The following is a 45567-nucleotide window of genomic DNA, read 5'->3' on the forward strand; positions in this document are numbered from 1 at the left end:
GTGAGAAATAAATTTAATGGTGTAATTACGGATAATCGTAAAAAGGAATTAGGAGGAGATAAAGAAAGTGGTAGTGATTGTATGCGGGAATGAGGAGCTGTTTTTGAGGCTGAGAGAACAAAGATGGATGGCTCCTTTGCTGTTTGCTGATAGGTGGTTTTTTACAGCTGTCCTTGCCGTATTTTCTTTTTGAGCTCCACCAGCAAGTACTCCAGTCCATTGATCCTGATTTCATACATGGTGTGGAGCCACATGCCAAGTTTGCCTTCAGGAAAACCTTTGCCATGCATCCATACCAGGTAATGTTCCGGGATGTCACAAATCAATTGTCCCTTGTGTTTTCCAAATGGCATTTTCTTGGTGACCAGGTCGATCAGGATTTCTTTCTGCATGCGCGAAGATATTGGAAAATACTTTTAACTTTAAATTTTATGCCTTGCATTTAAAGAGGAAAAAATAATTTCTGATTGAAAACAAAAATAATAATCTTAATCGGGGAAAATGAGGGGGCTTAAACTGATGATCATCTTGCTAATGGTGGGCCTATGTAATGTTGCCGAAGCGCAAGTGGGCTCCCTATCCGGAAGTTGGAAAGGGGAGCTGAAGGTGATGGCGCAGACACTGCCTCTGATTTTTCACTTCAATCCAGCAGATGGAGGCTGGGAAGGAAGTATGGACAGTCCTGCCCAAGGAGCAAAAGGGATACAAATGAACAAAGTGCTTTTTGCCAATTCCAAAGTGGAACTGGGCATAGAGCAGTACCTGATATCTTATCAGGGGGAGTTAAAAAATGACACCATTAAAGGGGTGTTTACCCAAGGACAGATGGATTTTCCTTTGATCCTTATAAAAATGGTGGAGGAAGAGCTTTCAGTCAAACCAAAGCCACAAGAGCCACAGGAACCTTATGGATATGAGGTCATGCAGACTTCTTTTTCAAACTTGAAGTCGGGCATCAGCCTAAAAGGAACCCTTACCAAGCCCAAAGGAAACGGGCCCTTTCCGGCAGTGGTGCTGGTAAACGGATCCGGACAGCAAAACAGGGATGCGGAGATCTTTGGACACAAGCCTTTTTTGGTCCTTGCAGACTACCTTACCCAAAATGGGATAGCCGTTTTGCGCTATGATGAACGAGGCGTTGGCGCTTCGGAGGGTGAGTTTGAATCGGCGACTAGTTTTGATTTTAAACAAGATGCATCCGTGGCGATCGAGCATTTGAGGAAGTTTCCTTTCGTAAACCAACTTAAAATAGGCGTGATCGGTCATAGCGAAGGAGGAATGATAGCATGGATTATGGGAGCAGAGGATAGGGGGCTGAATTTTATAATTTCTTTGGCGGGGCCTGTAGTTCCTATTCCTGATTTGATGATGCAGCAAACCCAGGATGTTTTGAGGTCAAATGGAGCCTCGGAGGAATTGGTGGCAGAACAGCAGAAAATCAATCAGTTGATTTATACTGTTTTTAATGAAACCGAAGATTTTGACCAGTTAGAAGAGAACCTTTCGATGGCCCTAAAGCGTTATTGGTTCAATGAATACGGTGCCGATAGCGTTAACAATGACCAACTTCAGCGTTTGGAGGAAGCGTACAGCAAGTTGATTACCCCTTGGTATCATACCTTTATGCGATTTGATCCCAAGCCCTATATCCAAAGAACTACAATTCCTGCGTTGGCCTTATTTGCGGAAAATGATGTTCAGGTAAACGGTCCCGTAAATCGCGAAGCCTTGGAGGATATCATTCAGGAAGAAGGGCAAGAGAATATCCGTCTCAAGGTTTATCCTGGCCTTAACCACTTATTTCAGCAGTCGGAAACTGGGGGCATCAGTGAGTACGCACTTCTTGAAGAAACCTTTAGCGAAGAGGTGATGCAAGAGATGGTGGAATGGATCAATTCACTTTGAACCGCTATCAGGTCGGGAGGAGAGGATTTTGAAGGAAGGAATTATTTTCAAATTGGCAGTAATTTGTGTAATCGGTTAAAAGAATTGCCAAGAAAAGGGCAAAAACTATAGAAATGTGATGGATTAGTAGTGGCTTAATTTCCTTACTAAATTTTAATTCAATAAATTTGGCCTTGTAAAAATCGCCATCCTAAATTATAGGTTCAGGATGTTTTTAGCATATCAGGCACTTGGGGAATTCCCCAAAAAAGGGTGTTTGAAAGTGGTGAAGTGAACTAGTCGATTAAAAAGAAAACAAAAATAATTTTACCTATTAACCTTAATTAAAAATGACAAAGATTAAAGTAGGAATTAACGGATTCGGAAGAATTGGAAGACTTGTTTTCCGTGCTGCTCAGGAGAGAGATGATATCCAAATCGTAGGTATCAACGACTTGGTGGACGTAGATTACATGGCTTATATGTTGAAATATGATTCAACTCACGGTATTTTCAAAGGTGATGTTGAGGTAAAAGACGGTAAGCTTGTAGTGAACGGAAACGCTATCCGTGTAACTTCAGAAAGAAATCCTGCTGACTTGAAATGGTCTGAGGTTGGTGCTGAGTATGTAGTAGAATCAACTGGTTTGTTCTTGACTAAGGAAACTGCCAAAGGTCACATCGAAGCTGGTGCCAAGAAAGTGGTTATGTCAGCTCCTTCTAAAGATGACACGCCTATGTTCGTAATGGGAGTAAACGAATCTTCTTACACTTCTGATATGCAGTTCGTTTCTAACGCTTCTTGTACTACCAACTGTCTTGCTCCATTGGCTAAAGTGGTAAATGACAACTGGGGTATCGAAGAAGGTTTGATGACTACAGTACACGCAACTACCGCTACTCAGAAGACTGTAGACGGTCCTTCAGTGAAAGACTGGAGAGGTGGACGTGGTGCTGGCCAAAACATCATCCCTTCATCTACTGGTGCTGCTAAGGCTGTAGGTAAAGTGATTCCTGAATTGAACGGTAAATTGACCGGTATGGCCTTCAGAGTTCCGACTCCTGACGTTTCTGTAGTTGACCTTACTGTAAGACTGAAGAAAGGTGCTACTTATGAAGAGATTTGTGCCAAAATGAAGGAAGCTGCTGACGGTGAATTGAAAGGTATCTTGGGTTATACTGAAGACCAAGTGGTTTCTAATGACTTCATCGGTGACGCAAGAACTTCTATCTTCGACGCAGGTGCCGGTATCCAGTTGAGCGACAAGTTCGTGAAATTGGTATCTTGGTATGACAACGAGTGGGGTTACTCTAACAAAGTAGTAGACCTAGTAGCTTATATCGCTAGCAAATAAGAGGTGAAAATACCTTAAAAATAGTAAAAGCCGGTCAAGAGGAATTTTGACCGGCTTTTTTTGTGGTTATAGGGTGTTCCGTGGAAAAAGACATCCGCAGATAAATACGGATTTTAATAGGAAGTTTTTTTGCTGATCAGAAGTTTCAATAAAACAGCGATTCGAATAAGCGCTGTTTTATTTATAGGGAGATGTTTTATATCATCTTTTCATCTGGATAGCATCAACTGGTTAGGTTGTGATTATAGCTTGTTCCTGGCTTCGGGCTGATTCCAGGCTTCAGCCAAGTCACTGTGAAAACCTTCAGGATATTTATTCCTTCCAATTTTGGAGCCTGTCCAGGTATAAATAGGATTCGACAAATTTGCGGTGTTCTTTGTTGGTCAGCTTTTCCAAAAGTTCTAAAGAAGAAATATAGGAAGCAAGATTTCCGTTCGAAGACAAAAACTTACCATCTTCGATATAGCTTACCTTATGGTCATCCTGAACTTTTAGATTGGGATAATTTTTTTGAAGTTCTTCGCCTCCTCCGATCCAAGTGACGATCTTTTTGCCATCGGCAATTCCCGTTTCCCCGATCAAGGAGGCTCCGCCGCAATTACTCACGGTATATTCGGTTGTTGAATTTTCCTCTATTATGAAACTGAGCAATGCTTTATCTTTAATTTTTTCGCTCATGTCATAAGCGCTTGGGACAAATACTGCATCAAGTTGAGGGACATTGTTGTAGGCGTAGTCCGGGAACATCCGAAGTCCTTCTTCACAGGTAATCATTGCATAGTTTTCAGCAATGGTTATGATGTTGAACAGCTGTTTTCCATCTTCTGAGGGTTTGGAAAAAACATCCAAAGGAGCCGTTACTTCAGTCATCAATACGCCATTGTACATCAGCACACCGATGGTCGGTAATTCCGGGTCAATTTTCTTTGTCTTTGGTGAAAATTCAAACCGGTTATTTGCGGTAACACGCTGATTTTCTGAAACCGGATCAGTACTTGACGTTTCGTTTTTGCAGCCTACTGATCCCGCAAGTAGGAGCATTGACATGATGGTTAATTTCTTCATTCTATTCATTGCTTATGGGTTTTAGGGTACTGATCGCGATTCTGTTCCAGGCATTGATGACGGTCACGGCCATGATTATTTGTGCAAGATAGGTTTCTGAGAAATGCTCCAATGCCGTGTTGTAGGTGGCGGTGGAAAGTCCCTTTCTATGGATAAGAGTGATTTCTTCGGTGATCGATAGGAGTACTCTTTCTTCTGCTGTGAACAACTCCGTTTCTTTCCAAGCGTTTAGAAGAAACAGGCGTTCTTGTGTTTCTCCATTTTTCAAGGCATCTTTTGTGTGCATGTTGATACAAAAAGCACAGCCATTGATTTGGGATGCCCTGATTTTGATGAGTTCTTTGTGGGTTTTCGTAAGGGGGCTTTTATTCAGGTAGTCTTCCAGGACATACATTCCTTTATAGGCTTCCGGTTGCAATTGGTCGAGCTGAATTCTATGTTCCATTTGTTTGTGCTTTAGTATGGAACAAAGGTAGATCGGCTAATTTGCAATAAAATTGAACGGGTTCAAGAAATGCTCTTTCTTCTTAATTTACTGACATATTCAGGGGATAAACCCAAATAGGTTGCTACCAAATATTGTGGGACATTGTTGACAAACTCGGGGAAAGCATCACGGAACCTAAAGTAGATTTCTTCTTTGGAATAGGAAAAAATATACTTCATCCGCATGATTGCCGCACCGTAGGCCTTTTGGTAAATGTTTCTAAAATACGTTTCCATCTGAGGAAATTTTCGGAGCATTTCTTCTTGTTTTTGAAAGCTAATTTGTAATAATTCAGATGGTTCAACGGCCTGAATAAAAAAATCTGAGCGCCCGTTATTTTGGAAAGCCAAATAATCAGTGATCCACCAGTTCTCAATGGCGAACTGTAAGGTTTGTTCACTTCCCCGTTCGTTGATAAAATATAAATGAACACAGCCACTGGAAACAAAATAATGCTTTAAAGCATGGTCACCGGCCCTGTATAGTATTTCTTTTTTAGCAACGGATCTTTTTTCAAAAAATGGTTCAATTTGCTCAAACTCACTTTTGCTAATTGGTGTAAATCGGTTGATATGGTCAAACAGCATGTGCACAGGGATTACTTTGATGCTTTTTGGGCTATTTCATAAGACTGCTTTGCCCATTTGGCCAACTCTTTTCGGTCTTCCAGGATTTCTTGAGGAACTTCCCAATAGGGCATTCCTTTCTTTTTAGTTTCTGAATAAAAAGGCTTCATTCCTTTGTCTTCAAACTGTTTTTGGTTGGTTGCATCAACTTTTAACCTGAAAATGTCCCCACCGATTTTTGCAAACATCAGCCCTTCTTTGAAAATCCCGACTCCTCCAAACATTTTTTTAGTCTCCACTTTTCCGAATTCAGAAAGCTGGTCAAGGATATAATTTAGATACGCTTCATTAACAGCCATAGGTTCTTGTTAGGTTATTTCAATTGTTATAGGTTGAATTTAACTTTTTTGTCCCAAATATGGAGATGATCGGTTTATATTCTTTTTGTAAGAGATCTCTGATGTGAGTTAGGGAAACTAACTAAAAACACAAAAATAGGCTGTGACTAAAAAACATTGCTCTTCTTAATTTGGATATACATATTTGGATAAGTATTGCCCTGTTTAGTCCATTACAATCTTATAGCTGGGATCATCATCGGCATAATTGATATTGATGATTTTTTCGGCTTTTTCCAGCAAGGTTTTGGAACTGGTGTCAGGACCTTTTCCTAAGGAGCTAATTTGGCAAGTTTATGGTAATCTAAACATCTTCAATACGATCAGGAAGGCACCTTGACAACCAATGGTGCACTATAAAAAATTAGCAACTGCTTAAAATCAATTCCATATTTCATTGGAGGCTGTTAAGATAATTGGTGAATCATCTGTAATAAGTATCGTTTGCTCATGTTGGGAGATATAACCTCCCTTGTTTCCTACTAATGTCCATCCATCATTAAGCTCCTCAGCAAATGTGGAATGGGTGGAAATAAAGGTTTCTATCGCTACTGTAGTGTTTTTCTTAAATCGTTCATGGTTGCTTTTAACCCTATAGTTTAATATGTCTTCCGGTTTTTCGTGAAGACTTCTTCCTACACCATGTCCGGCCAGGTTTTTTAATACTTTGAAGCCCCTTTTATTGGCTTCTGTTTCGATCAAGCCACCAATGTCTGAAATCTTTACGCCTCCTTTGATCCTGTTTATAGCCAGGTAAAGGATCTCCCTTGAAGCATTCACTAAGGGAAGGTGGTGGTGAATGTCCTTCCCAAGGACAAACGAGCCTCCATTATCTGACCAAAATCCATCCAATTCGGCAGATACGTCGATATTTATTAAGTCTCCCTCTTTTAGGATTTTGTGGGGAGAAGGAATTCCATGTGCAGCTTCATGGTTTAAGCTTATGCAAGTATAACCAGGGAAACTATATGTTTCAAAAGGTGCTGATTTGGCTCCAAAACTTGCAAGTAAAGCGCCTCCAAAATTATCAAGCTCTTTTGTTGACATTCCGATTTTTGCGTGCCGCCTCATCTGTTTAAGTGTCTCTGCCACTACTTGACTGATACGTTGCATCCCAATAAGTTCAGCTTCTTTTGTGATTGACATTTGTTGTGATTTAGTTGTTTTTGTCCAACACCATTAAAATACGAAGAAATGGAAAGAAATTTAATGAAACAAAAAAGGGCAGTGAATGGAAAACACTGCCCTTTTTACTTGGATAAACACTGCTCTGTTTAGTCCATTACAATCTTATAGCTGGGATCATCATCGGCATAATTGATATTGATGATTTTTTCGGCTTTTTCCAGCAAGGTTTTGGAACTGGTGCTCAGGTGCCGGATATAGACGGTTTTTCCTACCTTGTCGTATCTTTCGGTAACCTTATGGACGGCATCTATGCCCGAATGGTCCACGATTCGGCTTTCAGCAAAATCAATGATGATTTCGTCAGGGTCGTTGGTGGGATCAAACTTTTCTCCAAAAGCCTGGGCAGAGGCAAAGAAAAGCGGTCCGTAGATATCGTAATGTTTTACTCCGTTTTCATCGATTCTTTTTCTGGCGCGGATCATTTTTGAATTCTCCCAAGCAAACACCAAAGCAGCAATAATAACCCCTACCAATACGGCCAGGGCCAGGTTGTGAAGGAAGATGGTCACCAAGGTAACTACGATCATAACCAGTACATCTGAGAAAGGGACTTTCTTGAAGATCTTTAGAGAGGCCCATTCGAAGGTTCCGATGGCGACCATAAACATCAGTCCTACCAGTGCCGCCATGGGGATCATCTCAATATAGGAAGAGAAGAAAAGGATAAAGGTAAGTAGCCCACAGGCGGCCACAATCCCCGAAATACGGTTTCTACCACCAGCATTGACGTTGATCAAACTTTGGCCGATCATGGCGCAACCGCCCATTCCGCCAAAGAAACCGGTAGTGATATTGGCCACTCCCTGGGCTATACACTCCTTGTTGCCATTTCCACGCGTTTCGGTGATTTCATCCACCAGGGAAAGGGTCAAAAGGCTTTCGATCAGACCTACACCGGCCATGATGGCCGAATAGGGAAGTACCACCATAAAGGTCTCCCAGTTTAGCGGAACCATGGGCAGGTGGAATTCTGGCAGTCCTCCGGAAATAGAAGCCATATCCCCAACTGTTTTGGTGTCCACATTTCCGAAAATCACTATCCCAGAAATTACCAAGATGGCCGCTAAGGCTGAAGGGATGACCTTGGTGACTTTGGGGAGAAACTTAATGATGACCATGGTCAATATGACCAAGCCCAGCATGATGTACAAAGGAGGTCCGGTGATCCACTCTTTTACACCTGGGCTGGTTTCTATTTTGAATTGTTCAAACTGCGAGGAGAAAATGATGACGGCCAGCCCGTTGACAAAGCCAAACATCACCGGGTGCGGAACCAGCCTGATCAGTTTTCCTAGCTTTAATACACCGATTAGGATCTGAATGATACCCATAAGGATGACCGCTGCAAAAAGGTATTCGACCCCGTGGCTAACCACCAAGGCTACGACAACTACTGCTATGGCTCCAGTGGCCCCAGAGATCATTCCCGGTCTACCTCCCAAAATAGAGGTGATCAAACCGATAAAAAAGGCGGTGTAAAGGCCTATCAAAGGAGATACCTGAGCAATAAGTGAAAAGGCTACTGCCTCCGGTACGAGCGCCAGCGCAACTGTTAGGCCGGATAATACTTCGTCTTTGAGATTGGATTCTTTTGGACGAAATAGATTAAAGAACATTTGTGTCATGTCTTTACGAATTAATTTAGTTTAATGTGATACTGGGAGTTAGAAAGGGGTTTTATCATAATTCCTGTAAAGCGAGTATGCCCTGGCAAAGGAACTCCATTGGGATGAGGGCACATTAGCTTATAGGCTTAGGTTTGTTCTCTGCTTTGCAAAGGTAACTGTTTTTTATTTTCAGAATAATGTTTCAGTTCCAGGGACTATTTACCTGTTATTTCAGATGATTTATAAGGTCCCAGATTTTGGATAGCTTGATTCATTATTGATGAATTTTGAACAAAATTAAGTATTTAATGCTAATGGTTAAATTATTGTCTGATTTTTTAATAGAAATTTAACCGAGTGGCTGTTTTTGTGCGTTTTTGATGTTTGTCTGGTGAATAGAACGGAAGATTTTCCAGATGAGGAGGTCTTAAGGTTTTACATCTTCATTTCATTTTAATAAATTTAAGTAGATGTGATAATAGGGTAAGATGAAGGAGAGATCATCTTTTGGATAAAATACCAATTTGGTGGATAGAAGGGGAACGTAAATTGACATCAGCATGGATACTTACAGGAAAATGGTCCAGGAACTTTTAGCTGTTGCCGGCATTGGAACAGAGGGGAAAGCGCCGTACGATATTACGGTAAACAATCCAAAGTTTTTTCGAAGGGTGATCAGGGAAGGTTCACTTGGTCTCGGAGAGTCCTATATGGATGGATGGTGGGACTGCAAAGCCCTGGATGAATTTTTTAAGCGAATTCTTAAGGTAAACTTGGACAGGAGGGTGAAGGGAAGCCTGAAAATGTTGTGGACGGCTTTTAAGGCGAGGTTTTTTAATTTACAAACCAGAGGGTATTCGAAAAACCTCATTGTGCAGCACTATAATGTGGATAACGAGCTCTATACAAGAATGCTCGATAGGAATATGATGTATAGTTGTGGTTATTGGCATAATGCGGAAAGTCTGGATGAGGCGCAGGAAAACAAACTGGAGCTGATCTGTCAAAAACTGAAGTTGGAGTCGGGGATGAAGGTCTTGGACATTGGATGTGGATGGGGTGGTTTTGCTGCTTACGCCGCTAGCAATTATCAGGTTAAGGTAGTGGGGATAACTCTTTCCAAGGAACAGGCAAAATTGGCCAGAGAGCGTTGTGCAGGGTTGAAGGTGGACATTAGACTACAAGATTACAGAGAGGTGGACGAGCCGTTTGATAGGATCCTATCGATCGGAATGATGGAACATGTAGGGGCCAAAAACCATCGGGAATACATGAAAGTGGTCAGTAAAAACCTCAAAGAAAACGGCATCACTTTGCTCCACACCATCGGAAATAACCGGTCTTATAAGTACACAGATCCGTGGATTGATAAATACATTTTCCCCAACAGCCTTATACCTTCCGCTGCCCAGCTGACAAAGGCCATGGAAGGTTATTTGCTTATTGAGGACTGGCATAATTTCGGATTGCATTATGATTATACGCTTATGGCCTGGCTGAAGAGGTTCAAAGATGCCTGGGGCGACTTTAGGCAAAAGTACGACGATCGTTTTTATAGAATGTGGGAGTATTATCTGAATTGCTGCGCCGGTTCTTTCAGAGCAAGAAAGAACCAATTGTGGCAAATAGTGATGGTCAAAGATACGTTTGAGGGAGATTATAAAGCGGTGAGGGATCTGTCCAAGAGCCAGGCCATGTGAAAGCAGATGATTTTAGGGTAAAAGGCTTGCTACTTCATGGAATTGATCAAAGAATGGCTTAGCTTGCCGTAAATTTTTACCCAATTCATGAAATCATGCCAGACGGAAGAAACAGAAAAGATATAAACATCGGTGATTTAGTAGAGGTTGTCCAGAAGCATCACCAAAGAACGGGAGAGCTTACAGAAGGGCTGGTTAAACGTATACTGACCAAATCTCCCAACCATCCCCATGGTATAAAGGTAATGTTGGATACTGGTGAAGTAGGGAGGGTTAAAAACATTATTGAAGAGGATTGAACTGCTGTTGAGCATATGGCCACTTTCAAGTGGAGGTCAACATGCGCTGCTAAAGCCCTAAGAGCTGGGCAACTGACTTTTGGATGAAAACCCATTGGGGTTTTTTCAGTAAGGGGACAATGGTAAATGCAAAAGACAGCTTTCTTACCAAAGGGACTTACAAGGGACTTTTCTAAGAATTTTAAATCAACAATTAATAACCAATAACTCATTTTTATGGAAAAACTGGATTGGATCAAAACAGCCCTGCTGGCAGTGGCTGTTATTGTTTCGGGGTATTTTATCGGAGATATGCACCGCAGGGCCAAGGTTTATGAGCGTTATGTGGAGGCAAAAGGACTTTCTGAGCGGGAAGTGGAGGCCAATTTGGCGGTTTGGCCAATTGAGATCACCTTGGCTGGTAATGAACTTCAGGACTTAAACGAAAAGCTTGATGGGCAAAAAAAGGAAGTAAAGGCTTTTTTTGAAGACATGGGCTTTGATCAGGAGGAGGTGAGCATTGGTGCGACCAATATTGTGGATTCCAAAGCGCAGTTTTATGGGGACGGAGACAGAAACAGGGAGTTTAGGTATATTGCCAAATCAGAAATCACCATCCGTACCAAGGAGATTGAGAAGATCAAAAAATCCTTGGCCGCTTCATTGGACCTGACTTCAAAAGGGATCGTAATTGGGGCCAAAAACAGCTGGAGGCCCATTGAGTATATTTATACCCAGCTCAACGATATCAAACCGGAAATGGTAGAGGAGTCTACAAAAAAGGCCAAAGAGGTGGCTGAAAAGTTTGCCCAAGATTCAGGTTCAAAGGTCGGTAAGATCAAATCCGCCAGACAGGGACTTTTTACCATTTCGGATAGGGATCCGAACACACCGGAGATAAAAACAGTCAGGGTGGTATCCACCATAGAATACCTACTGGAAGACTGAGGGGTAGGAATTATTTTATCCAAGAAAACCAAAGGGGCCTTGAAAGCCCCTTTAGTTGTTTTATTTTTTATGCCATCCAGGCATCCCAAGGGATTCTGGACAGTATCAATAGCAATGCGATACCGTAAAACATGTAAAGGCTTCTAAAGCGGGCTTTGCTCACAGAGAGCTTTTTGGCCCTGCTGTAACCCACGGTGATCAGGACAATAGCAAGGATATTGATTAGTGGGTGCTCCAGTGCATAAAGTCTGCTCACGGGATCGCCCATGGCATTTCCTCCGGATAAGTTGGAAAATCCCAGTGGGCTGATAAAGTAGATGAGAAGACCTGCCAAAAGCTGAATATGGGCGGGGATCAATCCGATGAGTCCAAACTTACGGTCCTTGTCGGTGAAGTCTTTGTTGCTTAAAGCTCCTATCAGTGAATAGATGAAAACAATGGCTAGTCCGGCCAGAACCAAATAGGCCATACCAGAATGAAGGTGTTGGATTCCTGTTTGCATTATGTTTCTTAAAATGATTTTTCAGCTCAAATTAACGGAAAACTTAGGAGATTTTAACCTTTTTCGCTGAGATTGTGCGCATCTTTTAAGCTTATCTGTCATTTGGGGAAAAAGAGGATAAGCATCTGCGGATTTACAAAGGGGGACGAAAGGGGAGTATCCGACTTTCAATGGTGGACCTTGGAAAAATGTTATGAGTAGGGACGGAGGGTGATAGGAAAAGGGATGGGCTTTTTGTGCCTTTATAAAGGTAATTTAAGGCTTGGAAAAGGGTTTTTGATGTAATATATCAAAATTTCATTAGCATCTATCGTGTGTGTGTTTAATTGAATTTTGTAACTATGGGAGGATTGACTTCTAAAGTTCATGTATTGGGTTATCTGCTCACCCTAAGCTTTGCTTTGGTATTTACCAATTGCAATTCCAATGGAGACGATACCCCTCCTTGTTCTGTGGCTTGGTCCACGGAATTACAAGCTGAATCGAATGCTGTGGTTGCTGCTGCACAGAATTTTGGGCAGAATCCAAACGCCAGTACCTGCCAAGCTTATGTAGTGGCCTATCAAGCCTACTTGAATGCGCTGGATCCCTATGGAGACTGTGGGGCCTTGACCAACCAGCAAAGAAATGACTGGGAACAGGCGGTGGCGGAAGCAGAGGCCTCGTTGGAAGATGTGGACTGTTCAGCTTATGGATCACAATCGGCCGCCAGGTGATTTCTCCGGTAAAATCCCTTCCTCAAATTCCAATCGGAAAGGAGTATTTACTTTAGGTTGAGTACTGGAAGTAGCTATAGGGGAAGCTTTAAATTATCCATATAGCTACTTCCTATTGGAACCTTTGTTTTGCCGATACTGACTTGGTGCCTTTCAATTTTGTCAATCAGGTTAGTGTTAACGATATACGACCGGTGAATACGACAAAACGAGTCAGGAAGTAGCTTTTCCGCTTCTTGAAAAGTCATCCTTGTCATGATTTTGTTGTTTGTTGTCTGGAAGGTAACATAGTTTCCAGAAGCCTCCAGAAACAGTATCTCCTCCAATAATACCTTTACCTGCTCGTATCCTGTTTTTAGGAAGATGGATGTTTTTTCTGTTCCTTTGCTGTTTTTGAGCAGCCAAAGTTCATTGGCCTTGGTACAGGCTTTGGTGAATCTGGCCAGGGAAAAAGGCTTCAATAGATAATCGATGGCTTCCAATTCAAAGCTTTTAACGGCATGTTCCGAATAAGCGGTGGTAAAAATGATCATGGGCTTATTGGCGGGCAAAGTAGCAAATTCCATTCCTGAGATATCAGGCATTTTGATGTCCAGGAATATAAGGTCAACAGGGTCGTTTTGGAGATAATCCAAAGCGGTAAAGGCATTGGTGAAGGTCTGCTGAAGGTTAAGAAAGCTTACCTTAGAGGCATGGCTCTTGATCACCTCCAAGGCCAATGGTTCGTCATCTATTGCTATGGCATTCAACATTAGCTTTTGTTCAGTTGGATAGATAAATGTACAAAATATTCCAGATCATTTTCTCGGATGATCAATTCGTGCCGGTGAGGATAAAGGAGCTGTAAACGCTGTTTTACATTTGGCAAGCCGATACCAGAGGCTATTTTTTCAGGGTCATCATCACTTTTGCGATGGATGCTGTTATTGATGTCCAGGTGTAGTGATCCTTCCAGACAGCGTAAATTGATTTTGACCCATGAATTTTTCTGCAGGCTGATTCCATGCTTAAAAGCATTCTCAATAAATGGAATCAACAGCATGGGGGCAATAGTGCCTTTACAATGCCCTTCTTTTCGGCTGAACAAGATTTCAATGTTGTCCTGTTCTTGAATACGGAGTTCCTGCAGGTCCACATAGTTGACAAGATAATCGATTTCCCTTTCCAAGGGGATAAGTTCTTGGGTGTTTTCATGCAGCATAAAGCGCATCATGTCTCCCAGTTTTTGCACGCTTTCGGCAGTTTTTTCGGCATTTTCCTGCAGGGATATGCCATAAATGGTATTGAGGGCATTGAAAAGGAAATGTGGATTGATCTGATTCCTGAGCTGTTTGAGGTCTGTTGATTTTTCTTCCAATTGAATATTCAACTTATCCAGCTTCTCAAGATAGTGCTGATATTTTTTGAAAACAGCAGTGGTGATGGGGTTGATGACCAACATTAACAGGACGATGGAAACTATTCCCGCCAGTATAGCTTCCTCGCTTTCTGAAATACCCGCAATCGTGATAAATAGAATGGCCATCAAAACAGGTAAAAGCCAATAATACAGTTTAGCCTCTTTCTGAAGACCGATTTCTTTTTTTCTGTGTATCAAAAAATAGTTGTAGACAAATATGAGTGCGATAGCAGGGATAACAAATGCATAGATGATAAGGATGAGAAAATGGAAATATTGGTGGAACTTTACCAAAAAGGTCAACAGAAAAATGTAAAGAACGATGATTCTAAAAATATTATAGAGAAGGTAATTCGGCGTTTTTCTTTCAAGAAGTACCTTTTTTAAGAAGGATGCCACAAAAAGGTAACCTATATAAACGGCAACTCCGGAAAAATAAAAAGGGACAAAGGGGGCATCTCCAAAACCAGCTGCCGTATCGAAAGCCCCGGTCATAGCCCAAGAGAAAAAGAAGATAAGCAAACCGAACAAAATTAGTTTCCACGTCTTTTTGTTCCGCGAATAGGAGGGAAGCACCTTCATGTGGAAAAAATAAAAAGCAGCAAAGATGATAGAAGGGATAAAAACATAGGCGAAGTACCGCGTCATGTTGGCATGATGATGGCTAAAAGAGCTGAGGCCATATTTGGCGCCCAAAATATTTGTCAGGATAATGATAAAAAACGGGATGGAGATCATCCACCATTCGATTTGCCTAAATGCTAAAGGTTTTTCTTTCATAGCTTGCTTTAAATAAAATGATAGGACAATGATACTTGGCGCAAGTTCCCTGAACAAAAAAATGTGATCAACCCATGGAAAAAAGGGATAAAAAAAAGGTGACACAAGGGTCACCAGATAGGGTTTAATAGGTTTTGTTGATGATATTTTCAACCGTTGACTTAAAGTAATCCAAAATATTTCATTCCTGCAAACCCGAAGTTTTCGCAATCGGTTGTGCAAACAATTTCGAGGCTTCAATTTAAACAGATTCTAAATAATGCAGACATTTTAGAGGCTTGAGATGGTAATGTGAGGGTTTCTTTTTAATTTTTCGGGCAATTTAAAAATGGGAGAAAATACATGTCAGAAAAGCACCAGCTAACACTGAAAGACATAGCACGGGAATTGGGCTTGGCTGTTTCCACTGTTTCCAGGGCCTTGAAGTCCCATCCGGATATAAGTGATGAAACCATTAAGTTGGTGAAGGATTATGCGGAAAAGCATCATTATGTCCCGAATTTATTGGCGGTTAATTTTCGAAAAAACAAAACCTTCAATATCGGGTTGATCATTCCTGAGTTGGTACATCAGTTTTTTTCATCGATCATCAGTGGAGTGATCAAGGAAGCCAATGAGCATGGTTATAATGTGATGATCTGTCAATCCAATGAGCAAGTGGAGGATGAGCGGAAAGTGGCGAGAGCCCTGCTCAACAGCCGGGTGGACGGGGTAATCATTTCGTTGTCCAATGAAACTGAGGAAGTGGGGCATTTGGAGGATTTTATTAACGCTGACATTCCTGTCGTACAGGTGGACAAGATCATTGATGAATTCGATACCCCCAAGGTGGTGGTCAATGATTATGCAGGAGCTTTTCAAGCGGTAGAGCACCTTATACAACTAGGATATAAGCGCATTGCCCATATTCGGGGCCGATTGATTGTACAGCATTCCAATGAACGGTACCGGGGATATGCCGAAGCATTGGAACAAAATGGAATGCAGTTACCGGAAGCATTTGTAAAGGTTTGCGACCTGCTGACAGAAGAGGAAGGGTACGGATTTGCAAAAGAATTGATGGCTTTGCCTGATCCCCCTGATGCGATTTTTTGTGTTACTGATCTGGTGGCGTTGGGAGTGATGAAATATTTGAGGGAGCAGCATATTTCAGTTCCGGAACAAGTGGGTGTGGTAGGGTTTAGCAACTGGAAGTTGGGAGAGATTGTAAGTCCCACTTTGAGTACAGTCCACCAGCCGGGCTATGAGCTGGGGGAGAAGGCCATGGAGCTTTTGTTAAACAAAATCAATAAGGGAATGCAGAGTCCCAATGAGAAAGTGGTTTTAAGTGCGGATTTGATTATAAGGGAGTCTGTGAAAGGTTGATTAGATAATCAAAGCCTGGGTGTTTGATGGTAGGGGGATGTTCATCTGTCCTGATAAGCGGAGGGTTTGTCAGTTTGAATATTGGGTAATACAGGCTTAACTTTCAGGGAGGTTTTTGTGAGGTTTGTTAAAATAAACTTAACTTTGGGGAAATAATCCCCGAGATGGAAATAGCATTTACCTTCGTGTTTCTGACCCTAGTATATGGGCTTAGTCTATTGTCTTTCTACCCGGAAAGATATTTCAGGAAGTTAAGCTATAAATACTCTCATCAGCATTTGCCTGATTACAAAAAACTTAGGCTTTCAGAGCCTTTATTTTTTAGCTTTTTGGGAGGGTATATATTAGCTTCAGTGGTTATCTATTTTATTATATAGATAGAATAGGGCTATTTGATAAAGCCCAATCTTGCAGAATTGCCTATTTGTTTGCTGCCAGCTATTGGATAATCCAATGGTCTGAATGATAGGGTATGGTCATTAGCTGAAATAAGGTATTACTTTCCAAGTAAGCCTAATGACACTTCCTTTAATGGTTGAATGTTAGACTAAGGTATTCACGATTGGATATACTGTTCAATCGTAAATATCTACGCCCTGAGGCAATGCTTGCCTCACCATTGAAAATAATTCCAAATGTTGTCGTTGTTAGGATAGAGACTGGTTCTCTCTTGAGGCAAGTTCCAATATTTTATCAAACTCACTTGGCTCCAGGTCTTTGAAGAAATAGTGGACAGGGTTGATCATTCGATTGTCCTTGATTACTTCATAATGGACATGCGGTGCGGTGGAGGATCCCGTGTTACCAACTGTTCCGATTTGGTCGCCTCTTTTGATGGTCTGGCCTCTTCTGACCATAAATTCATTCATGTGGGCATAGCGGGTTTGGAACCCGAAGCCATGGTCGATGACCACTGATTTGCCATATCCGCCAAATTCGGTTTTGACTTCTACTACTTTGCCATCACCAGTGGCATATATGGGAGTCCCTTTGGGAGCGGAGAAGTCAATTCCGGTGTGCATTTTCCTTACTTTCAAAATGGGGTGAAGTCGTACGCCAAAGCCGGAAGCCAGACGGTTAAGGTCTTCATTGTGTACGGGCTGTATAGCAGGAATGGAGGCCCAGTATTCTTCTTTATTGAGGGCTTTTTCAGCAAGTTCATCGTAGGAAAGAGATTGGATATACATCCGTTTTTTCAATTGTCCGACCTTTTCCATTACTCCGACGATAAGGTCTTCCTGCTCCAGACCTTTGTCTTTGAGGTCTTTGAACCGGTCACTCCCCCCGTGGCCTGCTTCCCTGATGGAGGAGGGGATGGGTTCGGATTCAAAAATGACCCTGTACAGGTTGTCATCTCTTTCTTTGAGGTCGGCCATCATCTCACCGAGTCGACTGATTTCCTCGTCCATCATGTCATAGTAAAGTTGCAGCTCTTCATTTTCCCGTTTCAGAAGGAGCTCTTTGGGGCTGTCAAAATAGTAGCTAAAAATGATCAGGATGCCCACGGCGAAAATGGAGGAAAGCGATAAGAATCCCAAGACACTTAAGGTTATATCCCATTTGCTCCTAACATACCTTTCGTATTTACAGGTTTTCGGGTCGTAGTAATATTTTATCCTACTCATTATTAAATAACTGGTAATTCTCCTATTTTTGTACCCCTAAGATTGGGCTTTGGGTGATTTGGGCAAATCGCTCAACGCGCTAATTTAGGCATATCAATTGTATTATCCGAATATAAATAAGTTTAACTCTTTCCATGGACGCTAAAAGAATCAGAAGTACTTTCATCGAGTATTTCCAATCCAAGCAACACCAATTTGTACCCTCTGCACCAATTGTGCTGAAGAATGATCCTACGCTGATGTTTACCAATGCAGGGATGAACCAGTTTAAGGATTATTTCCTTGGTAATGAGGTGCCTGCCAGTACTCGGGCGACCAACAGTCAGAAATGTTTGAGGGTTTCCGGTAAACACAATGATTTGGAGGAAGTGGGGGTGGATACCTACCATCATACCATGTTTGAAATGCTTGGGAATTGGTCTTTTGGCGATTATTTCAAAAAGGAAGCCATTGCATGGTCATGGGAATTGCTTACTGAGGTGTATAAACTTCCTGTTGACAGGCTCTATGTGAGTGTTTTTGGAGGGGACAAAGGGGATAATCTTGAAAAAGATATGGAGGCCTTTGAGCTTTGGACGGCCCATGTGGACAAAGCAAAGATCCTTTTTGGAGACAAAAAAGACAACTTTTGGGAAATGGGAGATGTAGGGCCCTGCGGACCATGTTCGGAAATCCACATTGACCTCAGACCGGAGGAGGAGATCAAGCAGGTTCCGGGAAAGGAATTGGTCAATATGGACCATCCACAGGTCATAGAGATATGGAACCTTGTATTCATCCAGTTTAACAGGCAGGCCAATGGGAAACTTGTAGAGCTTCCTGCTAAGCATATCGATACAGGGATGGGTTTTGAGCGATTGGTACGTGCCATTCAGAACAAAACCTCCAATTACGATACAGATGTATTTACTCCGTTTATAGAAGCGGTAGAAAAAAAGGCCGGGAAGAAATACGGGGAAGATGAGAAGATAGATATCGCCATCCGCGTGATAGTGGACCACATCCGGGCCATATCGTTTACCATAGCCGATGGTCAGCTGCCCTCCAATAACAAAGCTGGGTATGTGATCAGAAGGATTTTGAGGAGAGCGGTGCGTTATGGATATACTTTCCTGGGCTTCCAGGAGCCGTTTTTGTACGAACTATTGCCGCTATTGGCTGAGCATTTTGGGGAGATGTTTCCTGAAATTGCCTCCCAACAAGAGTTTATTGCCAAGGTAATTTATGAAGAGGAAACAGCCTTTTTGCGCACCTTGGACAATGGACTGAAGCGGTTGGAGCAGATCAAGTCGGACCTTGCGGAGAAAGATGAGGCGGTTATCCCCGGAAAGGTGGCCTTTGAGCTTTACGATACCTTTGGTTTTCCTCTTGACCTGACCTCTTTGATCGCCAGAGAAAACGGGATTTCCGTGGATGAGAAAGGCTTTGACGAGGAAATGGCCAAGCAAAAAGAACGCTCAAGGGCTGCGGCAGAGCAGGAAACGGGAGACTGGGTGCTGGTAGGTGAAGACGGAGGAGTCCAGTTTGTCGGTTATGATAGCTTGGAGGCCACTACCAGTATCGTAAAATATAGGGAAATAAAAGAGAAGAAAGGGACCAAGTACCAGTTGGTGCTGGAAGAGACTCCTTTTTATGCCGAAAGTGGAGGACAGGTTGGTGATCAGGGGGTTTTGGTAAATGATCAGGAAACCATCAAGGTATTGGACACCAAAAAGGAAAATGACCTCATTGTACATTTTGTGGAAAAGCTTCCCCAAAATCCAGAGGCTTCCTTTACCGGAAGGGTGGATGCCTCCAAAAGGGCCTTGACCATGAATAACCACACGGCCACCCACTTGCTGCATGCAGCCCTAAAGGAAGTTTTGGGTGACCATGTCCAGCAAAAAGGGTCATTGGTAAATGAGCAGGTTTTGCGCTTTGACTTTTCCCACTTCAGCAAGCTTAGCGATGAGGAAATTGTCAAAGTAGAAAGCATCGTCAATAGAAAGATCAGGGAAAATATTCCCTTGCAGGAGCAGCGAAATGTCCCTATAGAAGAGGCCAAGCAAATGGGTGCGACGGCACTGTTTGGGGAAAAGTACGGGAACTTTGTCCGGGTGATCACTTTTGGAGCTGATTATTCAGTAGAACTTTGTGGCGGGACACACGTATCTTCTACAGGTAAAATCGGACTGTTTAAGATAGTCTCAGAAGGTTCGATATCCTCAGGAGTCCGAAGAATAGAGGCCATTACGGCGGAAGCTGCCGAGCAGTATGTCAACCAACAGGTCAGTTTGGTCAAAGAATTGCAGGAACTGCTTAAAAACCCAAAGGATTTAAAGAAATCCATTGAGGGGTTGATCCAAGAAAGAAATGACCTGAAAAAGGAAATAGAGAGTCTTCATCTTCAGCAGGCAGGAGCCTTGAAGGATGAGTTGATCAAAGCAGGAGAGAAAATCGGCGGGACCAACCAGATCATCGCTAAAGTAAATCTGCCTTCTGCAGATGCTTTGAAGAAGCTGGCGTTTGAATTGAAGAATGAGGTGGACAATGTGTTGGCTGTAATTGCCGCGGATATCAGCGGTAAGCCGCAGGTGGCAGTGGTCATTTCTGAAGAACTGGTAAAAGGTAAATCCCTGAACGCAGGGAACGTGGTACGAGAGCTAGCCAAAGAAATTCAGGGAGGCGGCGGCGGACAGCCTTTCTTCGCAACAGCTGGAGGGAAGAAGGTGGAAGGCCTGGACCAGGTGGTAGTTAAGGCAAAAGAAATGTTTTCGTCCATATAATAGTGTTTTCTCAGGTTATTGATTTGGTTTTGGGGTAAAACTCTGCCATTTTTGGAAACCTGATCCATTTAATTTAAAAGATTTAATACAGTACAATGCCTTCAAAGGAAATAAAAGATAAATACGAGTTAGTAGTGGGACTGGAAGTCCATGTCCAATTGCTGACGAACAGTAAAATGTATGCAGCAGATTCTACCGAATTCGGTAACCTGCCCAATACAAACATTTCAGTTATTACCCTTGGTCATCCCGGCACCTTGCCAAAGGTGAACAAAAGAGCAGTGGAATTTGCCATGAAATTGGGATTGGCCTGCAACAGTGAAATCACCAGAACCAATATTTTTGCCAGAAAAAATTATTTCTACCCCGATCTTCCGAAGGGGTATCAGCTTACCCAGGACAAAAACCCGGTTTGTGTGGGAGGCTATGTCACGGTCAACCTGGAAAAGAGTGGGAAATCCCACGATATAGAACTTACCAGGATCCATATGGAAGAAGATGCCGGTAAGTCCATGCACTTGGCAGGAGAGGTAGATACTTTGGTGGACTATAACAGGGCTGGTGTACCGCTTTTGGAGATTGTAACGGAACCGTGTATCAGAACTTCTGAAGAGGCCTATCAGTTTATGGCCGAGATCAGAAAATTGGTTCGTTATCTGGAAATTTGTGACGGAAATATGGAGGAAGGGTCCATGCGTTGTGACGCCAACATTTCTATCCGTCTCAAGGGAGAGACTGCCTTGGGCAAGAAGGTCGAGGTGAAAAACATGAACTCCTTCAGAAATGTGGCCAGGGCGATCGAACATGAGTTTGACCGCCAAGTGGACATGTTGGAAAAGGGAGAGACGATTATATCAGAGACCCGTACCTTTGATGCCACGACCGGATTGACATCAGGTATGCGTACCAAGGAAGATCTGAACGATTACCGTTATTTTCCGGAGCCTGATTTAAGCCCGGTGGTGATTGCAGAAGAATGGCTGGAAAGTATCAAAGCAGGCATGCCTTCCTTGCCGAGAGAATTACATAAGCGCTTTGTAGATGAATACGGACTGCCGGAATACGATGCGAATGTCCTGACTGATTCCAAAGAAATTGCCCTTTATTTTGAGGAGCTTTGCTCACAGACCAAAAACTACAAGGCGGCTTCTAACTGGATGATGGGCCCTGTAAAGTCTTATTTGAACGAGCTTACTCTCCATATTGCTGAATTTCCCGTAAGGCCTAAGCAGCTGGCGGGCTTGATCGCATTGATTGATGAAGGAAAGGTCAACTTTTCGGTGGCTTCTCAAAAGATCTACCCCGAAATGATCAAGGATGGCTCACAAAGCCCACTTGAAATTGCCCAAAAACTTAACCTTATTCAGGAGAGTGATGAAGGATCTTTGAAGCCGATTATAGAAAGCGTGCTGGAAGAAAACCAGGCGAAAGTGGCCGAGTACAGATCCGGTAAGAAAGGACTTTTGGGGATGTTTATGGGCCAAGTGATGAAGAAATCCAAAGGCAAGGCAGATCCTAAGGTGGCCAACAAAATTTTAACTGAATTACTAGATAGCTAATACGATGAACAAGTTCAATTATATTATTGTGTTATCATCCCTATTGTTGATAGCATCATGTTCAAGCAAAGTAAAGCAAGAGTTTGATGGGGAAGTTACCATAAGCGGCCAACTGACCAATCAACCTGAAGGAGCCCTGATCCTGTCCAAGTTTATGGATAACAGCATCGAGGTTATGGATACCCTAGAGGTAAAGCCCAACGGGAAGTTTGAATATAAAGTGAGCCTGGAACATCCTGCCTTTTATGAGCTGGATCTATATGGCCAAAAGCAATTAAAACTGGCCCTTTACAGTGAAGATGTTACCATTGAGTATGATTTTGACAATGAAGAAAGCCTGATCGTTTCCGGTTCGTTTGATACAGAGCAGGTGACGAAAGTTGATCAACTGGCCGAAGCTTACCAGGAAGAAATCAACAAGCTCAACTCTGAGTATTATGAAGCCCTTTCTTCAAAAAATGAAGAAGCAATCAAAGCTATCCAGAATAAGGCGATGGAGCTGGAATCGAATCATGCCCAGAAAGTGAAAAGCACCATTGACAGCATGAACGGAAGCTTTGCTGCTTTGGCAGCAGTGGGAATGCTCAATCCTAGAAATGACTTTTCCTATATCGATAGCCTGGTGGGTAAACTGGATGAAAAGTATCCGAACACCAAAATGATTGTTGGCCTTAAGCAGGAGCTTGATGATATGAGGGCTTTGTCCATCGGGCAGCCGGCACCGGAGATATCTTTACCAAACCCTGAGGGCGAGATGGTCAACCTTTCGGATCTAAAAGGGAAATATGTTCTGATTGATTTCTGGGCCGCATGGTGCAAGCCTTGTAGAGAGGAAAACCCTAATGTGGTTCGTTTGTACAATGAGTATAAAGAAAAAGGATTTGAGGTTTTTGGCGTCTCTTTGGACAGAAGCAAAGAGGCTTGGGTAGAGGCCATTGATGCGGATAACCTCACCTGGACGCATGTGTCTGATTTGAAATACTTCAATTCCGAGGCAGCAGCAAAATATAAAATCAATGCCATTCCAGCTACTTATATGCTTGATCCTGAAGGGAAAATTATTGCAAAGGACCTAAGAGGTCCAAGTCTGGAAAATAAATTGAAGGAAATTTTTGATTAATGGAATACTTTTTGATCTCTTTGTAACCGGTTGAAAAATGTAATTTAACCAACTTATAAATAAATCTATAACATGAAAAAAAGAAGTCTAAAATCACCACTTAGTAGGCTAATGACTTTGGCACTATTTGGTCTGTTGGCAATGGGTGCCTGTAAGAGTAAAAAGAAAGTCGTAGAAGCAGCTCCTGCCCCCGCCCCTGTAGAAGAGCCAGCGCCGGCACCAGCTCCGGTAAATCAACCTACTGCTGAAGAAGTTGCTGTTGGAAAACTTGAAAATTACTTTTCTGCCATCGCTAATGCAAGTAGCGTACAGAGTGCTAACAGTTCCATCCAGGAAGCTTTGAGTATGTTTGCCAATCAAAACACTCCTGTGCTGATTGTTATTCATGAAGAAAACGGTATCAAAGATTATGATGAACCAACAACCATCGTAAAGTACCTTAACTATCTGAAGGATACCAAGAAGAATTTGAATTTCATCAGCGACGTGAGATTGGACGGTAGCGGTAAGGTTACTGAACTTGAATTACGTCGAAGATAATTAAGCACCTTAGAAAAGAGACTATAATCATGAAAAAGCATATTCAAGCATTAATTCTACTGTTTTTTGCGACTACGCTATTCGCTGCAGCGCAATCTGACAACATCAGCCCTCAGAGAAAGCAGGCCATTGATTCACTGGCACTGGAGAAGGTAAAAGACCTTAGTAAATACATCAGCATTATCGGAAGTAAGGAAACACAGTTTTCAGAGGCCAACCGTGTGATGGACCGTGCCGAAGAGCTTTTTGCTCCAGGTGCTGAAATGGGCGTTTCTTCCCTAAGCTCAAATGAAGTGGCTTACTATCCCGTTAGAAGGTATTTCGAAAGATTGATGGCCCTTAACTATGACCGAGTAAACATCAGCTGGTATGATATCCACTATATTTCCGATTTGGAGAGACAGCCTGATGGCCGGTATGTAGGTGTGGTGACGATCTATCAGCGTTTTGAAGGAACTTCTGCTGAGACAGGTTTGAACTATAAAGACACCACGAAGAAGGATATCACTATCTACGTGGAGAAAAAACAGACTCAGGTAGCAGGAAGAACGATCGAGTTTTGGGATGTGATGCTGGGCGACATTAGAGTGACTGAAACTTCCGCATGAAGAAAATAAGCTTATTAGTATTAGCAATTATTATATCCATACAATTTGCACCGGGGCAGGGTTTATACGGCCCCGGTCAAATTAAGGATGATGGCAGATTCGCTGCTTCAACAAAACAACTCAATCAATTCTTCCGCCGGTTTAATGCCGAAGAAAGTCAGGACGGACTGACAAGGTATTATCAGGGGGACGAAGAATACCACAACAGGGAACTCAGGCAAAAGTATTTAAGCCTACTTTTTGATAATGAGACGTCCAATGTCCCTGCAAATCTTCGAAAGGAATTCACCGATTTAGTATTATCCAAGAATTATCCTCAATACCTCAATTTTCATAGAGAAAATTGGTTTGCAGAGGTGTCTACCGTTTTTCTATACAAAGGGAAAAAGGAAGACATTACCCTGTTTATGAAGCTTCAGCAAGAAGGATTGGGATATGAATGGGTGATCGATAATGTGTCGTTTGATTCTTTTAAACGTTTTTTTGACAAAGATGAGGGGGCGAAAAAACCCTTCCTACATCCGCTTAGCCATGAGCTGGGCTTTATGAATTTAAGAAAGGCACTTCAGGATAACAAAAAGCCGGAATCTTATACTCCGGATGAATTTAAACCCGATTACCTCAGTATTTTTCTCTATGAGATTAAAAACGGAAACATCAAATTTGAAACTGTAAAAGGAGTGAAGTTCCACTTCTTTCAGATTGACGACTGGTATTTTGAAGTATCACAATTTAACAGACCAGGATTCAATACAGGCTGGTTGATCAGCAATCTTACCCAGTACAAAAACGAAGAAGAAAAAGAGGTTATCCTAAATTATATTTATGATCAAGAATAGGTATTATATTATCTTTTTGGCATTCCTGCTGTCTCCCTGTGTATTATCCGCGCAGGACATGGGAGGATACTCCAAACAGGAGATAAAAGACTTTGGTCAAAAAGTAGAGGATCAAATTCAGTTTTTGGAGTATTTCCTAAATACCGTAGGGAGTGGCCAGACTCCAGCAAGGGACAAGGATGTAATCATCACGGAGAGTTATAAGAAGATCTTCAGAGACAATAAGGTACAGGTAGAGGATGACCTGGTCCTGGACAGGCAGGTAATTACCAACAAGGATGTCACTGCCTATCTTAAGGACGTGGAGTTTTTCTTCAAGGACGCCAGCTTTAAGTTTAAGGTCAGGGATGTCAAGCCCTTCCTAAGGGACAATGGGGAACTGTCGTTCAGTGTTTCTCTTGACAGAACCCTCTCCGCGGTTGGTTTGGACAATGAAAAAATTGAAAATACCAAGCCCAGGTTTGTAGAAGTAAATCTTGATCGGCAGTCCAATGAACTGAAAATAGCAAGTATTTATACCACTAAGCTAAGCCGGGACAAGGAATTGATGGAATGGTGGGGAGCACTTTCTTACCAATGGACGAGCTTCTTCAGAAAAGAATTTTCGATTGCAGAGGAAGATTCCATTACTGTTGACCACTTGAACAAAATCAGTGCGCTTGATAGTCTGGACCTCTCCGGTAATGCATTCATTCAGGACCTCAACCCTTTGGAGGCTTTGAGGGACCTGAAGTATGTGGATATCAGCAATACCATGATCAGGGAATTGGGGCCGATAAGTAATGTGACTTTTCTCAGTTACCTGGATGTATCCAATACCCCGACTGAGGATATACAGTTCATCAAATATGCGGAGAACCTTGCTTACCTGGATATTTCCAATACCCTGATTGAGAATATCGATGATTTAAGTAATTTATCCAATTTGAAGGTGTTGAAGGCAAGCAATACCCCTTTGATGAGTTTTGCTGCCATGAATTCTTTTGAGGCTTTGGAAGAGCTTAATCTCGAGCAGAGTGGGTTCAATAATCTAGAGAGCATCAATGAACTTAATCAGCTCAAAAAACTGGATATCAAGGGTAACTATCTGATCAATTTTAACTTCTTGGCCAATTTGGAGGCCCTTGAAGAAATCAATCTAAGCAGAACGAATATCAAGGACCTGACTCCTCTGAAGGACTTGTCCAAGTTAAAAGTGCTCAATATCAACGAGACCGAGGTGAACAGCCTGTCTCCGATGGACGGAAAGACAAGCCTTCAGAAGGTTTATGCTGATCGTACTGGAATTGCTGAAGATCAGGCAGATGAATTTGCCAGAAACAACCGAAGCGTCTTACTGATTCATAATGTGGAGAACCTCCAGACCTGGTGGGACACTTTGCCTGAAGGATGGAAAGCCGAGTTGAGCAAAGGAATGAACGGAATACAAATGGGAATACCTACTATTGAACAGGTGTCCAGTATCGTAGGTGTTGATTCTTTGGATATTTCAGGAAGCGAAATTATAAGCCTTAGGCCTGTGCTTAAATTCAAGAAGCTGGTGTCCTTGAAATTTGACGATACCAAGGTGCATGATTTGAGTCCGGTAAGGGAATTGAAGACAATAAAAAGGATTTCCGGAAATAACAGTATCGTTACCAATGTAGAGGATTTGGAAAACCTGGGAACCTTGGAATTCATTTCATTGAAAAACTCCGGGATAGCTAGTATTGGTCCACTGAGCAAATTGAAAAAGCTGACTTATCTGGATGTGGATGGAACAGATGTTCCGGAATGGGAAGTCCAGGGAATGCTGCAAGTGGTGCCTCAAGCTTGCATTATCTATCGTTCGGAGCAGCTTAAGGCCTGGTGGAACGGACTCGACGGTGTATGGAAATCCATATTTGTGGAGCAATTTGGATTAGATCCTGAACCGGATACCAAAGAATTGCATCTTTTGACTTCTTCACGTGAAGTAGTGATAAAGCGGAAAAGTATTAATTCCTTACGTCCACTGGTAGACTTTGTCAATCTCCAAAGCTTGTCTGTGCATGATGTGCCTTTATATGACATTTCGGACATTCCAAGCATGGAACTGTTGCAAAAGTTAGAGATCTCCCAGTCTCCAATTTCAGAGTTAGAGGCTATTGGAAGTCTTAAGAACCTGGAATCGCTTAATCTTTCCAATACAGGTGTGGAGGATTTGAGACCTCTGGAGACGTTGACTAAACTCAAAACATTGATCATATCCGGGACAGGTGTGAAGCGTCTCAAAGGACTGGAAACACTGGGTAGCCTGGAAGAGCTGGATATAGCAAGTACCAATGTCAGGAGCATTAGGCCCATTGAGGAGCTCACCAATCTGAAGCGGTTGATCTGTTTCAATACGAGAATCAACAGCCGACAGATAGACAGCTTTAAGGAAGCTAATCCCGATTGTGACGTACGGTATTATTAAGATTCATTCAGGAAGAGCGGCGAATAAAAAAATAAAAAATCCCTTGGCATCAATTGATGCCAAGGGATTTTTTATTGGGGGTGTTTATCGTCTGTTATTTTAAGCTAACAGCCTTTTGTGGGGCGTCTTTAACACATCTGAAGCCTACATTGGAAGTACCGCTATCATACGCATGTCCCTGTCGGGCACTTGGACGGTAGTTGACACAATAATTGTCCGAGCATAAAAATGAACCTCCTTTGATTACCCGCTCTTTGGCAAATGGGTTGGAAGGATTATAACATTGATTCATATTAGAGTCCAATAGGGGGGCATTTCCGGCAAGTCTTTGAAACTTGATGGCATCAAACCAATCGTCTGTCATTTCCCAGACGTTACCAATGATATCATAAAGGCCGAAATTGTTCGGGGGGAAACTTTTTACCGGAGCGGTTCCCATAAAACCGTCCTCTCCCTTGTTGCCATTGGGGAAATTACCTTGGAAGGTATTGGCCATGATTTTTCCTTGGGGTCTTAATTCATCTCCCCACGCGTATCTCTGATTAATAAGGCCACCTTTGGCCGCAAATTCCCATTCCGGTTCTGTGGGAAGCCTTTTTCCTGCCCATTCAGCATAGGCCACAGCATCATCATAGGCAATGTGGACCACTGGGTGCTCCCATCTACCTTCCAGATCGGAATCTGGACCTTCAGGATGCTGCCAATTGGCCCCGTTGACCCATTTCCACCATTGGGAAATATCTCTGGTGTCTACAGGATTAGAAGGAGGGAAGAAGACCATAGATCCCGCTTGCAGCAGCGACTCATCTGGTTTAGGGGTATCAGGAGGAAGCTGCTTTTTCATTTCTTCCCAATCAGGTTTTTGTTCGGCGATCGTAACATAGCCGGTTTCATCGACAAACTTTTTGAACTCGGCATTGGTAACCTCTGTCTCGTCCATCCAGAAGCCGTTTACTTTTCGCGTTACAGCCGGCTTTTCCGCGGGATAAGCTTCCTCTTCATCAGTGCCCATTTTGAATTCCCCTCCCGGAATCCATACCATGCCTTCTTGTGAGCTTGGTGCCTCAGGCTTAGGGCTGATTTCTTGGTGAGCAGAACTTTCCTCTTCCTTTTGTTGGGTACTCTTTTCAGAACAGCTGACAAGTACTCCCAGCATACTTGCTGCAAAGAGCATATTGTACAACGGCGTGCTGATTTTTTGCAATAATTGCATCATTGATTTAATTAAATATGAATTCTTAAACTTTGGTTATGCAAGAGAATTTCTTTTCGCATTTTCGGTTCAATAGCCCAGTTGGCTCTATCTTGCAAAGTAAGTTTAACTTTTATAATTGTAAAGCTAATGAATAAGTATTTGATAAGCGGAGCGCCAATTATCCAAAGAAGTATCCATTAAGGCTGGTTTAGACTTGGTGTTTGATGTCAAGCGGATTTTGGTTGTTGAGCCATTAAGACTCCAAAATGCCTCATCATAACGGAACAGTTACTTTTTTATGTTTTCTTCATACATTTTAATCCAATCTTCCACTGATATTTTTTTGACCAATTCACCGATCAGCTCGAAAGCGATATGGTCTGGCTTTTTAAACCTTACGCAACTTTTTCCCATGTCAAGTTTATAGGGACTGTGTTTTGGAAATTCACTGACAAACCAATCCAAGATCTCTTTATCCGCATAAATCCCACTATGATAAAAAGCAATGAAGTGTTTTTGGGAAGCAATGTTCATAAAGGGTAAGGGGAGTTTGGGATCGCAGTGGTATCCATCGGGATAGAGGGAGTGAGGAACGACATACCCGATCATTCCATAGCTCATGGTCTCTTGAAAGCCTTTTGGGAGGTTTTTTTGGATAGTGGAACGAAGCTTGGAAAAGGCCTCTTGACGGTCTTCTGGAATGCTTTTTACATATTCTTCCGGGGAATTGGCTTCTATTTTCATACTATAAAGGATTATTGGTTTTTGATGGACCAGGCTGTTGCTGGAGCTATGTTAGCTGGCTTAAGTTACACATTATTGAAAAAATAAAAGCGGCTATTTTCAGCCGCTTTCCGTAATGATCCTTTATAAGAAAGGTTTAGCCTTAAGCATCCCCTCCGGTTTTATCATGAAGTTTGCCCAGCTCCTGGTCGATGGTCCAAAGACCGATTCCTTCTTCACCGATGATATCAAACAGCTCAAGGGCCCTACGGGCAAGGGTTTCTTCTTCTCTCTGTTCGGTTACATACCACTGCATAAAGCTGAAAGTAGCAAAGTCCTTAACCCCAAAGCAATGGTCCACAATGATGTTGATGGATTTAGTTACTTGAATTTCATGCTCTAAAATCAGCTGAAATACTTCTTTAAGGGTAGTGAAGTGATGCTTAATACCTGTGATTTCAGGCTGGATAGCATGTCCTCCGGCTTCGTTAATGTAATGCAATAACTTTAGCATGTGCTGTCTCTCCTCTTCGGCATGTTCGTAGAGAAGGTTGGCTGCATTGTCATACCCCATCATGTCACACCATGAGGCCATTGATAGATAGTAGGCAGAAGATTTGCCTTCCATTTCTATCTGTTTGTTGAGCATCTTTTCTGTATCGTGTAATAATGAACGCTGGAGCGTTACAATTTCCTTTTCTTTCGTTTTCATAATTCCGTTCGTTTTTATGATGTATAACAAACTTAACCAAAATTTTAGACTAAAGTTGCATCTTTGGGTGTTGAAATGTGAATTTAGAATTGGTATAAGTAAAGATTTGAAGAATAAAATTTGGTTAATGTTAATTTGAATTAAATATAAATAAACTGAATGGTTTTCGCTGAACAGTCTGGAATTCACCTTCCAAAGAGTCGTGCCAAGCCATCCCTTGTTGTCCTTATCTTAAGTATTACGATATAATCGGGGAAGCGTTGGCTTCTTTTGCTATCGTTTAATAATCTTGGGGAAGATGTATCTAATCGGCCTCAAATCAGGGGGAAATTGATTTATTTTTTTTAACATTGCCCTATGAAAATAGTTGCAATGATTCCTGCAAGGTACGGGGCTACCCGTTTCCCCGGTAAGTTAACATCTGATTTATGTGGCAAACCAGTTATTGTGAGGACTTATCTCAGCACGGTAGCGACGGGCCTGTTTGATAAAGTGATCGTCGTAACCGACCATGAACTTATAGCAGAACAAATCCAGAAGGAGGGGGGAGAAGTTTACTTTAGCAAAAAAGAGCACGAGAGCGGTTCTGATAGGATTGCGGAAGCCGTGGCCCATGTCGATGCGGACGTGGTTGTCAATGTACAGGGAGATGAACCTTTTCAGGACAAGGAATCATTGGCGGACCTGGTAAGTGTATTCCAGGATTCCAGCGTGAAGGTGGCTTCCATGATGCGGAAAATTGAAGATGATGTGGAAGTGATTAACCCTAACTCGGTAAAAGTGGTGGTGGACAAAACCAATTTTGCACTTTATTTTAGCCGTTCCCCCGTCCCCTTTGTAAGGGATCAATTTCTTCCGGATTATTTCAGGCATATTGGGGTATATGCTTATACCAAAGCCCTACTGATGGAATATACCCAGTGGGAAAAATCCATGTTGGAAAAAGCGGAGATGCTGGAGCAACTGCGCTTATTGGAAAATGGTGTGAGGATCAAAATGGTGGAAACCAAACACGAAGCAGTAGCCATTGATACCAAAGCGGACTTGGACAGGGCCATTGCATTCTATCAAAGGACACAGCAGTAATTATTCTTAGGCTGCGGCTTTTAGACCAACAATGGAGCCGATCAACAGGAGTAGGAAGAATATTCTCAACCAGTGCGTGGGCTCTTCAAAGAAGAAGATGCCTACTATTAGGGTACCTGCTGCCCCTATTCCTGTCCATACTGCATAAGCTGTACCCATGGGGATGGTTTTGATGGATTGATTGAGCAAATAGAAGCTGAGACTGATGCAAAGTAAAAACAGCAAGGACCATTTTAGATCGGTGAAATTCTTTGACATCTTCAAAGAAGTAGTAAAACCGACTTCGAAAAGCCCTGCAAGAAATAAGATGAACCAAGCCATTTGAATTGTTTTTTTGCAAAAGTAATTTTAATGGGAGGGATTACTTTTAACCTAGGTTAAAAAAACAAGAGCCCAGGCTGTATGTCAATGCCATTTTACAACTATGAGGATTCACTCTTCCCGTATTCCTGCCCTTACTTAATCTGGCTGCGTATTCTGCTAAGAGAGACTTGGTTGATCCCAAGATAGGATGCTATGTTTCCTAATGAAATTCTTTCCAGTACCTGCGGGTACTGTGTGATAAGCTCCTCGTAACGTGTTTTAGCTTCCTTGGTTTGTCGGTTGATCAGCCGTTTCTCCGTTTTGATCAGCTCTGTTTCTGCCAGCTTTCTCATCCAATTGGCCACTTCCAGATTTTGGAGGCAGAGTTCTTCCAAGGTGTGGTTGGCCACTTCCCATAGGGTGCAGTTTTCTAAGGCAGTAATACTTTCGTATCCGGGTTTATTTAGAATTTTGCTGTTATAAGACAAGAGAAAGTCCCCTTCAAACCCGAACCAAAAGTTGATGTCCTTGCCATCCAAATTCATATGGGCTTTAGCGCAGCCTGAAATGATGATAAAACTGGATAGGGCCAGTCTACCTTCAGAGATGATCCGTTGGTTTTTTGAGAACCTCACTGTTTTTCCTTGTTCTAGGAGAATACGAACGGTCTCATGGGCCAGTCCATGGTTTTCGTGAAGGATTTTATCGATGGTCATGTCAAAAGTTTTTCATACTCAATGCATGTACCGCGGCGAGCCCTGCGGTTTCTGTGCGCAGTCGGCTATGGCCCAGACTGCAGGCTTTGAAACCATGATCAAAGGCTTGCTTTATTTCTTCTTCCGAAAAATCACCTTCAGGCCCGATGAGCACCAGGTAGGGACTGTTTTTTGAGGCAAGGTCATAGAGGTGCTGCTGGTTGTTTTCATCCACATAGGCGATGAATTTTTCGTATGTATTGAAAACCGGGTCATGGATGAGGTCCTCGAAGGAAACCAGGGAATGGATTTTGGGCAGCCTTGTCTTGAGGCTTTGTTTGCAGGCGGAGATCATTTTTTTTTCAAGCCTGTCCTGTTTTAAAAAACTTCTTTCAGAATGACTTGTTTTGATAAAGGAGATTTCGTGAAAACCTATTTCGGTTATTTTTTCCAGCATCCATTCCATCCTATCCGTATTTTTCGTAGGGGCAATGGCCAAATGGATGTGATAGGGGTCAGGAGGGGTACTTTCCTGGGCAAGAACATCCAATTCTGTTTTTCTTGGATCGATACGGGAAATCCTACAGGTATAAAGGTGGCCATCTCCATCAGTAAGGTGGATTTCATCGCCGACAGATTTGCGAAGAACTTTGCTTAGGTGGCGGGATTCATCGGCTTCAAGCACTATCGGCCCTTCATGGATGTCCTTTTGGAAAAATAATTGCATGTTGAGGTTTCTTTTGGTACAAATTTAAAGGATACAGGTTTTGATTAAAACCAAAAAAGCGCAAACCATATGGTCTGCGCTTTTTTTAACCTTAATTAACCTTTATATAAATATTAACCTTTAGAAAGTTCCATATTGACAGGCTTGCCTTTGATGGTATTGCTCTTCATGACGTTGATCACGTGAGCAGCATCTTTGGAAGGTACATCCACAAAGGAGAAATTGTCAAAAATGTCTATTCCTCCGATTTGTCTTCCTGGGATACCCGCTTCACCGGCAATGGCTCCTACAATGTCGTTAGGCCTGATCCTGTCTTTTTTGCCCAGATTAAGGAAAAGCCTCGCCATGTTGGCTTCTCTTCTTCCTTTTTCACGGCCTACACCTCTTTTGGCTCCTCTTTCAGAACGTTCTCTACCTTTTCGGCCACTTCTATCGCGGTCACGCTCTCTTCCTCTTCCTCGTTCAGCTCTGTCTCTATCCCTGCCTAAGTTAAGGTCGAAGTTCATTTCAGAAAGTTCTTCGACAGATTTTCCCATTTGGAGCTTTACCAGGCCAAGTGCGATTTGTTCGATGCTGATCCCTTCAGCCAGCAATTGGCCCAAGGTAGCTTCAAACAATTGGTTGTCTTCGTCTTTGGACAATTGGTCGGTAACATCAGTGACCAATTGGTCTTTTTTCTGATCTATCATCTCAGACACTGAAGGTGGTGTCATTTTGGTCAGGCTGGTTTTGATGTACCTTTCCAAGTCCTTCAATCTGAAAATGTCTTTTCTTCCAGTGATGAAAGAAATGGCCATACCAGATCGGCCTGCCCTTCCGGTTCTGCCGATTCGGTGTACATAATATTCTTCGTCCAAAGGAAGGTCATAATTGAAGACCACCTCGACGTTGTCTACATCTATTCCCCTTGCCGCTACATCTGTTGCGACCAGTACAGAACAATGTCCTTTACGGAACTTGTTCATTACTTTGTCCCTCTGGGCCTGGGAAAGGTCTCCATGAAGGGCTTCTGCCATAATTCCTCTGGCGATCAAGCCTTCGGTCACCTCGTCGGTAGTTCTTTTGGTATTACAGAACACCACACCAAGATTGAACTGATGGACATTGATCAAACGGGTGATCAGTTCCATTTTGAGGTTTGGTTTTACCTCATAGTATACTTGGGAGATGTTTTCTACAGTAAGTTCCTTTTTAAGGATTTTTACTATCTCAGGCTCTGTTTGGTACTTTTTGGTCAAGTCCATGATAGGCTTGGCCATGGTGGCTGAGAAGAAGATGGTTTGACGATCTTCCGGCATTTGGTTCAATACCGTTTCGATGTCATCCCTGAATCCCATATCCAACATTTCATCCGCTTCATCCAATACGATCGTTCTCACTGTTTCCAGGTTGAGCGTTCCGCGTTTCATGTGGTCCATTACCCTTCCAGGAGTTCCCACGATGATTTGGACACCTTTTCTCAGTGTTCTGATCTGTCTGTCAATGGATTCTCCGCCATAGATAGCAGTGCTGAAGATGCCTTTTTTGTGCTTGGCAAGTTTGAAGATTTCCCCTTCCACCTGTACGGCAAGTTCCCTTGTAGGACAAAGGATCAATGCTTGAGGCTTGTTGCGGCTTGGATCCACCATGTCTACGATAGGGATACCAAAGGAGGCTGTCTTACCGGTTCCGGTTTGGGCCTGGCCGATGACATCTCTGCCTTCCAGCATTAAAGGGATTGATTGTGCTTGAATAGGGGAAGGTTGGGTATAGCCCATATCTTCCACTGCCTGAAGAATTTCGTTTGAAATCCCCAGGTCCGAAAATAATACTTCGTTTTCCATGAAATTTTCCTTACTCCTGTGCCCTGATTTCCTTGAATACAACCCAAATGCGACCGAGTAAGGAAACTCACGACTCAGAATTTTCTGATTAAAATTGAGCTGCAAAAATAGAGAAAATATTTTGTTTTGTCAAATTATTGGCCGGATATGTAAAAATAAACTTTAGTTTTAGGGCCGAAGGCTAGAAAATAATTTGGTGAAAGCCTATTGAAAGCTTTAGGGGCGCTAAGAAAAAAAAAGCGGGACATTGTCATATCCCGCCTTCAAGTCTGTATGGTTAAAATTATCTTTTGTTCATCGAAACATAAGACCTTTCATTGGCTCCGGTATAAACCTGTCTTGGTCGGCCAATTGGCTCACCGTTTTCCCTCATTTCTTTCCATTGGGCAATCCAGCCTGGAAGACGGCCTAGAGCAAACATCACTGTAAACATGTCTGTTGGGATTCCCAAGGCTCTGTAGATGATTCCTGAGTAGAAGTCAACGTTAGGATAAAGCTTTCTGTCTACAAAGTACTGGTCTTTAAGAGCTGCAGCTTCCAATTCCTTGGCAACTTCCAATACAGGGTCATTGACACCTAATTTAGCAAGTACGTCATCAGCTGCTTTTTTGATGATTCTGGCTCTTGGGTCAAAGTTTTTGTAAACCCTGTGCCCGAAGCCCATTAGGCGGAACGGATCATTTTTGTCTTTGGCTTTGTCCAAGTATTTCTTCGTGTCGCCACCGTCTGCTTTGATCGCTTCAAGCATCTCGATAACAGATTGGTTGGCCCCACCGTGCAAAGGCCCCCAAAGGGCATTGATACCGGCAGAAATAGAAGCGTAAATACTTGCTTGAGAAGAACCTACTACCCTTACCGTGGAAGTAGAACAGTTTTGCTCGTGATCCGCATGAAGGATAAGCAACTGGTCAAGTGCCTTGCTGATAACCGGATCCATTTCATACTTCTCAGCAGGAAGGGCAAACATCATCTTAAGGAAGTTGGAACAGTAATCCAGGCTATTGTCAGGGTAGTTTACCGGGTGTCCCATTTTGTTTTTATACGACCAAGCTGCAAAAGTTGGCATTTTGGCCATCAAGCGGATGATGCTGAGGTTGATCTCTTCCTGGGTTCTGTTGGGATCCAAAGAAGTAGGGTAGAAAGCGGTCAAAGAACAGATCAAAGAAGACAATACACCCATTGGATGGGCTACGGAAGGGAATCCGTCAAGCATCTTTTTGATGTCTTCGTGTACTAAGGTATGGGTAGTGATCTCTTTAGAGAACTGCTCGTATTGTGTCTGTGTAGGTAGCTCACCATAAATCAGAAGGTAGGAAACTTCCAAAAAGTTGGATTTTTCGGCCAAATCCTCTATGTTGTAACCTCGGTATCTTAAAACACCTTTTTCTCCATCAAGAAAAGTGATGGCACTTTTGGTAGACCCTGTATTCTTGAATCCTGGGTCTAAAGTAATCAATCCGGATTGGCCTCTTAGTTTGGCAATCTCAATTGCCTTTTCATTTTCAGTACCTTCTGTAACTGGCAGTTCATACTCCTTGCCGTTGAAGGATAACTTAGCTATTTCAGACATAAGTTTTACGTTTATCTATTTATGGTTTTGATCTTAACAGTAAAATCGCGTTTGGCGGCCTTAAGTTAATAAAAACGCACCTTAAAATCATAATGAACTTCATTATTTACAACGTTTATAATTAAGTATTTTTACTTAATTTTTTTTCGTGTTTTTAAGTTGTGCGCTTTTTGCGCAATTATTAAAGCCATCTCCTGTTAAAGCTCGAATCTTTTGGCGGTTATTAGGGTAAAATCAAAATAAAATCCCGATAGGTTCGGGAAGTTCTTTTTTGTGGGTATTGGCAAAAAAAGATGGTCCGCCTAAGCGGACCATTTCAATTATTTGCAAAAGTGTTCGAATACCTCTACTAAATGTTCACCGATCATCTGGGCATTTCGTCCTTCGATGTGGTGACGCTCGATGAAATGTACCAATTCTCCGTCTTTAAACAATGCCATTGCAGGGGAAGAAGGAGGATAAGGCAGGCAAAGCTCCCTTACTTTGTTCACAGCGTCTTTGTCATTACCGGCAAAAACAGTGGCAAGGTTTGTGGGGTGGGCTTCTGTCCTGTCCAAGGCATATTTCACCCCCGGTCTAGCTGCTCCTGCAGCACATCCACAAACCGAGTTAACGACAATGAAAGTAGTTCCTTTATGGTCCTTAAGATGGTTTTCTACCGCCTCAGCAGTTTTGAATTCTTGAAAACCAACATCAGTCAATTCTGCACGCATCGGTGCAACTAATTCTTCAGGGTACATATTATTTCATTTTAATTTAATATTCTTACAAAAAGCCAAGTTCCAGTTTGGCAGCTTCGGACATCATGTCCTGGGAATAGGGGGGATCAAAGGTCAGCTCAACCTCTACATCGTTTATCCCTTGTATTTGCTGTATCCTGTCCTTTACTTCCGAAGGGATGGATTCAGCGGATGGGCAGTTGGGCGAAGTTAGCGTCATCAATACGTAGACGTTGTTTACGGGGTAAACGCTGATTTCGTAAATGAGTCCCAATTCGTAGACATCCACGGGGATTTCGGGGTCATACACCAATTTAATGGCTTGTACCACTTTATCCCTTAGATCGGGGACATTGACCTTTGCTTGATCCTCTTTGGTTTCTTCAGCCATAAAGCTAAACGTTTAATTTTGTTTGATATGCCAATGCGTACAGTTTCATTTGCTTGATCATGGAGGCAAGTCCGTTGGATCTTTGGGAACCAATGATATTGCCCATACCTATTTTTTCAATGAAGTACAGTTCCGCATCTATGATTTCTTTAGGGCTACGGTCGGATAGGACCCTGATCAAAAGGCTGATGAGCCCTTTGGTGATGTCCGTATTCGAGTCGGCCTTAAAGATGACTTTATTGTCTTGTTCTTCTGTGGTCAACCACACTTTTGACTGGCAGCCCTTGATGAGATTTTCATCCTGGTAAGCCTCCTCTGGAAAGTCCTTCAGCTGGTTGCCCAGCTCCATAATATAAAATATGGTGGACTCCCTGTCACCTTCCAAGATGGCAAATTCGTCTATGATTTCGTTTTGAACTTGATTTATATCAGTCATTTATTTTTCAGTTTGGCAATCTTGCTTACACTGTCGCAAAGCCTGTCTATTTCTTCTCTGGTGTTATAAACAGAAAAGGAGGCCCTAACAGTTCCCTCGATTTCAAAGCGTCCCATCAGGGGCTGTGTACAATGGTGCCCGGTACGCACAGCGATTCCTGCGGCATCCAGCATCATGCCCACATCAAAAGGGTGCATGCCGTTGATCAGGAAGGATAATACACTCACCTTTTTATCGGCGGTACCTACAGGTATGAAGCCTTTGATTTGGCCAAGTTTTTCCTCGGCATATTGTAATAAATCTTCCTCGTGCTTCCGTATACTATCCTTGCCCAGCTCATTGATGAACTCAATGGCTTTTTGAAAAGCGATCACGTCAGCTATATTGGGCGTACCTGCTTCAAATTTAAAAGGAATTTCATTATAGGTGGTTTTTTCAAACCTAACCTCTTTGATCATTTCACCGCCTCCCTGGTAAGGAGGAATGGCTTCTAGAATTTCCCGTTTTCCATACAATATCCCTAAACCTGTAGGCCCATAAATTTTGTGCGCTGACATGGCAAAGAAGTCGCAGTCCAAAGCCTGTACATCTATGTCCAGGTGTGCTGATGATTGGGCACCATCTATCAGGACTTTAGCCCCGACGGCATGGGCCTTAGGGATGATTTCCTCAATGGGGTTGATGGTTCCCAAGGCATTGGAGGCGTGCACGATGGACACGAATTTGGTTTTTTCACTTAACAGTGCTTCAAACTCCTCCATAAGGATCTCCCCTTTGTCATTGATGGGGATGACCTTTAAGATGGCTCCTTTTTCCTCGCACAGCATTTGCCAAGGGACAATGTTGGAGTGGTGCTCAAGGGTAGAGATGATCACTTCATCTCCCTTATTGATGAACTTTCTGCCAAAGGTAGATGCTACCAAATTAATGCCTTCGGTAGTGCCCTTGGTGAAAATTATTTCTTCCTCTTCCGCAGCGTTCAAAAAGTCCCTGACCATCTGACGGGTTTTTTCATATGCCCGTGTGGCACGGTCAGCGAGGGTGTGTGCCCCTCGGTGAATGTTGGAATTGTCTTGGGTATAATAAGCGGACAATGCATCCAATACCACTTTTGGTTTTTGGGTAGTGGCGGCATTGTCCATATATATAAGGGGCTTCCCGTTGACCTCCTGGTCGAGTACCGGAAACTGCCCCCGAATAGTTTGGATGTCCAAAGTCATGAAAGGTGTTTTATAATTTCCCTAATCTTTCTTGAACGAGTGAAGTGCAATATTCTTTGAGTGCGTCAATTTTGATATGGTCAAGTATCTCTCCGGCAAAAGCATACAGTAAAAGGCCTTTTGCCTGGTCTTTACCGATTCCCCTTGCTTGGAGGTAGAAAAGCGCTTCTTCATCCAACTGTCCTGTGGTACAGCCGTGAGAGCACTTCACGTCGTCGGCCCAAATTTCCAATTGGGGCTTGGTGTTTACAATAGCATCTTCTGAAAGAAGGATGTTGTTGTTTTGCTGAAAGGCATTGGTTTTTTGTGCATCCTGTCTCACAAAGATCTTTCCGTTGAAAACCCCTCTGGATTTGTCCGAAAGAATTCCTTTGTACAGTTCGTTGGAATCTGCATGAGGCAGGGTATGGTCCACATTGGTGTGATTGTCCACATGGGTGCTGCCATTGAGCAAATAGAGTCCATACATATTGCCTTCACAGCCACTGCCCAGTAGGTTGAGGGTCAGGTTGTTTCTGATCATATCTCCCTGAAGAGAAATGGTCACCGCATAGAAAGTAGCGTCCCTGTGAATATCGGTAACAAAATTGCTGACTTCAATGGCCGATTTGTTTTCATGCTGGAGCTTGTAATAATAAATGTGGGCATTTTCACCTGCATTGATTTCCAATACTCCGTTGATGAAATAGGCTTGGTCATCCAAGCTGACCACTTTTTCTATAAAATTAGCTTGGGAATTGGATTCGGTATGGATAAGGATTCTGGGCAGAATAACCTGTCCTTCATTTGCCTGATTGAAATAAAGGAATAAAATGGGCTTTTCCACCACTTTGTTTTTGTCCACGTGAACATATATACCATCCTCAAAAGCAGCTGTATTCAAGGCGGCAAATGGATCCTTTTCAGGCTTGGCATTGGCACCTATCAGCTTGATCTCTTCTTCGGTAAGTTCAGCAAAGGTTTTAAGGCTGTAATTTTGCTGCGAAACAGTGGATAAAGCGGCATCAAAATGCCCATTGTTAAAGACCACTAAGTCTGCATCCAGGCCAGGAATAAGTTCCTTTTCTACCTGATCCTTGGTCAGGTTGCCCTTTTTTGAAGTGCTTAGGTCGGTAATGGATGTTTCCAGCTTTTTACTTACCGGAGTGTATTTATATTCTTCTGCTTTTTGGACCGGCAAACCTTCTTTTTGAAGCACATCCAATGCCCGCTGCTGAAGTTCACTCCACGGAGCTTTCTTTTGCGAATGGGCTATGTGTTCCAAGAAGGAGTCAGTGATTTTATTTTTAGTAAGTGTAGTCATCGATTAAGAAATAAGATGGTTTGACAATTAAAGGAGTAATTAGACAGAAGCGCCGTCTACATCCTCCTTGATCCAGTCATATCCTTTTTCCTCTAGGTCCAGTGCCAATTCTTTGGAGCCGGATTTTACGATTTTTCCTTTGTAAAGTACATGAACATAATCAGGTACAATATAGTCCAGCAGACGCTGGTAGTGGGTGACCACGATGGTGGCATTGTCTGGTGATTTCAACTGGTTGACACCGTTGGAAACGATCCTTAAGGCATCAATGTCCAATCCTGAATCCGTTTCGTCCAAGATGGAGAGCGTAGGCTCCAACATGGCCATTTGAAAAATCTCATTTCTTTTCTTCTCCCCTCCAGAAAAGCCTTCATTAAGAGCACGGCTCATCAATTTCTGATCGATGTCCACCAACTTCATCTTTTCTTTCATCAAAGAAAGGAATTTAACGGCATCTAAAGCTTCCTGCCCCCTGTATTCCCTTACTTGGTTTACAGCGGTTCTCAGGAAGTTCGTGGTGCTCACACCTGGGATTTCCACTGGATACTGGAAAGCCAAGAACACACCTTCACGGGCTCTATCTTCAGGGCTAAGGTCCAAAAGGTCCTTGCCATTAAAGGTAACTTCTCCTTCAGTCACTTCATACTCTTCTCTTCCGGCAAGCACAGAAGCCAAAGTGGATTTGCCTGAACCGTTAGGTCCCATAATGGCATGTACTTCTCCGGCTTTGATTTCAAGGTTGATTCCTTTCAAGATAGGAGTACCTTCAATAGATGCGTGTAAATTTTTTATTGATAACATGATTTGTACTGATTCTTTTCTGTTTTCGGTAATAGCAGGTGAGGGGAGTGCCTTTGGGCCTCCTTCACCGGTAAGTTAATAGCAAAATGGTAAGGGGGAATTATCCCACACTGCCTTCCAGGGTAAGCGCAAGAAGTTTTTGTGCCTCAACGGCAAACTCCATTGGGAGCTGGTTCAATACTTCTTTGGCATATCCGTTAACAATCAATGCAACGGCATCTTCTGTGTCAATACCCCTTTGGTTACAGTAGAAAATCTGATCTTCACCGATCTTGGAAGTGGTGGCCTCGTGTTCTACCTTGGCAGTTGGGTTTTGGATGTCTATATAAGGGAAGGTATGCGCCCCACATCTGTCCCCCATAAGCAAAGAGTCACACTGGGAGAAGTTTCTCGAATTGTGAGCCCTTTTCATTACCTGTACCTGGCCCCTGTAGGAGTTTTGCGATTTACCAGCAGAAATACCCTTGGATACAATTCGGGATTTTGTGTTTTTACCGATATGGATCATTTTGGTACCGGTATCAGCTTGCTGGTAGTTATTGGTCACTGCCACGGAATAAAATTCACCCACAGAGTAGTCTCCTTTAAGAATACAAGAAGGATACTTCCAAGTCACCGCTGAACCGGTTTCTACCTGTGTCCAAGAGATTTTGGAATGGTCTCCGGCGCAGATACCTCTTTTGGTTACGAAGTTATAGATTCCACCTTTACCGTCCTTGTCACCAGGGAACCAGTTTTGTACGGTAGAATATTTGACTTCCGCATTGGTGGCCGCGTAGATTTCAACTACTGCGGCATGAAGTTGGTTCTCATCCCGCTGAGGGGCAGTACAGCCTTCAAGATAGGAAACGTACGATTCATCTTCTGCTACGATCAAAGTCCGCTCAAACTGCCCTGTATTGGCTGCGTTGATACGGAAATAAGTGGATAGCTCCATGGGGCATCTCACACCTTTGGGGATATAACAGAAAGATCCGTCAGAGAAGACGGCCGAGTTAAGGGCGGCGTAGTAGTTGTCCGTCATAGGGACTACCGAGCCTAAGTATTGTTTAACTAATTCCGGGTGCTCCTGAACTGCCTCACTGAAAGAGCAGAAGATAATGCCCAGTTTACTTAAAGTCTCTTTGAAGGTGGTTCCTACAGATACAGAGTCGAGTACTGCATCCACAGCAATCCCTTGAAGTCTTTTTTGCTCGTTAAGGTTAATACCTAGTCTTTCGTAAATCTGAAGGAGCTCTGGGTCAACCTCGTCCAGGCTTTTGGGCTTGGATTTTTGCTTAGGAGCAGAGTAGTATTTTAGGGCTTGTAAATCCACTTTTGGATAGGTAACGTTGGCCCACTCTGGTTCAGTCATGGCTTGCCAAGTCCTGAAGGCCTTTAACCTCCATTCCAACAGCCATTTTGGTTCTTCTTTTTTGGCAGAAATCCAATGGATAATTTCTTCATTTAAACCGACTGGCGCCTCATCAGCTTCAAAATCAACAGACCAACCGTGTTCATATTCCTTTGAGGTGAACTCCTCTAAAATTTGATTGTCTTTGCTCATAAATCGAGTTATTTAGACTAATTACATTTTATAGCGCAAAGATATAACATTAATCTAAATTTTTATGTTCAGAAGGAATTAAAATTCAGTGGATTTTATGAAAAATTTGTTATTAACGTCTTAAAAAACAGCTATTTAAAGTGCCAAAAGTGCCTGGATGACACTTTTGGGTTTGTTGATAAAATATCAGAAAAACTTGGAATCCTCCTATTAGTACTTTATTTAGATTTAATCTAAATAATTAGCTAGATGCAGTGCCTTATTTTGCATCCTGTTCAAATAGCTGTATAGGTCGGTTTATGCTTTCTTCGAGTACAATGAGTGTTTCGGTTCTGTCAACTCCGTCCACTTTTTGGATTTTGTTCAGTACATCCCTGAGGTGGTTGGTGTCCTTGCAAATAATTTTGGCGAAAATACTGTAATTCCCGGTAGTGTAATAAGCATTGATCACCTCCGAAATGGCTTTGAGTTTTTCTATGACATTGTCATAGAGGGAGCTTTTTTCCAAATAAATGCCCAGATATGCAGAGATATCATAACCCAGTTTTGAAAAATCAATGTTGAGTGTAGCGCTTTTGACAATCCCCATATCCTCCAATTTGCGCATTCTTACATGGACAGTACCAGAAGAAACATACACCTTCTTGGCGATCTCGGTGTAGGGGGTTTTGGCATCTTCATTTAGCAATGAGATAATCTTCAAATCAACATTGTCAATATCTAAATTTTTATCCATTATTTATTTATTTGGTTGTCTTTATTTGAATAAAGATGCATTTAAATTGTTGAATTGTCAAAATTTCAGGTAACATTTTTTTTGATTTGCAAAATACAATAAAATGTATTTACTTTGGGATTACATTGTGAAAGGGATTAAAAATTTGGTGATCCAACGATAAGTTTGAAATAATTTTTGGTTCAAGTCCTTTTTTTATCCTTTTGCATTGGTATTGAAGTAGAAACTTTTAATCTCTAAAGTTATATTTGGGTTTATATTCTGAAAAGGGTCTTGCCATTGGCGAGACTTTTTTGTTTTAATAAGACCTTATTTTTAGTGGTCCTAAAAGTTTAGGATCAGTCATGAAACAGTCTTTCAGGGAAGACTGATAAGTCAACTTTAATTTTATCTATCTATCAGCATCAAGTTAGTCTAAATCCCAAATATGAAGGATGAGTACGGGTGCACGTCGCATTCAGGGATGGAGGAATTTTTCATGCAGTTCAAGTGAAGCAACGGTTAGTTTTTTTAAATGGGCCACTGTTCTGGTACTTCTGTATGACCTTAGTTATTAAATTACTACCATTGGTCCAACTCTTAATTACCTTGTCACGCATTAATGCGTAATTTTCGGGAATTGATTGATTCATTAAAAAATATATTCCCAATATGATGAAAGGATTGAAAGTTGCCATTTTACTGGTGTTACTGTCCTTTGCTGGAAATGCACAGCAAAAAAGAGCGCTTACACATGATGATTATGACCGATGGGAGTCTGTAGCTTCCACCAAGATATCCAATGAAGGTGCATGGGTGGCCTATGAGGTAAATCCTCAGGACGGTGATGGCAGGGTAGAAGTGGTGGCTCATGATGCTCCCGCAAATAAAAGACTCATTCCAAGAGGGTATGATTTCAGGTATTCAAATGATGGAAGATGGGGCGTCGGTAAGATAAAAGCACAGAAAGATACTGTCCGTGCCCTAAAACTGAAGAAGGTTGGGGCTAAGAAAATGCCTAAGGACAGCCTGTTTATTTTATCTCTGGCTTCAGGAACCCTGGAAAAATATGCAGCGGTCAAATCTTACCAGGTGCCGGATAAAGGAGGTAATTGGTTGGCGGTTCACTTTGAAAAGGAAAAAGTAAAAAATGCTGAAAAAGATTCAGCCAACAAGGAAGAGAATAAGAAGACTGAGCTAAAAACAGAGGGTACCCGATTGTGGGTCAGGAGTTTTGACCAAAGTACCAGCTATGAATTAGAAAGAGTAGAGAAGTACGGGTTTTCCGAAAACGGTGATTGGTTATATTATGTAACGGCCACCCAAGATACCTTGGAGAATGCTGGAATTGGCTTGCTGGAGCTAAAATCAGGAGAACGAATCATGTTGGACTCCGGCAAAACCAAGTATACGGATGTAGCCTTTTCCAAAGATTTGAAAGATTTTGCATTTTTGGCCACCCCTGATTCTTCAAAGTCCAAAAAGCCGTATTATCAACTTCATTTGTATTCCATCAAAAAGCAAAAAATCAGAATGGTCATAGATAGAAAGGTGGACGGGATTCTTGAAGGAGGAAGGCTTGCTCAAGGAGGGAATCTAAAGTTTTCAGAAGATGGGCAGAGACTTTATTTTGGTGTTTCGGAAGATTATAAAACCTACGCTTACAAAGAGGACAGCACCATCTTGGATGAAGAAAGGGTTTCGTTGGATATTTGGGGATGGAAGGATGCTGAAATCCAGCCCATGCAGCTGAAAAATAAAGGTAGGGAAGAGAACAAAAGCTATTTAGCAGTATATCACCTTAAATCCGGCAAGGTGGTTCAGCTTGAGGACAGAGACTTTGATAATATCAATTTGGACCGAAAGGCCAG

At 42.4% G+C, this 45567-nt stretch carries 42 protein-coding genes and 1 pseudogene; 16 read left to right on the plus strand and 27 right to left on the minus strand.

Annotation, left to right across the window (positions count from 1 at the left end; translation table 11 throughout):
* Positions 1 to 161 precede the first annotated feature (161 nt).
* Entirely contained in the window at positions 162 to 392 is a 231-nt protein-coding gene (locus ACYVAA_RS12635; RefSeq protein WP_460542196.1) for a DUF3820 family protein, read from the minus strand.
* Between the two features lie 109 nt (positions 393 to 501).
* Between ACYVAA_RS12635 and ACYVAA_RS12640 the strand changes: the two genes are divergently transcribed.
* Together ACYVAA_RS12640 and gap are read left to right on the plus strand one after the other, a co-directional pair.
* On the plus strand, positions 502 to 1905 hold the full coding sequence (locus ACYVAA_RS12640) for an alpha/beta hydrolase family protein (RefSeq protein WP_460542198.1): 1404 nt from the start codon (positions 502 to 504) through the stop codon (positions 1903 to 1905).
* Positions 1906 to 2234: 329 nt separating this feature from the next.
* The gene (gap, locus tag ACYVAA_RS12645) at positions 2235 to 3239 is read left to right on the plus strand and encodes a type I glyceraldehyde-3-phosphate dehydrogenase (RefSeq protein ID WP_460542200.1); all 1005 of its coding nucleotides are present in this window, start codon (positions 2235 to 2237) and stop codon (positions 3237 to 3239) included.
* 312 nt (positions 3240 to 3551) lie between these two features.
* On the opposite strand, the gene ACYVAA_RS12650 is transcribed toward gap, so the two are convergent.
* From ACYVAA_RS12650 to ACYVAA_RS12675, 6 genes are all read right to left on the minus strand, one after another.
* Positions 3552 to 4304: a DJ-1/PfpI family protein gene (locus ACYVAA_RS12650; RefSeq protein WP_460542202.1), complete on the minus strand. Its 753-nt coding sequence runs from the start codon at positions 4302 to 4304 to the stop codon at positions 3552 to 3554.
* Position 4305: 1 nt separating this feature from the next.
* A complete protein-coding gene (locus tag ACYVAA_RS12655; RefSeq protein ID WP_460542204.1) occupies positions 4306 to 4749 on the minus strand; it encodes a carboxymuconolactone decarboxylase family protein in 444 nt (147 codons plus the stop codon).
* A 62-nt stretch (positions 4750 to 4811) separates the two neighbouring features.
* Positions 4812 to 5378 carry a Crp/Fnr family transcriptional regulator gene (locus ACYVAA_RS12660; RefSeq protein WP_460542206.1) on the minus strand — a complete coding sequence of 189 codons (567 nt, stop codon included), beginning with the start codon at positions 5376 to 5378 and terminating at the stop codon, positions 4812 to 4814.
* Between the two features lie 11 nt (positions 5379 to 5389).
* Positions 5390 to 5716 carry a TfoX/Sxy family protein gene (locus ACYVAA_RS12665; RefSeq protein ID WP_460542208.1) on the minus strand — a complete coding sequence of 109 codons (327 nt, stop codon included), beginning with the start codon at positions 5714 to 5716 and terminating at the stop codon, positions 5390 to 5392.
* A 420-nt stretch (positions 5717 to 6136) separates the two neighbouring features.
* Entirely contained in the window at positions 6137 to 6901 is a 765-nt protein-coding gene (gene map / locus ACYVAA_RS12670) for a type I methionyl aminopeptidase (protein ID WP_460542210.1), read from the minus strand.
* A gap of 128 nt (positions 6902 to 7029) precedes the next feature.
* Positions 7030 to 8568 carry a SulP family inorganic anion transporter gene (locus tag ACYVAA_RS12675; RefSeq protein ID WP_460542212.1) on the minus strand — a complete coding sequence of 513 codons (1539 nt, stop codon included), beginning with the start codon at positions 8566 to 8568 and terminating at the stop codon, positions 7030 to 7032.
* Positions 8569 to 9110: 542 nt separating this feature from the next.
* Between ACYVAA_RS12675 and cfa the strand changes: the two genes are divergently transcribed.
* From cfa to ACYVAA_RS12690, 3 genes are all read left to right on the plus strand, one after another.
* On the plus strand, positions 9111 to 10250 hold the full coding sequence (cfa, locus tag ACYVAA_RS12680; protein WP_460542214.1) for a cyclopropane-fatty-acyl-phospholipid synthase: 1140 nt from the start codon (positions 9111 to 9113) through the stop codon (positions 10248 to 10250).
* Positions 10251 to 10345: 95 nt separating this feature from the next.
* Positions 10346 to 10549: a YwbE family protein gene (locus tag ACYVAA_RS12685; protein ID WP_460542216.1), complete on the plus strand. Its 204-nt coding sequence runs from the start codon at positions 10346 to 10348 to the stop codon at positions 10547 to 10549.
* 216 nt (positions 10550 to 10765) lie between these two features.
* Positions 10766 to 11476: an SIMPL domain-containing protein gene (locus ACYVAA_RS12690; RefSeq protein ID WP_460542218.1), complete on the plus strand. Its 711-nt coding sequence runs from the start codon at positions 10766 to 10768 to the stop codon at positions 11474 to 11476.
* Between the two features lie 67 nt (positions 11477 to 11543).
* On the opposite strand, the gene ACYVAA_RS12695 is transcribed toward ACYVAA_RS12690, so the two are convergent.
* Positions 11544 to 11978 carry a hypothetical protein gene (locus ACYVAA_RS12695; RefSeq protein ID WP_460542220.1) on the minus strand — a complete coding sequence of 145 codons (435 nt, stop codon included), beginning with the start codon at positions 11976 to 11978 and terminating at the stop codon, positions 11544 to 11546.
* Positions 11979 to 12328: 350 nt separating this feature from the next.
* Here ACYVAA_RS12695 and ACYVAA_RS12700 point away from each other — a divergent pair, with 350 nt between their 5' ends.
* The gene (locus tag ACYVAA_RS12700) at positions 12329 to 12694 is read left to right on the plus strand and encodes a hypothetical protein (RefSeq protein ID WP_460542222.1); all 366 of its coding nucleotides are present in this window, start codon (positions 12329 to 12331) and stop codon (positions 12692 to 12694) included.
* Positions 12695 to 12768: 74 nt separating this feature from the next.
* On the opposite strand, the gene ACYVAA_RS12705 is transcribed toward ACYVAA_RS12700, so the two are convergent.
* Both ACYVAA_RS12705 and ACYVAA_RS12710 read right to left on the minus strand, forming a co-directional pair.
* Positions 12769 to 13446: a LytR/AlgR family response regulator transcription factor gene (locus tag ACYVAA_RS12705; RefSeq protein WP_460542224.1), complete on the minus strand. Its 678-nt coding sequence runs from the start codon at positions 13444 to 13446 to the stop codon at positions 12769 to 12771.
* Positions 13446 to 14873, minus strand: coding sequence for a sensor histidine kinase (locus tag ACYVAA_RS12710; protein ID WP_460542226.1), 1428 nt, complete (start codon positions 14871 to 14873; stop codon positions 13446 to 13448). Before ACYVAA_RS12710 ends, ACYVAA_RS12705 begins: the two co-directional genes overlap by 1 nt.
* 342 nt (positions 14874 to 15215) lie before the next feature.
* Between ACYVAA_RS12710 and ACYVAA_RS12715 the strand changes: the two genes are divergently transcribed.
* Positions 15216 to 16238, plus strand: coding sequence for a LacI family DNA-binding transcriptional regulator (locus ACYVAA_RS12715; protein WP_460542228.1), 1023 nt, complete (start codon positions 15216 to 15218; stop codon positions 16236 to 16238).
* Between the two features lie 647 nt (positions 16239 to 16885).
* Here ACYVAA_RS12715 and ACYVAA_RS12720 read toward each other — a convergent pair.
* Complete coding sequence (locus tag ACYVAA_RS12720) at positions 16886 to 17863, minus strand: peptidoglycan DD-metalloendopeptidase family protein (RefSeq protein ID WP_460542230.1); 978 nt, start codon at positions 17861 to 17863, stop codon at positions 16886 to 16888.
* A 134-nt stretch (positions 17864 to 17997) separates the two neighbouring features.
* Between ACYVAA_RS12720 and alaS the strand changes: the two genes are divergently transcribed.
* The 7 genes from alaS to ACYVAA_RS12755 all read left to right on the plus strand — a co-directional run bounded on the left by alaS (position 17998) and on the right by ACYVAA_RS12755 (position 27731).
* Positions 17998 to 20628, plus strand: a complete 2631-nt coding sequence (alaS, locus tag ACYVAA_RS12725) for an alanine--tRNA ligase (RefSeq protein WP_460542232.1) — start codon at positions 17998 to 18000, stop codon at positions 20626 to 20628.
* 95 nt (positions 20629 to 20723) lie between these two features.
* Complete coding sequence (gene gatB, locus ACYVAA_RS12730) at positions 20724 to 22187, plus strand: Asp-tRNA(Asn)/Glu-tRNA(Gln) amidotransferase subunit GatB (RefSeq protein WP_460542234.1); 1464 nt, start codon at positions 20724 to 20726, stop codon at positions 22185 to 22187.
* 4 nt (positions 22188 to 22191) lie between these two features.
* The gene (locus tag ACYVAA_RS12735) at positions 22192 to 23307 is read left to right on the plus strand and encodes a redoxin domain-containing protein (protein ID WP_460542236.1); all 1116 of its coding nucleotides are present in this window, start codon (positions 22192 to 22194) and stop codon (positions 23305 to 23307) included.
* A 72-nt stretch (positions 23308 to 23379) separates the two neighbouring features.
* Positions 23380 to 23847, plus strand: a complete 468-nt coding sequence (locus tag ACYVAA_RS12740) for a nucleoid-structuring protein H-NS (protein WP_460542238.1) — start codon at positions 23380 to 23382, stop codon at positions 23845 to 23847.
* A gap of 29 nt (positions 23848 to 23876) precedes the next feature.
* On the plus strand, positions 23877 to 24455 hold the full coding sequence (locus tag ACYVAA_RS12745) for a hypothetical protein (RefSeq protein WP_460542240.1): 579 nt from the start codon (positions 23877 to 23879) through the stop codon (positions 24453 to 24455).
* Entirely contained in the window at positions 24452 to 25294 is an 843-nt protein-coding gene (locus tag ACYVAA_RS12750; protein ID WP_460542242.1) for a hypothetical protein, read from the plus strand. The genes ACYVAA_RS12745 and ACYVAA_RS12750 overlap by 4 nt, the downstream gene beginning before the upstream one ends.
* The gene (locus ACYVAA_RS12755; RefSeq protein ID WP_460542244.1) at positions 25281 to 27731 is read left to right on the plus strand and encodes a leucine-rich repeat domain-containing protein; all 2451 of its coding nucleotides are present in this window, start codon (positions 25281 to 25283) and stop codon (positions 27729 to 27731) included. Before ACYVAA_RS12750 ends, ACYVAA_RS12755 begins: the two co-directional genes overlap by 14 nt.
* 94 nt (positions 27732 to 27825) lie before the next feature.
* Here the strand turns inward: ACYVAA_RS12755 and ACYVAA_RS12760 are convergent, their stop codons facing one another.
* The 3 genes from ACYVAA_RS12760 to ACYVAA_RS12770 all read right to left on the minus strand — a co-directional run bounded on the left by ACYVAA_RS12760 (position 27826) and on the right by ACYVAA_RS12770 (position 30361).
* Positions 27826 to 28947 (minus strand): formylglycine-generating enzyme family protein, encoded by a 1122-nt coding sequence (locus ACYVAA_RS12760; RefSeq protein ID WP_460542246.1) that lies wholly within the window; start codon positions 28945 to 28947, stop codon positions 27826 to 27828.
* Between the two features lie 267 nt (positions 28948 to 29214).
* Positions 29215 to 29670, minus strand: coding sequence for a DUF1801 domain-containing protein (locus ACYVAA_RS12765; RefSeq protein WP_460542248.1), 456 nt, complete (start codon positions 29668 to 29670; stop codon positions 29215 to 29217).
* A 142-nt stretch (positions 29671 to 29812) separates the two neighbouring features.
* The gene (locus tag ACYVAA_RS12770) at positions 29813 to 30361 is read right to left on the minus strand and encodes a ferritin (protein WP_460542250.1); all 549 of its coding nucleotides are present in this window, start codon (positions 30359 to 30361) and stop codon (positions 29813 to 29815) included.
* Positions 30362 to 30718: 357 nt separating this feature from the next.
* Here ACYVAA_RS12770 and kdsB point away from each other — a divergent pair, with 357 nt between their 5' ends.
* Complete coding sequence (gene kdsB / locus ACYVAA_RS12775; RefSeq protein ID WP_460542252.1) at positions 30719 to 31447, plus strand: 3-deoxy-manno-octulosonate cytidylyltransferase; 729 nt, start codon at positions 30719 to 30721, stop codon at positions 31445 to 31447.
* A 6-nt stretch (positions 31448 to 31453) separates the two neighbouring features.
* Here the strand turns inward: kdsB and ACYVAA_RS12780 are convergent, their stop codons facing one another.
* The 13 genes from ACYVAA_RS12780 to ACYVAA_RS12840 form a co-directional block, all read right to left on the minus strand.
* Positions 31454 to 31768 carry a DMT family transporter gene (locus tag ACYVAA_RS12780; RefSeq protein ID WP_460542255.1) on the minus strand — a complete coding sequence of 105 codons (315 nt, stop codon included), beginning with the start codon at positions 31766 to 31768 and terminating at the stop codon, positions 31454 to 31456.
* A 134-nt stretch (positions 31769 to 31902) separates the two neighbouring features.
* Entirely contained in the window at positions 31903 to 32466 is a 564-nt protein-coding gene (locus ACYVAA_RS12785) for a Crp/Fnr family transcriptional regulator (protein WP_460542257.1), read from the minus strand.
* A 1-nt stretch (position 32467) separates the two neighbouring features.
* On the minus strand, positions 32468 to 33172 hold the full coding sequence (locus ACYVAA_RS12790; protein ID WP_460542259.1) for an RsmE family RNA methyltransferase: 705 nt from the start codon (positions 33170 to 33172) through the stop codon (positions 32468 to 32470).
* A 113-nt stretch (positions 33173 to 33285) separates the two neighbouring features.
* Positions 33286 to 34995 carry a DEAD/DEAH box helicase gene (locus ACYVAA_RS12795; protein ID WP_460542261.1) on the minus strand — a complete coding sequence of 570 codons (1710 nt, stop codon included), beginning with the start codon at positions 34993 to 34995 and terminating at the stop codon, positions 33286 to 33288.
* Between the two features lie 283 nt (positions 34996 to 35278).
* Positions 35279 to 36565, minus strand: coding sequence for a type II citrate synthase (locus ACYVAA_RS12800; protein WP_460542263.1), 1287 nt, complete (start codon positions 36563 to 36565; stop codon positions 35279 to 35281).
* Between the two features lie 320 nt (positions 36566 to 36885).
* On the minus strand, positions 36886 to 37305 hold the full coding sequence (locus ACYVAA_RS12805; protein WP_460542265.1) for a BrxA/BrxB family bacilliredoxin: 420 nt from the start codon (positions 37303 to 37305) through the stop codon (positions 36886 to 36888).
* A 25-nt stretch (positions 37306 to 37330) separates the two neighbouring features.
* Complete coding sequence (locus ACYVAA_RS12810) at positions 37331 to 37675, minus strand: DUF59 domain-containing protein (RefSeq protein ID WP_460542267.1); 345 nt, start codon at positions 37673 to 37675, stop codon at positions 37331 to 37333.
* A gap of 4 nt (positions 37676 to 37679) precedes the next feature.
* A complete protein-coding gene (locus ACYVAA_RS12815; protein ID WP_460542269.1) occupies positions 37680 to 38111 on the minus strand; it encodes a SufE family protein in 432 nt (143 codons plus the stop codon).
* Positions 38108 to 39331, minus strand: a complete 1224-nt coding sequence (locus ACYVAA_RS12820; protein ID WP_460542271.1) for a SufS family cysteine desulfurase — start codon at positions 39329 to 39331, stop codon at positions 38108 to 38110. The genes ACYVAA_RS12815 and ACYVAA_RS12820 overlap by 4 nt, the downstream gene beginning before the upstream one ends.
* A 10-nt stretch (positions 39332 to 39341) precedes the next feature.
* Entirely contained in the window at positions 39342 to 40634 is a 1293-nt protein-coding gene (gene sufD, locus ACYVAA_RS12825; RefSeq protein WP_460542273.1) for a SufB/SufD family protein, read from the minus strand.
* 39 nt (positions 40635 to 40673) lie between these two features.
* Positions 40674 to 41435 (minus strand): ABC transporter ATP-binding protein, encoded by a 762-nt coding sequence (sufC, locus tag ACYVAA_RS12830; protein WP_460542276.1) that lies wholly within the window; start codon positions 41433 to 41435, stop codon positions 40674 to 40676.
* A gap of 100 nt (positions 41436 to 41535) precedes the next feature.
* Positions 41536 to 42981 (minus strand): Fe-S cluster assembly protein SufB, encoded by a 1446-nt coding sequence (gene sufB / locus ACYVAA_RS12835; RefSeq protein ID WP_460542278.1) that lies wholly within the window; start codon positions 42979 to 42981, stop codon positions 41536 to 41538.
* 259 nt (positions 42982 to 43240) lie between these two features.
* Complete coding sequence (locus ACYVAA_RS12840; RefSeq protein WP_460542280.1) at positions 43241 to 43717, minus strand: Lrp/AsnC ligand binding domain-containing protein; 477 nt, start codon at positions 43715 to 43717, stop codon at positions 43241 to 43243.
* Positions 43718 to 44368: 651 nt separating this feature from the next.
* Here ACYVAA_RS12840 and ACYVAA_RS12845 point away from each other — a divergent pair.
* A pseudogene (locus ACYVAA_RS12845) lies at positions 44369 to 45567 on the plus strand (S9 family peptidase); the annotation flags it as partial.

This window comes from Echinicola sediminis, from assembly GCF_054777495.1.

Coding starts and splice junctions, on each gene's coding strand:
- ACYVAA_RS12705 (WP_460542224.1), bottom strand. CDS start 13,446: ATGTTGAATGCCATAGCAATAGATGACGAACCATTGGCCTTGGAGGTG.
- ACYVAA_RS12650 (WP_460542202.1), bottom strand. CDS start 4,304: ATGAAGAAATTAACCATCATGTCAATGCTCCTACTTGCGGGATCAGTA.
- ACYVAA_RS12755 (WP_460542244.1), top strand. CDS start 25,281: ATGATCAAGAATAGGTATTATATTATCTTTTTGGCATTCCTGCTGTCT.
- ACYVAA_RS12810 (WP_460542267.1), bottom strand. CDS start 37,675: ATGGCTGAAGAAACCAAAGAGGATCAAGCAAAGGTCAATGTCCCCGAT.
- gatB (WP_460542234.1), top strand. CDS start 20,724: ATGCCTTCAAAGGAAATAAAAGATAAATACGAGTTAGTAGTGGGACTG.
- ACYVAA_RS12840 (WP_460542280.1), bottom strand. CDS start 43,717: ATGGATAAAAATTTAGATATTGACAATGTTGATTTGAAGATTATCTCA.
- sufC (WP_460542276.1), bottom strand. CDS start 41,435: ATGTTATCAATAAAAAATTTACACGCATCTATTGAAGGTACTCCTATC.
- ACYVAA_RS12720 (WP_460542230.1), bottom strand. CDS start 17,863: ATGAGTAGGATAAAATATTACTACGACCCGAAAACCTGTAAATACGAA.
- sufB (WP_460542278.1), bottom strand. CDS start 42,981: ATGAGCAAAGACAATCAAATTTTAGAGGAGTTCACCTCAAAGGAATAT.
- ACYVAA_RS12765 (WP_460542248.1), bottom strand. CDS start 29,670: ATGAAAATAGAAGCCAATTCCCCGGAAGAATATGTAAAAAGCATTCCA.
- ACYVAA_RS12770 (WP_460542250.1), bottom strand. CDS start 30,361: ATGAAAACGAAAGAAAAGGAAATTGTAACGCTCCAGCGTTCATTATTA.
- ACYVAA_RS12735 (WP_460542236.1), top strand. CDS start 22,192: ATGAACAAGTTCAATTATATTATTGTGTTATCATCCCTATTGTTGATA.
- ACYVAA_RS12655 (WP_460542204.1), bottom strand. CDS start 4,749: ATGGAACATAGAATTCAGCTCGACCAATTGCAACCGGAAGCCTATAAA.
- ACYVAA_RS12800 (WP_460542263.1), bottom strand. CDS start 36,565: ATGTCTGAAATAGCTAAGTTATCCTTCAACGGCAAGGAGTATGAACTG.
- kdsB (WP_460542252.1), top strand. CDS start 30,719: ATGAAAATAGTTGCAATGATTCCTGCAAGGTACGGGGCTACCCGTTTC.
- ACYVAA_RS12660 (WP_460542206.1), bottom strand. CDS start 5,378: ATGCTGTTTGACCATATCAACCGATTTACACCAATTAGCAAAAGTGAG.
- ACYVAA_RS12790 (WP_460542259.1), bottom strand. CDS start 33,172: ATGCAATTATTTTTCCAAAAGGACATCCATGAAGGGCCGATAGTGCTT.
- ACYVAA_RS12795 (WP_460542261.1), bottom strand. CDS start 34,995: ATGGAAAACGAAGTATTATTTTCGGACCTGGGGATTTCAAACGAAATT.
- ACYVAA_RS12815 (WP_460542269.1), bottom strand. CDS start 38,111: ATGACTGATATAAATCAAGTTCAAAACGAAATCATAGACGAATTTGCC.
- ACYVAA_RS12710 (WP_460542226.1), bottom strand. CDS start 14,873: ATGAAAGAAAAACCTTTAGCATTTAGGCAAATCGAATGGTGGATGATC.
- ACYVAA_RS12745 (WP_460542240.1), top strand. CDS start 23,877: ATGAAAAAGCATATTCAAGCATTAATTCTACTGTTTTTTGCGACTACG.
- ACYVAA_RS12715 (WP_460542228.1), top strand. CDS start 15,216: ATGTCAGAAAAGCACCAGCTAACACTGAAAGACATAGCACGGGAATTG.
- gap (WP_460542200.1), top strand. CDS start 2,235: ATGACAAAGATTAAAGTAGGAATTAACGGATTCGGAAGAATTGGAAGA.
- cfa (WP_460542214.1), top strand. CDS start 9,111: ATGGATACTTACAGGAAAATGGTCCAGGAACTTTTAGCTGTTGCCGGC.
- ACYVAA_RS12640 (WP_460542198.1), top strand. CDS start 502: ATGAGGGGGCTTAAACTGATGATCATCTTGCTAATGGTGGGCCTATGT.
- ACYVAA_RS12675 (WP_460542212.1), bottom strand. CDS start 8,568: ATGACACAAATGTTCTTTAATCTATTTCGTCCAAAAGAATCCAATCTC.
- ACYVAA_RS12820 (WP_460542271.1), bottom strand. CDS start 39,331: ATGACTTTGGACATCCAAACTATTCGGGGGCAGTTTCCGGTACTCGAC.
- ACYVAA_RS12780 (WP_460542255.1), bottom strand. CDS start 31,768: ATGGCTTGGTTCATCTTATTTCTTGCAGGGCTTTTCGAAGTCGGTTTT.
- ACYVAA_RS12785 (WP_460542257.1), bottom strand. CDS start 32,466: ATGACCATCGATAAAATCCTTCACGAAAACCATGGACTGGCCCATGAG.
- ACYVAA_RS12695 (WP_460542220.1), bottom strand. CDS start 11,978: ATGCAAACAGGAATCCAACACCTTCATTCTGGTATGGCCTATTTGGTT.
- ACYVAA_RS12740 (WP_460542238.1), top strand. CDS start 23,380: ATGAAAAAAAGAAGTCTAAAATCACCACTTAGTAGGCTAATGACTTTG.
- ACYVAA_RS12685 (WP_460542216.1), top strand. CDS start 10,346: ATGCCAGACGGAAGAAACAGAAAAGATATAAACATCGGTGATTTAGTA.
- ACYVAA_RS12690 (WP_460542218.1), top strand. CDS start 10,766: ATGGAAAAACTGGATTGGATCAAAACAGCCCTGCTGGCAGTGGCTGTT.
- ACYVAA_RS12665 (WP_460542208.1), bottom strand. CDS start 5,716: ATGGCTGTTAATGAAGCGTATCTAAATTATATCCTTGACCAGCTTTCT.
- map (WP_460542210.1), bottom strand. CDS start 6,901: ATGTCAATCACAAAAGAAGCTGAACTTATTGGGATGCAACGTATCAGT.
- ACYVAA_RS12635 (WP_460542196.1), bottom strand. CDS start 392: ATGCAGAAAGAAATCCTGATCGACCTGGTCACCAAGAAAATGCCATTT.
- alaS (WP_460542232.1), top strand. CDS start 17,998: ATGGACGCTAAAAGAATCAGAAGTACTTTCATCGAGTATTTCCAATCC.
- sufD (WP_460542273.1), bottom strand. CDS start 40,634: ATGACTACACTTACTAAAAATAAAATCACTGACTCCTTCTTGGAACAC.
- ACYVAA_RS12805 (WP_460542265.1), bottom strand. CDS start 37,305: ATGTACCCTGAAGAATTAGTTGCACCGATGCGTGCAGAATTGACTGAT.
- ACYVAA_RS12760 (WP_460542246.1), bottom strand. CDS start 28,947: ATGATGCAATTATTGCAAAAAATCAGCACGCCGTTGTACAATATGCTC.
- ACYVAA_RS12750 (WP_460542242.1), top strand. CDS start 24,452: ATGAAGAAAATAAGCTTATTAGTATTAGCAATTATTATATCCATACAA.